Origin of the sequence: Sulfitobacter sp. 1A10359, assembly GCF_043558145.1 — a bacterium.
Classification (GTDB): Bacteria; Pseudomonadota; Alphaproteobacteria; order Rhodobacterales; family Rhodobacteraceae; genus Sulfitobacter; species Sulfitobacter faviae.
Window position 1 is genome coordinate 56098 of sequence record NZ_JBIFGB010000005.1, and the last position, 57186, is coordinate 113283.

Here is a 57186-nt window from a genome sequence, read left to right on the forward strand (position 1 = left end):
GGAGGCCGAAGCGCCCTATCTGCAAGAGGCGATGCGCAACATGCCCCGCCTGCCGCTGGGGCCGCTGGATGCGCCTTCGGCCTCGGGCGATCTGGACGTGCTGGTGGTGGATGAGATCGGCAAAGAGTTCTCTGGCACCGGGATGGACCCCAATATCACCCATCGGTTTTCGAGCGAGAAGATGCAGGTCCATCTGCATATCTCCCGGCTGGTGGCGCTTGGCCTTTCGCCGCGCAGCAACGGCAACGGCAATGGCGCGGCGCGGGCGGATGTGATCACGCAGCGGTTGGAGCAGGATTTTGACCGCGAGGCGGTCTATGCCAATGCCATCACCTCGCAGGTGCTAAAACAGTCGAAAATCCCGATGGTCATGCCCTGCGACCGCACCGCGATCCAGACGGCGGTCAAGACCTGCGGGGCCGAGGATATCACCAAGGTCCGGCTGCTGCGCATCCCCAACACGTTGAAGCTTGAGTATCTCTATGCCTCCGAGGCGATGCTGCCGGAACTGCGCGACCGCCCGGGGCTTGAGGTGGTGGGCGATCTGCAAGAGATGCAGTTTGACGCAGGTCTGCTGCGCAACCCATGGCCGGAGGGGCATTGATGCGGGGCCAAGGGCTGCACCTACACCTCGACCCCGTTGGCGGAGCGGCGGGGGATATGTTCATCGCAGCGATGCTGCATGCCTTCCCCGATCTGGCCGAGCGCGCAATGGCCGATGTCGCCGCCGTGCTCCCCGCTGAGGTGGGATATGCAGAACTGAGCGAACATGTCGCCTCGGGCATCACGTCGCGACGGTTTGAGCTGGTGCTGACAGCGCCCGACGCCGGCAGGCGGCACGGTGCCGAGACGACCTATCGCGCCATGCGCAACTTGCTAGAGAACGCAGCGCTGTCCGAGGGCACGGCGGAGGCCGCCTGCGCGATCCTTCACCGGATTGCCGAGGCCGAAGCGCAGGTGCATGATATCCCCATCGACCGGGTGCATTTTCACGAGATCGCGGATTGGGACGCGCTGATGGATGTCACCGCCGCGGGCAGCATCTGCGCCGCGCTGGCGGGGGCGACCGTCTCGCTCGCGCCGCTGCCTCTTGGCGGGGGGCTGGTCGAGACGGCGCATGGCAAACTGCCGGTGCCCGCGCCCGCCACGGCGCTGATCTTGCAGGGCTATGATTGGCATGACGACGGGGTGCCGGGCGAGCGGGTGACACCCACCGGGGCCGCGATCCTTGCCCATCTCACCGGCGGCAGCCCCATTGCCAGCCGTCCACCCGGGCGGCTGCGCTGTACCGGATCGGGCGCGGGGATGCGGGTGATGAAAGGCCTGCCGAATATCCTGCGGGTCAGCGTTTTTGACACCGCCACGGCGGGCATCGCGCAGGACAGTCTTGTGCAATTCGCCTGCGATATCGACGACATGACGGGCGAAGAACTGGGCGCGGCGGTGGATCGGTTGCGCGAGATGGAGGGCGTGGTCGATCTCATGATGTTCAGCGGGCAGGGCAAGAAATCCCGCCCCGTCACGCGGCTTGAGTTGCTGGTGCAGCCGCAAGAGGCTGAGGCGGTCGCCGCGCGGGTCTTCGATCTGACTTCGACCCTCGGCCTCCGCCGCAGTCTTGTCGACCGGCTGATCCTCCCACGGGAAAGCGATGACAGCGGCCCGCTTCGGCGCAAGCGTGCACGGCGCCCCGGTGGGCATGAGACCATTAAGGTCGAAAGCGACGATCTGGCTGAGGCCGAGACCCTGCACGCCCGCCGCAGCCGCGCCCGCGCGGCGGAGGTGTAGGGGCCAGTGATCTAACTTGCTTATCACCGGCCCGCGTGTGAAAACCCTTTGACGTCAGTTCAGGGGGCCGCATGGAAACGCCACTCACCGCCACGTTGCGCCAGTATGAGGTCTTCGTCGCCATCGCGGAAACGCTGCATTTCGGTCAAGCGGCTGCCGCGCTCGGCGTGGCGCAACCGGCGCTGACGCAGCAGCTGAAACATCTCGAAACCGCCTTTGGCGGTGAGCTTCTCTTTGACCGCAACCGCCGCCGGGTGATGCTGACCGACTTCGGCAAGTCGCTGCTGCCCGAGGCCCGCGCGCTGCTGCAACAGGCCCGGCGGGTCGAGGCATTGGCCGAAGCGGCGCGCAGCGGTCAGCGCGGGCGGATCGAATTGGCCTATGTCGGCTCGGCCTCCTACGCGGGAATCCTCGGACGGCTCCTGCGCGAGTTGCGCGCGGGCGCGGCAGAGGTGGATCTGATCCTGCGCGAGTTGGACATGGACCTGCAAATCGCCGAGATCGTGGCGGGCAGGCTCGACGCGGGTTTCGTGCGCCTGCCGCTTTCCGGCGTGCCAGAGGATTTGGCCACCCGCACGGTTCATACCGAGGATATCTTGCTGGCTGTGCCGCCCGATCACCGCCTTGCCGAGGTGCCTTCCGTTGCCATGGCGGCGCTGCGCGAGGAGAGTTTCATCTTCAGCCACCTTGGCCCCGACATGGGCTTTGCCGCCTGCGCCTATCAACTCTGCGCCGATGCCGGTTTCGCCCCCAGCGTGGCCCATCGCGCGCCGCAGTTCACCGCCATCGTAAACTTCGTCTCGGCGGGTCTCGGGGTGGCTTTCGTCCCCGCCTCTGCCGCGCGGATGAAGGATGCAGGCGTGTCCTTCCTGCCGATCCGCGACGCCAAGGTGCAAAGCCGGATCGGGCTGGCCTATCTGCGCAATGCGCGCAATCCGGTTCTGCGCCGGCTGCTTGAGGCCCTAGAACCCGAAGGCTGATTACCCGACCGCCGTGCCACCACAGACAAAGACCGTCTGCCCAGTGATAAAGCCACTGCGCGGATCGGCAAAGAAGGACACCGCCTGCGCCACGTCTTCAGGTGTTCCCATCCGGCCCATCGGCACCGCATCGACAATGGCGCGGGTTTCCGGCGCGTCTTCCGGGTTGTTCTCCCAAAAGGCGGTGGTGGCGATGGGGCCGGGGGCGACGCAGTTCACGGTGATCCCGTCGCGCGCCAGTTCCAGCGCCCAAGTCCGCGCCATCGACTGGATCGCACCCTTGCTTGCGGAATAGAGCGTGCGGTCGATCTTGCCCTTGGTCACGCGGCTGGTGTTCATCACGATCCGCCCAGCCCCCGCCGCGCGCATTCCCGGCACGACCAGTTTCGCCGCCAGAATGCTGGGGCGCAGGTTCAGATGCATGATGGGGTCGAAATCGTCGAGGTCGACGGTGTCGAAGGATGCGGGCTTCACGATACCGACGTTATTGACCAGACAGGTCACCGGCCCCTGCGCGAGGATGCGTTGGAGGGCAGCCGTGGTCGCCGCGATGTCCGTCAGATCCACCCGCTGCGCATCCGCCCGAAGCGCGGGGTCTTCGGGGGCTTCGATATCCAGCACGAAGACACGCCAGCCGTCCTCACGCAGCCTGCGCGCGATGCCGAGGCCGATGTTGCGCGCCCCGCCGGTGACGAGCGCATGGCGCGGAGAGGGGTCTTGGGTCACGGGGCGGCATCCTTTTTCCTATTTGCTATTTACTTATCACTACGCTCTGGTGATAAGTAAACAACTGATATCCGGGAGGGGGATCACATGGCCAAAGGCATCATCATCGTGGGGGCGGGCACGATGGGCCAATCCATCGGCAGGCTCTTTGCCCAGCACGGCTGGAGGGTTCAAGCGGTCGACCCGACCGAGGCCGCGCGGGAGGCATTTTTGGCCACGGTGCCGGGGGCGACCGCCTACGCTGCCTTGGAGGAGGCAGGGCATGCCGATCTCGCGCTGGAATGCGTGCCGGAAGACCTCGCGCTGAAACGCCGTGTGCTCGCTGCTTTGGAGGGGGCCGTGCCGGAGGGCGCGCCGATCTTGTCCAACACCTCTGGCCTGAGATTGGAAGAGATGACGGCGGATATGGCTCGGCCCGAACGCGCCGTGATCACGCATTTCTTCAACCCCGGCGATGTGATCCCCGCCGTCGAAGTCGTCGCAGCTGAAGACGCGCCCGAAGGGCTTTGTGCCGAGGTCATGACCCTGCTGCGCGGGTTGGAGCGGCGTCCCGTGCGGCTGGATCACGCGCCGCCCGGTTTCGTGGCCAATCGCATTCAGCATGCCATCATGCGCGAATGCCTGCATTTGGTGGACCAAGGGGTCGCCAGCCCGGCGGAGATCGACGAGATCGTGCAATGGTCGGTGGGCGTGCGCATGGCGCTTTCCGGCCCGTTCCGCCAGCGCGATCTGAACGGGCTGGGCACCCATCTGAGCATCGCCGAATACCTCTACCCGGACCTTTGCGACCGGCACGACCCTTCGCCCAGCCTCACCGCATTGGTCGAGCGGGGGCAGCTTGGCAAGCGCAGCGGCAAGGGGTTCTACGACTGGCCCGAGGGGGAGAGCTCAGGCCCGACGGAGGAAGCCCTCCGCCGTGTCATCGCCCTCGCCCGCGACAGCGCCGATTGATTTTCCAGAAAGCCGAGGACACCCATGACCGATACTCCTGCCATCATCTGCGTGGCCATCACCGGATCGCTGCCGACCAAGGCCGACAACCCGGCGGTGCCGATCGACATTAGCGAGCAGATCGAAAGCACCCATGCCGCCTTTGAGGCCGGGGCGACGATCTGCCATGCCCATGTGCGCACCGCCGATGGCACCCCCACGGCGGACCCCGACCGTTTTGCGCGGTTGCAAGAGGGGCTGCGGGAACATTGCCCCGGCATGATCGTGCAATTCTCGACCGGTGGGCGTTCGGGCGCGGGCAAGAACCGGGGCGGGATGCTGCCGCTGCGGCCCGACATGGCCTCGCTTTCGGTGGGGTCGAACAACTTTCCCAACCGCGTCTATGAGAACCCGCCCGAGCTTGTCGACTGGCTGGCGGAAGAGATGATGACCTATAGCGTGCTGCCCGAGATCGAAGTCTTTGACCTCAGCCACATCCTACAGGCCAAGGCGATGGCGAAGGCGGGCAAGATCCCGGCCCGGCCCTATATCCAATTCGTCATGGGCGTGAAAAACGCCATGCCAGCGGATCGGGAGGTTTTTGATTTCTATATCAAAACCGTCAAACGGCTCTTCGGCGATATCCCGTGGTGCGCCGCCGGGATCGGGCGGCATCAGGCCGAGTTGAACGCATGGTGCGCCGCCGCGGGGGGCCATCTGCGCACGGGGCTGGAGGACAACATCCGGCTGGACAAACAGACCCTCGCCCCCTCCAATGCCGCCCTCGTGACCCGCGCGGCCGAGATCTGCGCAGAGGCCGGTCGCCCCGTCGCCACCGCGCAGCAGGCGCGTGAGATTCTGGGGCTGGCCTGAGGCCGCCCGGTCCACCGTGATAGATCAAGGAGATTGAGATGAAGAAACTGACATTCGCCCTCGCCACCTTTGCCGCACCGTTGGCGGCGCATGAGGGCGCGCATGTGCATCCCCATGGCAACGATCCCTTCTGGGCGGTGGCGATGCTGTCGCTGGCGATCGTGATCCTTGCCGCAGCGGTGCTGCGCCGCAAGTAGGGCGTCAGCGCCGATCAGCCACCAAAGCCGCGCGATCCGCCCGCCCGGCCAAAGCCGCCGCGCGATGCGGCGGTGGCGCGGGTCATCGGGGTTTTGCCGATGGTGGTGCTGGGCCGGGTGAATTGCGAGGTGCTGAGCTTGGCCGCGCCGCGATTGGTCGAATAGGTGCTTGAGCGTGCCGCGTTGGTAAAGCGGCCATCCTTCGTCTTGTACAGTGGCTGCGCCGCCGCCATGCCCGCGCGGTTGCTCATCATATTGCCGATCAGATAGCCCGCCAGCAGGGGCATGAATATGCCGCCCGATCCGCCTTGGGTCGCTGCCTCTTCCGAGCCGCAGGCGCCTTCGCCATGCTGCTCTTCGCAGACCTCAAGGCTGTCGTAGCGCGGGGCGGATTCCACATGGAGGGTTTGCGCCGCGTCAAAGGCGGTTTCGCATTCCTGTTCGCTGTACATCCCGCCACGTTCGGCATCGGCAAGACAGCTTTGCAGGTCGGGAAAGGCGGCGGCGTCGACCTTTTCCTCCTCACAGCCAGCAAGGGTGAAGGCGGCGGCGCCGACAATGGCGATGGAAACCCGTTTCGAGCGTTTGGTCATAATGGTCGTCTTTCTGCCAAGGGGCGGCGGAGCGGTGGGCTATGCCACAATGTAGTGCGGTTTGAAGCGTGACAAATCCTGCGTGATGCGCGAGCGATCTTCGCGGATGCCGATGCCGGCGCAACTCTCGCCCACGATCCACGAGCCGATCACCGGGCGGAAACCGTCGAATGTGGGCAGCGGGGCATAGGCCTGCAGGATGCGCGGATGCTCGGCGTAATCAGAGTTTTGCGACTGTTCGATCACCTTACCGGACTGGTGGATCGTGACCGAGGCCCCCTCGCGCGAAAGGATCGGCTTGCGGACATGCGCCTCGGCCAGTTCCGCCGCGGCACGGTCAAAGGCGTCGGCGCAGGCGGGGGCGGCGGGGCCGCGCCCGGCGAGCGCATCGGCCACATCAGCCTCGAAAAACGCGGGCAGCAGATTGGGGTGGCCTTCGAACATCTGCCACAGCACCGGCAGAAGGCCCTTGTTGGACAAAAGCGCTTTCCACGCAGGCTCCAGAAACAGACAGCCCGAGCCTTGGATATGGGCGGCGTAGTCGTCGCGCAGCAGGTCTTCCCATGGGTAGAGTTTGAACAGGACGGCAATGCGGCGGTCTTGATCATCAAGGAAATGGCCATCGTCGCTTAGCCCGATCTTGTCGAGATCGCAGTAATGCGCGCCCAGCCCCGCTTCGCGTGCGGCCCAGCCCATGGCTTCGACGGTGCCGTAGTCTTCGGGGTTGTCGGCCACGGCGGTGAAATGCAGATCGCTGTCCTGCTCGAAGACATCGCCAAAGCGGGCGACCAGCGCCTCATGAATGCCGTTGAACTGATCCGTGCCCTCGGGCAATGCGCCCGCTTTCAAGTGGTCCTCAAGCCACTGCCACTGAAAGGCCGCGCTTTCGTAAAGCGAGGTCGGTGTATCTGCGTTATATTCCAACAGTTTCGCCGGGTTTGTGCCGTCATAGGCCAGATCGAAACGGCCATAGATCTCAGGATCGCCCCGGCGCCAGCTGTCGGCCACAAGGTCGCGGTGGGCATCTGGAATGGCGAGCCGGGTCATCAACTCTTCGCTGGCGATGATCTCGGCCACGGCCTCGCGGCACATGGCGTGAAGCTCGGTCGAAGGGTCTTCGATGTCATTCTCGATCTGGGTGAGGGTGAAGGCATAGGCCGAGGTTTCGTCCCAATAGGGTTCGCCATGCATATCGGCAAAGGTAAAGCCCACCTCTTGCGCATGGGCGCACCAGTCCGGTCTTTCGGGCAGTGTGATCTTTTGCAACGGTTCGCTCCCCCGGTTTCGCCCTCGCTTCTAATCGGCTTTGCGCCAAGCGGCCAGAGGGGGCGGCGGTTGGACGCGGCTGCGCAGTCAAAAGCCTCGTAATCATGGTTATGTTGCTAATGTGCGCTGCCCCAGCTCCACCAGCCACACCCGCTTGCCGCTCATCCACGCCGCCCTACGTCCCGAGGCAGCCGATAGCCGGAGGGGGCCGCTCCTCCGCCCCCATTTAGCCAAAGGAAATTGCCGTGGAAACGAATCTGACCATCAATGGCACGAAGCAGCGGCTGGATCTCGATCCCCGCACGACGCTGCTGGATGCGCTGCGCCACCATCTTGGACTGACCGGCAGCAAGAAGGGCTGCGATCACGGGCAATGCGGCGCCTGCACGGTCATGGTGAATGGCCGCCGGATCAACGCCTGCCTGACATTGGCCTGTATGCATGACGGTGATGAGGTGACCACCATCGAAGGCATCGGAGCGCCCGGCAACCTCAGCCCGCTGCAAGAAGCCTTTGTCAGCGAAGACGGGTTCCAATGCGGCTATTGCACGCCGGGGCAAATCTGCTCGGCCACCGCGATGCTGGAAGAGATCGCAGAGGGCTGGCCCAGCCATGTGACCGATGACCTGAGCGGCAAGCCCGCGCTGACGACGGAAGAAATCGCGGAACGGATGAGTGGCAATCTCTGCCGGTGTTCGGCCTATCCCAACATCGTCGAGGCGATCCGAAAAGCGGCGGGAGAAAGCGCATGAGACCATTCGACTATACCCGCGCCGAAAACACAGAGGCCGCCGCGCGGCAAGCAGCCAGCGGTGGTACCTTCATCGCCGGGGGCACCAACCTTCTCGATCTGATGAAGCTGGAGGTCATGACCCCCGAGGCGCTGATCGACATCAACCGGCTCGACCTTGGCGAGATCGAAGAGACCGAAGACGGCGGGCTGCGCATCGGGGCCTTGGTGACCAACAGCGATCTGGCCAATGACGCCCGCCTGCGCAAGGGCTGGCCGGTGCTGAGCCGTGCGTTGCTGGCCGGGGCCAGCGGGCAGTTGCGCAACAAGGCGACGACTGGCGGCAACCTGCTGCAACGCACGCGCTGCCTGTATTTCTACGACCGCGCCATGCCCTGCAACAAACGCGAGCCGGGCACGGGCTGTTCGGCGAAGGAGGGGTTTAACCGCATCCTCGCCGTCTTGGGCACCTCGGAGCATTGCATCGCCACCCATCCCAGCGACATGGCCGTGGCCATGCGGGCGCTCGGGGCCGAGGTGGAGACGCTGAAAGAAGACGGCAGCACACGTCGGCTGACGCTGGATGAACTTTACCTGCTGCCCGGAGAGCGGCCAGACCAAGAAACCGTTCTTGAGCCGGGCGAATTGATCACCGCCGTGGTGCTGCCTGCGCCGGTAACGGGCAACCAGACCTATCGCAAGGTGCGGGACCGGGCTTCTTATGCCTTTGCCCTCGTCTCGGTCGCCGGGATTGTCGAGATGGAGGGCGGGCGGATCACCCGTGCCGATCTGGCCTTTGGCGGGCTGGCGCCGAAACCTTGGCGCAATGGGGAGGTGGAGGATCTGCTGACCGGCAACGTGCCTTCGGAAGACCTTTTCAACAAAGCCGCCGATCTGCTGCTGGCCGAGGCCAAAGGCTATGGCGCGAATGATTTCAAAATCCCCCTCGCCCGCCGCACGCTGGTGTCGGTGCTGAACGAACTTACCGCGGAGGCCCAGCAATGACCGAGCAATTCAAGATGGACGCGCCTGCGACCGCCCGCAGGCTGGACGATATGGCGCAGGGGCTTGTCGGCGCGCCGCTGGACCGCCCCGAGGGGCCGCTGAAGGTGAGCGGCACGGCGACCTATGCCAATGAATGGCAGGTTGAGGGCATGGTGCATGGCGTCATGGTCCGCGCGCCGGGCAATAGCGGCCGGGTGGTCTTGGCCAACCGCGACGCGGTGGCGCAGATGCCGGGGGTATTGGCCGTGATCCAAGACCCGCGCCTGCTGCGCAACCCCGCGCAAGGCACAGCGAACCAAGCGCCAATTCAAGGGCCGGAACAGGCCGCCTATCTCGGCCAGTTGATCGCAGTGGTCGTCGCCGAGGAATTCGAACAGGCCCGCCATGCGGCGCAATCGCTGAAGGTGGAGCTGGAGAATGGCGAGGTCATGCCGGTCGATCCCGCAACGGCGGCGGTTGAACCGCAAGAGGCGAAAACGCTGGATCAGGGCGATCTGGAGGGCGCTATGGCTCAGGCTGCTTTCTCAGTCGATGTAACCTATACCACCCCGTCGCATTCCAGCACCCCAATGGAGCCGCATGCCTCCATCGCCTCATGGGACGGGGAAGACCTGACCCTGCGCGGCAGCTATCAGATGCTGAAATACAACCGCAATGAGCTGTCCGATGCCTTGGGCATCCACCCTGACCGGCTGCGCATCCTGTCGCCCTATGTCGGCGGCGGCTTCGGGTCAAAACTCGGCATCGCGCCCGAGGCGGTCGCGGCGGCGATTGCCGCGAAAGAGGTGGGCCGCCCGGTCTCTGTCGCGCTGCACCGCCAGCAGGTCTATGAGGCGACGATGCGCCGGTCCGAGACCACGCAGCAGGTGCGCCTTGCCGCCGATGCCGAAGGTCGGCTGACCGGTCTGGGCCATGATGCGCGGGTGTCCAACCTGCCCGGAGAGAGCTTTGCCGAGCCGGTTTTGCAAGCCTCGCATTTCCTCTATGCCGGGGCGAATCGCAAGATGTCGATGGATTTGGCGCGGGTGCACCGGCTTTGCGCAGGCTCCGTCCGCGCACCGGGCGAGGCGGTGGGCGTCACCGTTTTCGAAGGCGCGATGGATGAACTGGCCGATAAGATCGGCATGGACCCTGTCGAACTGCGCCGCCGCAACATCCCCGAGAAAGACCCCGAAAGCGGCAAGGAATTCTCCTCCCGCCGTTTCCGAGAGGCGCTCGACAGCGGGGCCGAGACATTCGGCTGGGCCGACCGCCCCGGCGTCAAGGAGCGGCGCGAGGGGGAATGGCTGATCGGCTATGGCATGGCCTCTGCCGCACGGGTGAACGTGTTGATGGAGAGCCAAGCCCGCGTGACGCTGATGCCCGATGGCCGCCTGCGGGTCGAAACGGATATGACCGATATCGGCACCGGCACCTATGCGATCTTGGGCCAAATTGCAGGCGATATGATGGGTCTGCCGCGCGATGCGGTCGACGTGGTCTTGGGCGATACCACCCTGCCCCCGGCATCTGGTTCCGGCGGGTCGTGGGGCGCGTCGTCGAGCGGCACCTCAGTCTATCTGGCCTGCGAGGCGATCCGCAAACAGCTCGCCGCGCGGCTGGAGGTGGAGGAAGGCGACCTCACGCTAAAAGACGGGATGGCAACCTTTGACAACCAGACCCGCAGCCTGAGCGATATCCTGAACGGGGATGAGATTGCCAAAGTGGGTCACGTCCAGCCCGGCGATACTTCTGAGGCAGTGCGGCAGGCCACCTTCGGGGCCTATTTCGCCGAGGTCGCGGTGCATGCCGCTTCGGGCGAGACGCGGGTGCGGCGGATGCATGGCACCTTTGCTGCCGGGCGGATCCTGAACGCCAAGACGGCGCGGTCGCAATGTCTGGGGGGCATGACCTTTGGCATCGGCATCGCACTGACCGAGGAGCTGGCCTTTGACCCGCGCGACGGCCATGTGGTCAACCACAACCTCGCGGAATACCACATCCCGGTGAACGCGGATGTGCCGCAGCTGACCGTCGATCTGCTGGAAGAGCGGGACGATTGGGCCAACCCGCTACAGGCCAAAGGGATCGGCGAATTGGGCATCTGCGGCGCGGCGGCAGCGATCACCAATGCGATCTACAACGCCACCGGCGTGCGGGTGCGCGACTATCCCGCCACTTTGGACAAGGTGATTGCCGGGATGTGATGAGGGGGGGGCGGCGTGATGGCCGCCCCACTTTTTGCCTGCTTTACGCTTGATACCTACCGCGTCAGCCGCTGCTCCCAAGCCGCCCGGAAGTCGGCATAGCGGTCCGCATAGGCTGACGTGAGCGCGGGGTTGGGCGCGATGCTTTTGCGTATCTTCGGGGGGCGGATCACCTCGGCCTCCGCCGCCCCGCCACAGCCCAGCGTCGCCAGCCGCGCCGCACCGAGCGCCGCGCCCTGCGCACCGCTTTCTGGCACATCGAGGGTCAGCCCGGTGATGTTGGCGATTATTTGCAACCATGTCTCTGACTGGCTGCCGCCGCCCGCCACGCAGACCCGTTCGGGCAAGGAACCACAGTGGTCGAGGGCGCGACAGCAGTCGGTAAAGGCAAAGCCCACCCCCTCCATCACCGCTTGAACCATGTCGGGCAACCCATGCGCGCGGCGTAGCCCGTGGAAGGCTCCGGCGGCATCGGGGGCGTTATGCGGCGTCCGCTCGCCCGAGAGGTAAGGTAGGAAGGTGATCGCAGAGGGCTGGCTAACCGCATTGACCATCCCCGCCAAAGCCGCCGGGCTTTGCCCCGTGATCTGGCCCAGCCATGCCAAAGCGTCGGTTGCCGATAGGATGACCCCCATCTGGTGCCAGGTTTTCGGCACCGCGTGGCAGAAACTATGCACGGCGCTTTCGGTGTTGCTGGCGAAACGGTCGGTCACGGTGAATAGCACGCCAGAGGTGCCGAGCGACAGAAACCCCTGCCCCGGCTGCACCAGCCCCAGCCCCGCGGCGGTGGCGGCATTGTCCCCCGCGCCGCCCGCGACGGTGACGTTGCCGACACCCCACTGAGCGGCAAGCTCGGCCCGAAGCCCGCCCGCCCGTGCGCTGCCTTCGACCAATCGCGGCATGTGATCGCGGCTAAGCTCCGTGGCGGCGAGCAGTTCATCCGACCAATCGCGCTTTTCCACATCAAGCCAGAGCGTCCCCGCCGCGTCGGACATTTCCGAGACATGCTCCCCCGTCAGCCAAAGACCGACATAGTCCTTGGGCAGCAGGACCTTGCAGACCTGCGCGAAAATCTCGGGCTCATGCTTTTGCACCCATCGCAGCTTGGGCGCGGTGAAGCCTGCCATGACGATATTGCCGCCCAGCCCGCGAAAATCGGCGCGCTCTTCCAGTTCCGCGCATTCGGCATGGGCGCGGCCATCGTTCCACAGGATCGCCGGGCGCAGGGGCTGATCGTTGGCATCCAGCAGCGTGGCGCCGTGCATCTGGCCCGAGACGGCAATGCCGCGCAGCGCCGCGAATGCCTCCGGGGCCGCGGCGCGGACCTCGGCGATGGCACTCTCGCAGGCGGTGATCCATGAATGGGGGTCTTGCTCGCTCCACATCGGGTGCGGGCGCTGAACCTCCAATGGGGCATGACCCTCGGCCAAGGGCCGTTGGCCTTCGTCAATCAAAAGCGCTTTGACGCCCGAGGTGCCAAGGTCCAAGCCGAGATAGGTCATGCGGTACTCGTTACTTCAGAAATGAGAGGGAGCCACCGGCAGGCTGCCGGTGGCCTTGGCCATTAGAACGGGCTGTCGGGATAGTAGAAATCCATCGCGTTCTCTTGCGTCACCAACACCGAGCCGATCACGAAAGTGCCCGAGACCGGCGCGTTGGAGGTGAGGCCCACGGCGGTCAGCTCAATCGCGGTGGCGATCATCGACGGCGGGTAGGTCACATTGGCCGGGATCATCTCATCGCCATCGGCGGTGCGCTTGATCATCTCTTTCATACCAGCCCCGCCGAGCACGAATTTCACGTCGTCACGCCCTGCCGCTTCGATCGCGGCCAGCACGCCAATCGCCATATCGTCGTCCGAGGCCCAGACCGCGTCGATATTGGGGTATTTCGACAGGAAATCCTGCATCACGGTGAAGCTGTCGTCGCGGTTCCAGTTGCCATGCTCCATGTCGAGCACATTGATGCCGGAGCCTTCGATCGCCGCGTTGAACCCCTCGACACGCTCGTTGTCGATGGTGGTGGGGATGCCGCGCAGCACGACGATGTCGCCGCCATCTGGCATTTGCTGGGCCATGAATTCACCCGACACTTTGCCAAAGCCGCTGTTGTCGCCCGCAACGTAAAGGTCTTGGATGCCTTCCACGGAGAGGCCACGGTCCACCACGGTAACCCATGCACCGCTGTCGGCCACGGCTTGCACCGGCGGGGTCAGCGGGTCGGATTCAAAGGGCAGCACCACCAGCGCGTCGATGTTGCGCGTGGCGACCATGTCTTCGATGTCGTTCACCTGTTTGCCGGGGTCCGACGCGGTGGCGAGGACGAAGTCGAGATCGGAATAGACCTCTTCCAGACGTTCGACGGTTTCCTTGGCGTGGAAGTTCATGCCCCCCGCCCAGCCGTGGGTCGCCGCCGGGATCGACACGCCGATGACTTTGGTGTCTTGGGCAAAGGCGGCGGTGCCAACAGCCGTGGCCAGCGCGGTGGCAATAAATGTTTTGGTAAATGTCATATTTGCTCCTCCCATGAAGCGTTCAACTACGGCTTAAAGGGCCGTCTTCCTTTCGCGCTGTAGGATCACAGCGAGAATGATGATAATCCCTTGGATCGCGCCGTTGAGATAGGGCGACACGAAATCGGTGAGGTTGAGGATATTGCCGATCAGGCTGAGGATCAGCACGCCGATGACGGTGCCCCAGACCCGACCGAAACCGCCCTTGAGCACGGTGCCGCCAATGATCACGGCGGCAATCGCCTCCAACTCCCACAGCACCCCGGTGGAGGCCGAGGCAGAGCCGAGGCGCGGCACATACATGATCGTCGCGATGCCCACCAAGATGCCCAAGGCGGCATAGGAGATCAGACGGGTGCGATTGACGTTCACATTAGAATAATGCGCCACATGTTCGTTCGAGCCGGTGGCGGCGCAGTGGCGGCCATAGACGCTGCGCGACATGATGATCTCACCAATAATGACCACCAGTGCGAAGACGATGATCGGCCAGCTGATCCCGAGGATGCCGTCGAAATAGACGGGCCGGTAAAAACTGCGCAGGCCGAAATCGAGCGACAGGGTGCCGCCATCCGCCAGCCACGTCACCAGCGAGCGGTAAATGCCCATGGAGCCGAGCGTGACGATGAAGGCCTCAATACCGAGGGCGGTGATCAAAAAGCCGTTCAACAGCCCCGCGAGCAGCCCTGCGACGATGGCCGTGAACATGCCCAATAGGATGATCGGCACGCCGACACCGAGGCTCGGCAAGGCGGCGTTCATCACCAAGATCATCAGCCCCGCGATAAAGGCCGCCATCGACCCCACCGACAGGTCGAGCCCGCCCGCGGTGATGACAAAGGTCATGCCCACCGCAATGATCCCGATAAAGGCCGAGCGGGCGAGGACGTTGGTGATATTCGCCGCACTCAGGAAGTTGGAATTCAGCGCCGTGCCGATCAGCAGCAGAACGATCAGCGCGATGATCGGCCCGAGGACAGACATCGACGGCATCCGGAAGCTTTTGGTTTGAGGTGTGGTTACATCTGTCATCTTCGGTTTCCTTAGGCCGTCATCGGCATTTGTTCGGCGCTCAGCCCCATGGAGAGGCGGACAATCGCGTCTTCCGTGATCTCGCCTGCGTTCAGTGTGCCGCTGACCTCGCCCAAACGCATGACCATCACGCGGTCGGCAAGACCGATGAGTTCGGGCATCTCGGAGGTGATCACGATAATGGCGTGGCCCTGATCGGCCAATTTGCGCAGGAAGGCATAGATTTGCTGCTTGGTGCCGATGTCGATGCCGCGGGTGGGTTCATCGACGATCAGGATGCGCGGCTCGGAGAGCATGATCTTGGCCAGCAACAGCTTTTGCTGGTTGCCGCCTGACATATTGCCGACGCGCACATCACGGCTGCCCGCGCGAATGTCGAACTCGCCAATGGCCTCGGTCAGTGCGGTTTCCTCTGCGTTGCGGTCGATCAGGAAGCCGCCGAACTTATGGAGGTTCTGCAGGGTCAGGTTCTCACGCATGCCGCGTTCCAGCAGCAGACCGCGCAGCTTGCGGTCTTCGGTCAGATAGCACAGCCCGGCCTGTTGCGCGTCGCTTGGCCGCTTGAACTGTACCGGCTCCCCAAAAAGGGTGACACGCTCGGCGCTTGCCGGGCGCAGCGCGGCCAGGCCTTCCATCACCTCGGTCCGGCCAGAGCCGATGAGCCCGCCCAGCCCGAGGATCTCCCCCTGTCGCAGCGAGAAGGACACATTGCTGGCAAAGCCCGGCACGCTGAGGTTTTCGACCGAGAGCACCTCTGGCGCGTCCTCCTCCACGCCGGGTTTGGCGGGGTAGAGGTCGGAGACATCGCGGCCCACCATGGCGGTGGCCATTTCGTCTTCGGTGATCTCAGAGGTCGGGCTGGATTGCACCACCGCGCCATCGCGCATGATCGTGACATGGTCCGAGATCTCGGCCACTTCGTCCAATTTATGGGAGGTGAACAAGACCGCCGTTCCCGCCGCGCGCAGGGCCGCGACCTGTTTGAACAGCACATCGGTCTCGCGTTTGGTCAACACCGCCGTCGGCTCGTCCATGATCAGCACCCGCGCATCGCGCGACAGGGCCTTGGCGATCTCGACCATCTGTTTGTCGGAATTCGACAGGCGCGAGACCAGCGCATCCGGAGAGACGTTGCAGGCCACCCGATCAAGATAGTCCCGCGTGCGCCGCCGCATCTCGGCCTTGTCGAGCAGCGGCCCGCGTTTCAACTCGCGGCCCAGAAAGATGTTCTGCTCAACAGTCAACTGCTCCGCCAAGTTGAACTCTTGGTGGATCATCACGATCCCGGCCATCTCGCCCTCGTGCAGACTGTCGAAACGGACCGCTGCACCATCGAGTTCGACAGCGCCTTTGGAGGGCAGTTGATAGCCCGCCATGATCTTCATCGTCGTCGATTTGCCCGCCCCGTTCTCACCGATCAGCGCATGAACGGTCCCCGGCTCTAGCGCGAGGGTCACGCCGTGCAGCACTTCGATCGAGCCGAAGCTCTTGCTCACGTCGCGCAGGGCAAGAACGGGGGTGGCACTCATAGCTTGGTCCACGCCGCATCATTGGCCGAGGAGGTGACGCAGGCGTTGATGAAACGCATCCCCGCCATGCCCGCCGTGATGTCCGGCAGCACGCCCATGGCGCTTTCGCGGCTCGCCCCGCCCTGCACCGCGCGGATCGCATCGGCGGCCTCGTTATAGATCGTGGCGAACCCTTCGAGGTACCCTTCGGGGTGGCCGCCGGGAATGCGGCTTACCGATTGCGACGCCTCAGACGCCCCTGCCCCGTTGCGGGTGATTAGGCGCTTCGGCTCTCCCAAAGGCGTGAACCACAGGTAGTTAGGATCCTCTTGCGACCATTCCAAACCACCCTTGTCGCCATAGATACGCAGTTTCAGCGCGTTCTCATTGCCCGGGGCCACTTGGCTTGACCACAGCATGCCGCGCGCGCCACCGGCGAAGCGCAGCATCATATGGGCGTTGTCATCCAGCTGGCGCCCCGCGCCCCAGCTTTGCAGATCGGCGGCAAGGCTTTCGACCTCCAGACCGCTGACAAAACAGGCAAGGTTATGGGCATGGGTGCCGATATCCCCCACCGAGCCGCCCGCGCCCGAGCGTGCGGGATCGGTGCGCCATTCGGCCTGTTTGACGCCTTCGTTCTCCATCGGCGCGGTCAGCCAGTCCTGCGGGTATTCCGCCTGAACGATGCGGATCTCGCCCAGATCGCCCGCCGCCACCATGGCCCGCGCTTGGCGGATCATCGGATAGCCGGTGTAATTATGGGTAAGGATGAACAGCGCCTCGGCCTCCGCGACGCTGGCCGCCAACGCCTCCGCATCCTCGAGCGTGGAGGTCAGGGGCTTGTCGCAGATCACATGGATGCCCTTGGCCAGAAAGGCCTTGGCGGCAGCGGCATGGACGTGGTTGGGCGTGACGATCGAAACCGCCTCAATCCCGTCATCGCGGGCGGCTTCGGCCTCGGCCATCTCTTCGAAACTGCCGTAGGAGCGGGGGATCCCCAAAGCCTCTGCACTGGCGGCGGATTTCTCGGGCGTCGAAGACAGCGCGCCTGCCACCAGATCGAACCGGTCGTCGATACGCGAAGCGATGCGGTGCACCCCGCCAATAAAGGCGTCATTGCCGCCGCCCACCATGCCAAGTCGAATACGTGGCATCAGTCGATCCCCAGCATTTTGCGGTTTGCGGCCTCATCGGTGCCGCCATCGGCGAAGTCATCAAAGGCTTTGTCGGTCACGCGAATGATGTGATCTGAGACGAATTGCGCCCCCTCACGCGCCCCGTCTTCGGGATGTTTCAGGCAACATTCCCATTCCACCACGGCCCAGCCATCGAAATCATTCGCCGCCATTTTGGAAAAGACAGCGCCGAAATCAACCTGCCCGTCGCCCAGCGACCGGAACCGCCCGGCGCGGTCCGTCCAGCTTTGATAGCCCGAATAGACCCCCTGACGGCCCGTCGGATTGAACTCGGCATCCTTGACGTGGAACATCTTGATCCGGTCTTTGTAGATGTCGATGTTATCAATGTAATCAAGACATTGCAGGACGTAGTGGCTGGGGTCATAGAGCATGTTGGCGCGCGCGTGATTGCCGGTGCGTTCCAAGAACATTTCATAGGTGATGCCGTCATGCAGGTCTTCGCCGGGGTGGATCTCATAGCAGACATCGACACCGCAATCCTCGGCGTGGTTCAAGATCGGCAGCCAACGCGCGGCGAGTTCGTCAAAGGCCGTCTCAATCAGCCCGGCAGGCCGCTGCGGCCAAGGGTAGACATAGGGCCAAGCCAAAGCGCCCGAGAAGGTCGCATGCGCCCCGATCCCCATGTTCTTGGACGCCGAAAGCGCCAGTTTCACCTGCTCGACCGCCCATTCCTGCCGCGCCTTGGGATTGCCGCGCACTTCTTCGACGGCGAAGCCGTCAAAGGCAGTGTCATAGGCCGGATGCACGGCGACCAACTGGCCCTGAAGGTGGGTCGAAAGCTCGGTCACCGCCACGCCGTTTTCGACCGCCTTGCCCTTGAACTCATCGCAGTAATCCTTGCTCGACGCGGCCTTGGCCAAGTCGATCAGCCGCGCGTCCCAACTGGGCACCTGCACGCCTTTGTAGCCACAATCGGCAGCCCATTTGGTGATGCTGTCCCAAGAGTTGAAGGGCGCGTCATCGCCCGCGAATTGCGCCAGAAACAGCGCCGGTCCCTTGATCGTCTTCATAATGTTCCTCCCTTTCCCCGGCTCAAACGAACCGGTTCACGATGTTCTCCAGAATTTCCTGCCGGCCCGAGCGGGGCTGCGGGTTAATGCCGTCTTGGACGACCTGCGCAGCGATTGAGGCCAGATCCCCCTCCAGCATCGCCTTGGCCTTGGGCGTCTCCCACCCCGCGTAGCGATCGGCGCGCATGGCCTCAATCGTGCCATCCTCCAACATGGCGGCGGCGGCTTTGAAGCCCCGCGCGCAGACATCCATCGCGCCCGCATGGGCCGCAACGAGATCGACCGGATCGAGCGATTGCCGCCGCAGCTTGGCGTCGAAATTGGTGCCGCCGGTGGTGAAACCGCCCGCCTTCAGCACCTCGTAATAGGCCAGCGCCACTTCGGGCACGTTGTTGGGGAATTGATCCGTGTCCCAGCCCGATTGATAGTCGTTGCGGTTCATGTCGATCGAGCCGAAAATCCCCAAGGACGCGGCGAGCGCCAGCTCATGTTCGAACGAATGGCCTGCAAGGATAGCATGGCCCTGTTCGATGTTCATCTGAACTTCGTTCTCCAGCCCAAACTCCTTGAGGAAACCATAGACCGTGGCGACATCGAAATCATACTGGTGTTTGGTCGGTTCCTGCGGCTTGGGCTCAACCAGAATGGCGCCCTTGAAGCCGATCTTGTGTTTGTATTCCACCGCCATCTGCAAGAAGCGCCCGGCCTGCTGGCGTTCGCGTTTCAGGTCGGTGTTGAGCAGCGTCTCATAGCCCTCGCGCCCGCCCCAGAGGACGTAGTTCTGACCGTCCAGCTTATGGGTCGCATCCATGCAGGCTTTGACCGTGGCGGCGGACCAAGCGAAAATCTCAGGGTCGGGGTTGGTGGCCGCGCCCGACATGAAGCGCCGGTGGCCAAAGAGGTTCGCCGTGCCCCAAAGCAGCTTGGTTTTGGAGCCTTCCATCTTGGTGCCGAGATAATCAATGATCTCTTCGAAATTGCGCAGGCTTTCGGCGAATGTGTCCCCCTCGGGGCGGATGTCAGCATCGTGCCAGCAGAAGAAGGGCGCGTTCAGCAGATCGAACATCTCAAAAGCCACATCGGCCTTGAGCTTTGCCAAATCCATCGTGTCACCGAACCACGGGCGATCAAAGGTCTGCCCGCCAAAGGGATCGCCGCCCGGCCATGCGAAGGAATGCCAATAGGCCACGGCGAAACGCAGGTGATCTTCCATCCGTTTGCCCATGACGATCTCGTCAGGGTTGTAGTGGCGAAAGGCCAGATCGGCCCCCTCGGGATCATAGGTGAGGGGCTTTATATCTTTAAAGAAATCAGTCATCTATCTTGGCCTTCATCTTATCGGTCAATGTGTCGGCGGGCAGATTGTCCCGCACATAAATCGTCGGCACGAGGTCCGGCATCGGCGGCAATTCTTTTTGGTCGATCAGCGCGCGCAAGACGGTGAAGGCGCGGTTGATCTCGACATCCGGGCGCTGGTCGATCACCAGATCGATGTGCCGATCAAGCAGCGCCTGACGTGAATGGGCCACCAGTTCATGCACCACGCAGAAGGGCCGCTCTCCCTTCCCCTCTTGCAGGGCGGCGACCAACCCACTGTTGCCCGCGCCCACGTTGTAAAGTGCTGTCAGCTCCGTCTGGTCGAGCGCCTGACGCGTCTGCGCGTTCAGCACCTGCGCGTCGTCCTTCGTCATGATCGGATCCAGCAATTCAACCTGTGGGAAATCGGCCTGCAACACTTCGCGAAAGCCGGTCAGACGCTCCGCGTGGTCGCGCGCGTCCAGCGAGCCTGCAAAGGTCTGCACCCGTCCGCCCTGCCCGCCATGGGCAAGCCCCACCATGCGCCCCGCCGTGCGCCCGGCGGCGATGTTGTCGATCCCGATATAGGCGGCGCGGGCGGCCTGCGGCAGGTCGGAGACGAGGCCCACCACGGCCACCCCCTTGTCCCGCAGGGCGGCCAAAGGTGCCTCAAGCGCCGCGCTTTGCAAACCGACGATGGCGACACCGTCGAAATCCCGCTCCAGCAGGTCCGAAATGCTGTCTTGCAGCCCTTCGACGGCAAAGGCCGCGACCTCGATCACCTCGGCGGAGACGCGTTCGGTGGCCTGATGGGCGGCAGTATGGTCGATGTGTTGACGGATGCGGTTGAAAAAGGCGTTGGAGCCGCGGGGGATCAGGAAAGCGAGCCGGTAGACCCGCCCGCGTGACAGGTTCGCCGCCGCGACGTTGCGCACATAGCCAAGCGCCGCGACCGCTTCGCGCACCTTGGCGATGGACTTTTCTGCCACGTTGCCACGGTTGTTGATCACCCGGTCCGCGGTGGCATAGCTCACCCCGGCAGCGCGTGCGACATCGCTTAACGTCGGACTTGTCATGGCCCCTCCCCCGCGCGCTGGCCCTCCCAGCCTGCGCATCTCGGGGCCTATCTAGGGGGATATTTTGATATACGTCAATCATTTTTGATAGACGTATATCATTTTTCGCGGATAGGGCGGGGCGGCGGCGAACGCACGCCACCCCTAAGAGGCTGATTGTTTTGAAATTTTCACACCAAGGCTGCCCACAGACTTACTGCGCCGCGGTCTCGCTGGCTTGCAGCGGGCCGGGGTGAATGCAGGCGACCTGATGCAGCGACTCGCCCGGTTGCGGCACCACCTGCGCGCAATCGGCCTGCGCCCGCAGGCACCGGCCACGAAAGACACAGCCCGAGGGCGGGTTCATCGGCGAGGGCATGTCGCCGCTCATCGGCACGATCTGCTTGGCGCGTTCGGCAATCGGATCGGGGATCGGCACAGCGGAAAGCAGCGCCTGCGTGTAGGGATGCTGCGGGTCGTCGTAGAGCTGCGCCTTCGGCGCCTTCTCCATCACGCGGCCCAGATAGAGCACCATGACCTCGTCCGAGATGTTCTTCACCACGCTGAGGTCATGGGCGATGAAAATCATCGCCAGCCCCAGATCGCGCTGCAGCTCTTTCAGAAGTTCAATCACCTGCGCCTGAATCGACACGTCGAGCGCCGAGACCGGCTCGTCGCAGATCAGGAGCTTCGGCTCGACGATCAGCGCGCGGGCGATGCCGATGCGCTGGCACTGGCCGCCGGAGAACTCATGCGGGTAGCGGTTGATCATCTGCGGCAGCAGGCCCACGCGCTCCATCATCTGCGCCACCCGGGCGCGACGCTCGCGGGTAGGCACGTCGGGGCGGTGGGTCTTCAGCGGCTCGGCGATGATCTGCCCCAGCGTCATACGCGGATTGAGCGAGGCAAGCGGGTCCTGAAACACCATCTGGATTTCGGACCGGTAGGGCTTCATCCGACGCGGGCTGAGCGACAGAAGATCCGTCTCGCCCTGCCACATCACTTGCCCTTCGGCGGGCACCATCTGGATCAGCCCGCGCGCGAGGGTGGATTTGCCGCAGCCGGATTCACCGACGACGCCAAGGGTCTTGCCCGGCTCCAAATCGAAGCTGACGCCGTTGACCGCATGCAGAATGCGCGGCTTCGTCCAAGGCATGTCGCCCGCGCGGGTGATCGGGAATTTAACGTGCAGGTCGCGGACGGAAAGCAGCGGGCTCATGAGGTGACCTCCGCGATGGGACGGTGGCAGGCACGGGCGCGCGCGCCGTCGAAAGGGGCGAGCGGCGGCATCACGCGGCAATCGTCACCGGCGTAATCACAGCGCGGGCGGAAGGGGCAGCCTTCGGGCGGGGCGGCCATGTTGGGCGGGTTGCCGGGGATTGCCTTCATGGTGGCGTCTTCGTCGTCGACGCGCGGCACGGCGGCGAGAAGGCCGCGGGTGTAGGGATGCGTGGGCTTGGCAAAGAGCGGCTCGGTCGGGCCTTGCTCCATCACCCGGCCGCCGTACATGACCAGCACCCGCTCGCAGAAGCCCGCCACGACGCCGAGGTCATGGGTGATGAGGATCGTGGCCATGCCGAAATCCTTCTGCAGATCGCCCAGAAGATCCATGATCTGCGCCTGCACGGTCACGTCAAGCGCGGTGGTCGGCTCGTCCGCGATCAACAGGTCCGGTTTGCACAGCAGCGACATGGCGATCATCACCCGCTGGCGCATCCCGCCGGAGAATTCATGCGGGAAGAGGCGGATACGCTCCTTGGCGGCGGGGATCTTCACCGCGTCCAGCATCCGCACCGATTCCGCCAGCGCGTCGCGTTTGGACAGTCCATGGTGCAGGGTCAGCACCTCGGCCATCTGCTCCGAAATCCGCATGTAGGGATTAAGCGAGGTCATCGGGTCTTGGAAGATCATCGCGATCCGCTCGGCCCGGATCTTGTTCAGCACCTTGGGCTTGGCGCCGAGGATCTCCTGCCCGTCGAAGCGGATCGACCCGCCGGTGCGCCCGTTCGGCGCCAGAAGGCCCATGATCGAAAAAGCGGTCTGCGACTTGCCCGAGCCGCTCTCGCCAACGATGCCGAGGGTCTCGCCCCGGTTGATGGCGAGCGACAGGTCATTGACCGCGTGAACGGGGCCGTCGTCGCCCTCGAAGGTGACGTTGAGCTTGTCGATTTCCAGCAGAGACATCAGCGATCCTTGGGGTCGAGCGCGTCACGAAGCCCGTCGCCGATGAAGAACAGGCCGAACAGCGTGAGACAGAAGAACAGCAGCGGGAATCCCAACTGCCAGGTGGTGCCATAGGCGATGGTGCCCGCGCCTTCGGAGATCAGCGCCCCGAGGGAGGTCAGCGGCTCCTGCACGCCGAGGCCGAGGAAGGAGATGAAGCTTTCCGTAAGGATCATCAGCGGCACCAGCAGCGTGGCATAGACGGCGATCACGCCCAAGAGGTTGGGCACGATATGGCGCAGGATGATGACCGGGGCCGAGACGCCGGTGGCGCGGGCCGCCTCGACGAACTCACGGCCCTTGATGGTCAGGGTCTGGCCGCGCACGATGCGGGCCATCTCCATCCAAGAGATCAGGCCGACACCGGCGAAGAGGATGGTGATCGAACGGCCATACATGACCAGAAGCAAGATCAGCACGAACATGTAAGGCACGGCCATGAAGATATCGACAAGCCGCATCATGATGCTGTCGGTACGCCCGCCGAAATAGCCCGCCACGGCGCCATAAAGCGTTCCCACGACACAGGCGATCAGGGCGCCGACGAGGCCCACGGCGAGGCTGATCTGCGTGCCCTGCACGGTGCGCGCAAAGAGGTCGCGGCCCAGATCATCGGTGCCGAAGTAATGGCCGCTCTCAATCGACGGGCCGCCCAATTCGACGATCTGGCCCATGACGTTATAGTCGAGTTCCTCGTTCGACCATTGCGCGAGGCTATTGCCGAAAAGCGCGAAGGCCACGACGAAGCCGAGGATCACCAGCCCCATCAGCGCCGCCTTGTTGCGGAAGAAGCGCCGCCGCGCATCGGCCCAGGGCGATCGGCCCTTGGCGGCGATCTCGCTGGTCTCGACCCGTTGTTCGGATGTCATCACCATGTCAGTACCGGATCTTGGGGTCGATCCACCCGTAAAGGATGTCGACCACGAGGTTGAAGAAGATGGTCAGCGCGCCGACGAGAATCGTCACCCCCATCATCACCGCGTAGTCGCGGTTCAGCGCCGAATCGACGAAGGCCTTGCCGATGCCGCCGGTGGAGAAATAGATGTCGACCACCACGGAGCCGGTGATCATCGCGACGAATGCCGGCCCGAGGTAGGAGATCACGGGCAACATCGCGGGTTTCAGCGCGTGACGGAGGATGACACGGCGCTCGGGCAGCCCCTTGGCGCGGGCGGTACGGATGTGGTTGGAGGTCAGCACTTCCAGCATCGAAGAGCGGGTGATCCGCGCAATCGAGGCCATGAAGGACGTGGACAGGGCGATCACCGGCATGATCCAATATTCCGGCCCCTGCCAGCCGCCGCCCGGCAGCCAACCGAGCCATAGCGTGAAGACCAGCACGAGGATCGGCGCCATGACGAAGTTCGGCAGCACCTGCGCGCCGATGGAGACGCCGACGGCGGCATAGTCCAGTACCGTATTGTGCCGCACGGCGGCGGCGACGCCGAGGCCCACGCCGACGATGACCGCCACGGCGAAGGACAAAAGGCCGTAGGTCAGCGTGATCGGGAAACCTTGGGCGATGATCTCGTTCACCGAACGGTCCTTGTAGACGAAGCTCGGCCCGAAATCGAACTCGGTGACGATGCCCCAGACGTAAGTTGTGATCTGCTTCCACAGCGGATCGTCCAGCCCGTATTTCGCATTTAGGTTGGCCAGCACCTGCGGCGGCAACTCGCGCTCGGAGGTGAAGGGGCCGCCGGGCGCGGAATGCATCAGCAGGAAGGAGATGACGATCAAGACCAGAAGCGTCGGAATAGCGATGGCAAGGCGCTTGAGGATGTAACTGAGCAAGAGGCGCGCGCTCCGAATACGGGGTTTGTGGGGGTGTAGAATAGAATCGGGCAGCCCGTGCCATAACCGCCGGGCTGCCCGAATGTCGAGAGGTTACTCTGCGGTACGGTAGAGGTCTTTGCCGTACCAAGTGTTGTTCACGTTGTTCTCGGGCAGACCTTCGATGTCTTCCGCGATCATGTCGACGTTCGCGTAATGGTAGATCGGGATGATCGGCATTTCCTCGGCCAAGATCTTCTCCGCCTCTTGATAAAGCGGCTGCGGATCTTCGGCGGTCTTGCTGTCCTTCATGAGCTTGTCATAGGCGTCGTTATAGAACTCGCCGTTGTTGTGGCCCGAATAGGAAGTCATGAGGTCGAGATAGGTCGACGCCTCGTTGTAGTCACCGCACCAAGCATAACGCGCCATATCGTAGTCTTGGTTCTGCATCCGGTCGGTGTGGACCTTCCACTCATAGTTGTCGAGCGTGAGGTTCACGCCGATCTGCTTGAGCATCTGCGACGCCGCGATGGCGATCTTCTTGTGATCTTCCGAGGTGTTGTACTGCAATGTCAGATCCAGCGGGTTGTCTGGGCCGTAGCCCGCCTCGGCCAGCAGTTCCTTGGCCTTCTCCACGCGCTGCGCCTGATCCATGTTGTCGGCCCAGTCCAGTTCGGGACGCTCGAAATCGGCAATCGCCCAGTGGGTCCAGTTGTACGAGGGCTTCTGGCCGCCTTGCAGGATGCGCTCGACGATGATGTCGCGGTCGATGGCATAGGCCAGCGCCTTGCGCACATTGACGTTTTTCAGCGCCTCCGGCCCCTTCTCGCCCACGTTCAGCATGTAGATGTAGGAGCAGTTATAGGGGGTGGAGACCGCCTGCTCGGGATACTCTTTTTTCAGACGGGGATACTGACCGGCGGGGATGTCCACGCGGTCCAGCTCACCGGCCAGATAGCGGGTCAGGGCTTGGTTCACGTCGTTGATCGTCAGCGCGATGATCTCTTCCATCACCACATTCTCGGCATCCCAATAGGTGTCGTTCTTCTCCATCACGACGCGCTCGCCCAACTGGTGTTCGACCAGCGTATAGGCGCCATTGCCGACAAGCGTGCCTGCATCGGTCCAGTCGTCGCCATGTTCCTCGACCACGCTTTGCAGCACGGGGAAGGTCGAGCCATGCACCAGCATCTGCGGGAAATAGGGCAGCGGCGTGGTGATCTTGACCTCAAGCGTGTGGTCGTCGATGGCGCGGATGCCCAGCTCCTCGGCGGATTTGTCCCCGGCGATGATCTCAGGCGCGTTCTCGACCTGCATCAACTCCATGTACCAGGCGTATTCCGAGGCGGTCGCCGGGTCGGCCAGACGGCGCCATGAATAGACGAAGTCATTCGCGGTGACCGGCTCGCCGTTGGACCACTTGGCGTCGTCGCGCAGGTTGAACGTATAGGTCTTGCCGTCTTCCGAAACTTCGTGATCGAGCGCCACACCGGGGACCAGCTCACCGTTGCCATCTTCGTTGTAGAGTCCTTCGAAGAGGTTGCGCAGCACGTCCGAGCCTTCAACGTCGGTGTTGATCTGCGGGTCCATCGACTTGATCGCGTCGAGCAGCCAGAAGGTATAGGTTTGATCTTCGGCAAGATTCACGCCCTCAGGCACATCGGCGGCATGGGCCTGAAAGGCAAGGCTTAGCGCCAATGCGGAGGATGCGAGTGTGGTGCGTAGCTTCATGGTGACTCTCCGTTGTTTGAAAGTTCGTGTTCTGATTGAAAAGTAATCAATCGAAAACGAAGAGCACATGCAAGACGTTGCCTCGCGTCAGCCAAACACGGCGGCTTCGCGCCGAGGCGGCGCGAGGTTGTAAAGATTGGTGCCCGGTCTGCCCCGGGCGGCGGGTTTCGACCCTGCGTAGAGCGCGCCTAGCCGCGCGCGCCCCATGTGTCGGACAGGCGGTAGCCGCCCGGCCAAGGGTCATCGGGGTCGAGCATATGTTGGTGGATGCCCGTGACCCAGCCCCGGCCCGACAGTTCTGGCTGGATGGCCGTATGTTCGCCCACCCGCGTCTCGCCCAAGATACGCCCCGTGAAGGTCGACCCGATCAGCGACACGGTGGTCAGACTGTCCTCCAGTCCCATTTCCCCCCGCGCGTGCAGCAGGGCCATTCGCGCGCAAAGGGCGGTGCCAGTGGGCGAACGGTCCACCTTTCCCGGCTGGATCGCGACCGCCGCCCCGGCGCGCAGGCCGGTCTCATCGCGGGTCACCGGACCGGCGAACAGGCAGAATGAGAAATGCTGCCAATCGGGGTTCTCAGGGTGGTCGAACCGCATCGCCGCATTCGCCGCGTCGGTGATCCGCACGCCGAGCCGCGCGATGTCATGGGCCTCATGCGCCTCTAGCGAAAACCCCATGGCGGCGGCATCGACGACCACAAAACTGTCGCCGCCATAGGCGGTATCGACAGTGAGCGTGCCCAGCCCTTCGACCTCAAGCGGCACATCCAGAAGCGCCGCGAAACTTGGCAAGTTCTGTACGAAAATACGCTCCGCCTTGCCATTGCGACATTCCGCGCGGACCTTGACCAACCCGCCCGGCGCTTCGAGGGTTAGCTCGGTCACAGGCTCCGTCATCGGCAGGATGCCCCCGTCGAGCAGCACGGTCGAGACGCAGATCGAATTGGAACCGGACATCGGCGGCGTGTCCTCCGGCTCCATGATGATGAAGGCCGCATCGGCGCGGGGGTTTTTCGGCGGGACCAGCAGGTTCACATGGCGAAACACCCCGCCGCGCGGCTCGTTCAACACGAAGTTGCGCAGGGTTTCATCCCGCGCGATCCAGCGGCTCTGCTCCCACAGCGTCTCCCCCGGCGGCGGGGCGACACCGCCCACGATCACATCGCCCACCTCACCCTCGGCATGGGCCGAGATCACATGAACCGTCTTGCTGCTACGCATCCTTTGTCTCCTCCTCGGTCAGCCATCTCGGCAATGCCTCCCCCGCCTGCCCCGTCACGGCGGCCTCCACACAATCGGCGATACTGCCAAAGCGCACGGCCCGGCCCGACAGACCGGGGGCGTAATGGGCGTATTTGCCCGAGTTGGTCATCAGCACCTTGGCCGATGGCGGGAAGACCGGCTCGGAGATCGAACACCAGCAGATATCAGGCACGACTTGCACGCCCGCCGCTTCGAGCCGCGCCACGGTGCCGTCATCGCGCGCCGCTTGTAACGTGTCTTGGCCAAGCGTCACGATGACCGCCGTGTCGGCATGGCGCTTGCGCCCGGCGAGGGCGGTGTCGAGCGCGCGGCATTCGGCGTGCGAGAAATGCGGGCTGCCAAAGGCCACGAGGTCAACCGTCGCGGCCCCGGCGTTGAACTGCCGCCAAACGCGGCGCAGGTCGTCGGCTGTGAGGCGAACCGTATCGGCCTCCGCGACAGGGGGCAGATCGGCCTCGGGTGTGATCCCAGCCACATGCAGCATTGGGGCTGCGGAGGTGGTGCCAAAGGCCGCGCAGAGCGCTTTGAGGTCATCCTCATTCGGGGCAGCCCCCTCCAACCCGCGCAAAAGCGGGATCCGGTCCGGGGCGGCCTGCCCCGCAAGCCAGCCCAGCATCGGCCAGATCGCCTCGTCATACTGCGCGGGCAGCGCCACTTCGATCACCCGGCGCGGGGCGCGGTGTTCTTCCAGATAGACCCCTGAGAGCGGCGCGCGCGCCGTGAGCGCGATGCACAGGTCGAGGAAATCGGGATGTTTCACCGTCCGCGCGCCAAGCACGCTATTGGCATAGATCACCGCGTTGGACTCCGACCACGCGATGAACTCGCCGCGTTCGGGCGGGGCGGGGAGTTGGTAGGGCGCGCAGGTGAAACTGGGCCGGGCACCCATGGTGACATAGGCGTCGGCCAAACGGCTGGCGGGCAGGCCGAAGTCCGGCGGCACGCCTTGATCGCGCCAATTGCCGTGATCGACCGAAATCGCATTCATCGTCGTCGGCACACGCACCTTCGAGCCCATATCGGCCATGGTCTGGGCAAAGAGCAGGTTGGCGGGGCTGGCGTAGATGCAGCCGTCGATATGCACGCGCGTCACATCGACCAGCCGCTCGGCCCCCTGCCCCCGCGCCATGGTGCAGGTGATCTCCATCGCCAGTTGCACGGCCTTGCCCTCGGCCCCGTCGAGCATCGCTTGATCCTCGGCAGTGAGATGCAGGGCGCGGGCGGGCCTGTCCGACAGGGGCAGATCCCAGTCATCGGTGCTGAGCATCTCAGGCGTGATCCGCGCGCTGCGGGATTTGGCGAGCAGGTCGTAATCCTCGGTCCCGAGGCGCAGCACCGCGAGCGGCTTGTCGAACATCTTGCCCGCGATCAGCGCGCCCAAGGTCAGGATGTCTTCGGCCTCGCGAAACACGAGGGCAGCAGGGGCATGACCGTTCAACGCCAGTTCCAGCAGCACGCCGCTGCCGGTGCAGGAGCCGCGGCTGGTGGGCATGAGCAGGATCTTCCCCGCCAGCGACTGACCGCAAAGCGGATGATGCGCGTCGATGACCTTGCCCGTGGCCGGATCGACGCCGCCCCAGAAACTCAGCCCCTCAGAGGAAGCCAGCACCGCGCCTTGGGCTGCGGCGGGAACGATGATATGCGCCATGGGGAGCCTCTTTAAATCAGGTGACGACAAATCCGTGCGCGAAGGGGTCACGCTCGTCGATGAAAATGGTGTTAAAGCCCGTCACCCGCGCCCAACCGGCGATGGAGGGGATGATCGCGGGCCTGCCCGCCACCTCTGCCGCCGCTTCGATACGGCCTTTGAACATGGAGCCGATGATGGATTCATGCACGAAATCATCGCCGACATTCAGCTTCCCCTTGGCCGCCAACTGCGCCATCCGCGCCGAGGTGCCAGTGCCGCAGGGCGAACGATCGATCGCCTTGTCACCGTAGAAAACCGCGTTGCGGGCTTGCGCCTCTCCCGCGCGGGGGGCGCCGGTCCAGAGGATATGGCTCAGCCCGTTGATCGCGGGATGTTCGGGGTGGATGAACTCATATTTCGCATTGAGCGCGGCGCGGAGTTTCGGGCTGAGACCGACCAGTTCGGAGACCGAGAAATCCGCCATATCGCGGAAGTTCTTCTGCGGCTCGACGATAGCGTAGAAATTGCCGCCATAGGCCACATCGACCACCACTTCGCCCAAACCCTCGACCTCCGCCGTCAGCCCTTCGGCGTAGAGGAAGGCGGGCACGTTGGTCAGGCGCACCTCTTCGACGAAACGCCCCTCTTGCCGGTAGGTCACATCGACCCGCCCGGCGGGGGTTTCAAGGCGCAATTGCCCGGGGGTGGCGGGGGTGACCAGCCCGTTCTCAAGCGCGATGGTGACGGTGCCGATGGTGCCGTGGCCGCACATCGGCAGGCAGCCCGAGGTCTCGATGAACAGCACCGCGATGTCGCAGTCATCCCGCGTCGGCGGATAAAGGATCGCGCCCGACATCTGGTCGTGCCCACGCGGCTCGAACATCAGACCGGTGCGGATCCAGTCGTATTCCGCCAGAAAATGGGCGCGCTTTTCCAGCATGTTCGCGCCCTTCAACAGCGGCGCGCCGCCGGTAACGAGCCGTACCGGATTGCCGCAGGTATGGCCGTCGATACAGGGAAATGTGTGTTGCGTCATGTCAGCCTCTAGAAACGGGCGGGAGAGAAGGGGGTCAGGTCGATGCCGGGGTCTTGGCCGGTCATCAGATCCGCGATGATGGCGGCGGTGCCCGCCGATTGGGTGAGGCCCAGATGCCCGTGGCCAAAGGCGCAGAACACATCCGGGCGGTTCGGCAGCGCGCCGATGGCGGGCAGGCTGTCGGGCAGTGAGGGGCGGAAACCCATCCATTGCGTGCCGCCCGAGGTGTCGAGCCCCGGCAAAAAGCGCTTGGCCTTCTTCAGCATCGCATCGGCCCGGGCAAAGTTCGGCGGCAGGTCGAGCCCGCCGAGTTCCACCGCCCCGCCGACGCGCAGCCCGTGGCCCACCTTGCTGATGACAAAGCCATGGCCGCCGAAAGTGATCTGGCGCTTTAGGTCGAAGGCCCCGGCGGGCAGGGTCGTGTTATAGCCGCGCTCGGTCTCAAGCGGGATTTTCACGCCAGCGGTCCGCGCGAGGTGATGCGAATGTGCGCCGGCGGCCAGCACCACGCGGCCCGGTATGAACCCATCAGAGGTCTCGACCCCGCCCGCGACCAGACGTTCGGCGCGGGTGATGGTGATCTCGCCACCCCCCGCCCGGAAGCGTTCGGCCATCGCCACCACATAGTCGCGCGGGTCCGAGATCGATTGCCATTCCGGGGTGAAGGTCGCATGGGTGAAGCCGGGCGCGAGACCGGGCTGATAGGCCGCAATCTCATCGCCCTTGAGATGGGTGAAAGCTATCCCCGCCTCTTCGCGGGCCTGCCATCCGGGGAGCGATGCGCGGAACTCGGCCTCGCTCTCATAGACCTGCAACTGACCGTCATGGCGCAGCATATGGGCCAGACCGCTCAGCGCCAGATGCGGGTCGAGCGCGGCTTGCGAGAGCTTCATCAGCGCGGTCTGTGCCACGGTCGAGGCCCGCACCTGCGCGGGCCAGCTTGCTCTCCAGAAACGCCACATCCACGGGGCGATCCGCCCGGCATAGCGCGGCGGCACCGACAGCGGCCCCAGCGGATCAAGCAGCCATTTCGGCGCCTGCCGGATCATCCGGGGCGAGGCCAGCGGCAGGATCTCGGTAAAAGCAAAGGCGCCCGCATTGCCCGCCGAGGCGCCCGCCGCCGCGCCTTCACGGTCGATCACCCGCACGGGCAGCCCGCGCGCCTGAAGCGCCAGCGCGATGGACAGGCCCACCACGCCCGCGCCGACGACCGTCACCGGGGTTTGGTTCATTACCGCACGCTCGACAGGAATTGACGGGTCTCTTCTTGCTGCGGATCGCCAAAGATCTGATCCGGCGCGCCGATCTCGGCCATGACGCCCTTGTGAAAGAAGGCCACACGGTCCGACACATCGCGTGCGAAACTCATCTCATGGGTGACACAGATCATCGTCATCCCTTCATCTGCCAGCAATTTGAGCGTGTCCAGCACCTCGCCCACCAGTTGCGGGTCGAGGGCCGAGGTCACCTCGTCAAAGAGAATGTAGTCGGGCGACATCGCCAATGCACGCGCAATCGCCATCCGCTGCTGCTGCCCGCCCGACAGGCGGCTAGGGTAGACATCCAGCTTGTCGGCCAGACCCACATGCGAAAGTTGCTGCACCGCGATTTCTTCGGCTTCCTTGCGGCCCATACCTTTCACTTTGCGCGGGGCCAGCGTGACATTCTCCAGCACCGTCAGATGTGGGAAGGCGTTGAATTGCTGGAACACGATGCCGATCTTGCGGCGCAGCTTGTTCAGGTCGGTGTCGCGGGCGTGAACCTCGGTTCCGTCGACGACGATGCGGCCACTGTCGATCGGCTCTAGCCCGTTGATGCAGGTCAAAAGCGTCGATTTGCCCGAACCTGAGCCGCCGATCACCGAGACGACCTCGCCTTTTTGCACGGTCAGGTCGATGCCCTTGAGCACCTGAAGCGCACCAAAGGATTTGTGGACGTTTTCAATCTCAATCATTTTCTTGCCACCTTTTTTCCAAGCGGCTGCCAAGCCGGGCAATGGGGAAACTGAGCGCGAAGTAGATCGCGCCGGTCACGAGCAGGATGAACATCGGCTCTTGCAGGCGTGTCACCAGAATTTGCGAGGCGCGCAGCAATTCGATGATGCCGAGCCACATCACCAGCGCGCTGTCTTTCATCACGCCGAGCGTCAGGCCGATCCAACTGGGCAGGCCAACCCGCAGCGCCATGGGAAAGACGATCTGCGTGAGATCCTGCCCCCATGTCATGCCGAGCGAGCGCGCCGCACGGCGGGTGACCGAAGGCACCGCCTCGATCGCGCCGCGCACGATCTCGGTGCAATAGGCCGAGGTATAAAGCGCCAACACGATACAGGAGGTCACGAAGGGCGAAATCCCCCAGCCCGCGATGGCCTGAAAGGCGTTGGCGAGGATCAATTGGATCAGCAGCGGAACCGAGCGGAAGATATCCAGCACGAAGGTCAGCGGCAGCGCCGCCCATGGGCTGATCTGGCTGCGCAGCACCCCGAAGAACACCCCCAGCAGCGTGCCGCCCACCACCGCGAAGGCGGTGACCGAAAGCGTCACCCCTGCGCCTTTGAGCATGAACAACAGGTCGTTGAAGGTCAGAGCCGTATCAAACATCTATTCTCTTCCTTCAGTAGCGAAACAGGCGGGCCGCAAGCAGCCGTGCGCCAAGCATCACGGTCTTGGCGATCACGTAGTAGATCACCGCCGCCAATGCGAAGAATTCAAAGGTTCGGAAGCTGCGCGCGTTGAGGTCTTGCGTCACCCCGGCGAGATCCGAATTCAGCCCCACCGTGACCCCCAGAGAGGTCATCAAGATCGCCCAGATCATCTGGTTCGTCGTCGGCAGGAACGAGATGCGGAACATCTGCGGCAGGATGATCAGGCGAAACGCCTTGGCCTGCCCCATGCCCAGTGACCGCCCGGCGCGCAGCTGCGTGCCCGGAATGGCGCGCATCGCGCCGCGGAACGTCTCGCAAAGGTAGCCCGCATTGTTAAAGGCGATCCCCGCCAGCAGCGCGGCGTAGGGGCTGAGATAGATCCCGAAAGAGCCAAGCCCGAAATGCGCCATGTAAATCTGAAACAGCGCCGGCGTGTTGCGCGCCACTTCGACCCATGCGGTCGCCGGCGCCCGCAGCCAAGCCGATTTGGCATCCCGGCCCACGGCCAGCAGCACGGCGATGGCAATGCCGATGAGCATCGACAGGATCGATATTTGCAGCGTGACCAGCGCGCCTTCCAGCATCTCTGGTAAGGCGCGAAAAGCCTGTCGCCATTGAAAGGTATAGTTGCCCATCTCTTGCTCCGATCAGCGGTTATCGGGAGGGGGGCCGCAGGTCGCGGCCCCCGCATTCATCAGCGATAGGCTTTGGCGATGGTCAGGTCCGGCGCCTCGCCGCCGACCCATTTGTCGAACAGTTCCTGATAACGGCCCGAGCGCACCTGCTGGTTCACGAAGAGATCGAGGTAGTTCAGCAGACCGTATTCCTGACGCAGGCCGATCAGACCGACATAGTCCACGTCAAAGGGCGCATCGCCCGCGATGGTCAGACCGTCGAACTTGCCGCTCGCCACGATGGAGGAAGCCACGGTGGAGGTCACGACAGTCGCGTCGATCTGGCCTTGGGCCAGCGACAGGAAGACATCCGCTTGGCTTTGGTAGGAACGGAAGCTGCCCTCGTCCCATGCGTCGACCTGCTCTTCCAGCGCGATGGCTTCGAAAGTACCCGCGACGGAGCCCACGGTCTTGCCCTTAAGGCTTTCAAAGCTGTCGACGCCCGCGTCTTCGCGGGTCAGCACGACGTTGGTGAAGGCGAAATAGGGCACCGAGAAACCAACGGTCTTGGCGCGCTCCAGCGTGTCGGAGGTGGAGGCAACACCCACATCCGCGCGGCCCGAGACGAGGGCGGGAATACGGTCGGGGAAGGGCGTCTCCACGATCTCGGCTTCGACGCCAAGGGCGGCGGCCAGGTCGTTGCAATAGTCCACGTCGAAGCCGACGGGCGTGTTGCTGTCATCGCGCGAGCCCATGGGCGGGAAGTCCAGCACCACGGCGCAGCGCAGCGTGCCCGAAGAAATGATGTCGTCCAGTTTGTCGGCCTGAGCGGCTGTGCCGATCACGGTCGCAGCCACGAGGCTCCCGGCGAGTTGCGTGAATTTCATAGGTATCTCCCTCTTGGGTTGGTCGCCCCCGACTCTCTCTGGACGGGGTGCGGGGTGGTATGAAGGAACAATGTCTTCATTAAAAATACAATATGTATTTTTAGCTTTTATCGGCATGTCGACATATTTTTGATACATTTCGGTCTGGCCAGCATGGTCGCGAAAGAGCAGCCGGTTGGGCTGCTCCCCTACGGCGAAACAAATGCGAAAAGCCGGGCGCGCGGCCCGGCTTTTGCGATCTTAGATTATTCCGCCGCGTCTTCCGGCAACAGCGCCTCAGGCAGGTTCTGATAGGACACGGGCCGCAAGAAACGGCGGATCGACAGGGTGCCCACACTGGTCGCGCCGAAGTTGGTGCTGGCCGGATATGGCCCGCCATGCACCATGGAATCCACCACCTCGACCCCCGTCGGAAAACCGTTGGCCAGCAGACGACCCGCCTTGCGCTCCAGCACCGGCATGAGGTCGCGCGCGGCGTCGACATCCGCGTCATCCATATGCAGGGTGATGGTCAATTGCCCGTCCAGTTCCAACGCCAGCGCGCGCATCTCTTCCAGCGAAGAGACCCGCACCACCAATCCGAGAGGGCCAAAGACCTCTTCATGCAGCGCCGGATTGGCCTTGAACTCTTCGCCCGTGGTCTCGAAGAGGGCCGGCGCGGCGGTGCGGCCTTCGCTGTCGGCCAGATGCACTTGGCGCAGGCTTGGCGCGGATTTAAACTTGTCCCGCCCTGCGCAATAGGCCTCCGCGATACCGTCTGTCAGCATGACCTGCGGGGCCACGTCTTGCAGCGCTGTGGCCGCGTTTTGCACGAAGGCGTCGGCGCCCGGCCCGTCAATCACCACGGCGATGCCCGGATTGGTGCAGAACTGGCCCGCGCCCATGGTCAGCGATGCCGCCCAGCCCTTGCCAAGCTCTTCGGCCCGCGCCGCCATCGCGGCAGGCAGCATGAACATCGGGTTGACCGAGCCCAACTCGCCAAAGAAGGGGATCGGCTCTGGCCGCGCGGCGCAGAGATCGAAGAGCGCCCGGCCCCCGGCGAGCGAGCCGGTGAAGCCCACGGCCTTGATCCGCGGATGCTGCACCACGGCCTGCCCCACGGCGCGGTTGCCGCCTTGAATCAGCGAGAAGACCCCGCTCGGCATGCCGCAGCTTTCAACCGCCGCATGGATCGCTTCGGCCACGATCTCTCCGGTGCCGGGATGGGCGGAGTGGCCTTTGACCACGACCGGACAGCCCGCCGCCAGCGCCGCTGCGGTGTCACCGCCCGCCACGGAGAAGGCTAGCGGAAAGTTCGACGCGCCAAAGACGGCCACGGGGCCGATGGGGCGTTGCACCATGGTGATCGCGGGCCGCGGGGCGGGCTGGCGTTCGGGCATGGCGGCATCGAAGCGACGGTCGAGGTAGTCGCCCTTTTCGATATGCGCCGCGAACAGGCGAAGTTGGCCCACGGTCCGGCCCCGCTCCCCTTCGAGCCGCGCTTCGGGCAGGCCGCTTTCTTGGCTGCCGATCTCGGTGATCTCGGCCCCGCGTGCGTCGATCTCATCCGCGATGGCGTTGAGGAATTTGGCGCGGGTCGCGCGGCTGGAATAGCCATAGTCCCAAAACGCCGCTTCGGCGGCTTCGCAGGCTTGGTCGACCAGTTCCACCGTGCCGACCGAGAAGTCATGCGCCGGCCCATGGGCAGGGCTGGAGCTAAAGCAGTCATCCGTGGCGATCCATTCGCCAGCGATCAGGTGTTTGCCATGGGGGGTAAAGGCCATCGTCTATCCTTTCATGCGGGCCGCGGCCCGGTGTCAGCTTGCGTCTCTTCACATCTGCATACATGATGTATGCATGATTGCAACCCAAGCCCTGCGAGGATCCAGATGGCCGACACAACCCTCTCCCACGATGACCTGACCGCGATGGTCATTCGGATTTTCCAAGGCGCGGGCCTGTCGCCCCTGAATGCCGCCGCCCTCGCGCGGGTGATCGTCGCGGGCGAAGGCGATGCCTGCAAATCCCACGGCATCTACCGGATCGAAGGCTGCCTGCGCACGATCAAGGCAGGCAAGGTGATCCCCGACGCGGTGCCGCAGGTGCACCATGACGACAGCGCCGTGGTGCGCGTGAACGCAGGCGGCGGCTTCTCCAACGCCGCTTTCGAAGCAGGCGCGCCGGTGCTGGCAGAGCGTTGCCGCACCACCGGAATCGCCGCCATGGTGATCAACGATTGCACCCATTTCGCCGCGCTCTGGCCCGAGATCGAGGCGCTGACCGAGATGGGCCTCGCGGCCATGGCCATGTGCCCCAGCTATGCCAGCGTCGCCCCTTCTGGCGGCACCGACCCCTTGATGGGGACCAACCCTTTCGCCTTTGGCTGGCCCCGGGAAGGGGGCGACCCTTACGTTTTTGATTTCGCCACCAGCGTCGCCGCGCGGGGGGAGATCGAATTGCACCGCCGCGCGGGCACGCCCCTGCCCGAAGGCTGGGCGATCGCACCCGATGGCAGCCCGACGACCGACCCCGAAGCCGCCCTCGCAGGGGCTATGCTGCCCTTCGGCGGGCACAAGGGGTCGGCCATCTCGACCATGATCGAATTGCTTGCCGGGGTGATGATCGGTGACCTGACCAGCCCTGAAGCGCGCGATGCCTTGGGCTCGCTCACCCTCGCGCCCGCCCATGGCGAATTGATCATCGCCTTCGACCCCGAAAAGTTTGCCGCAGGCCGCCCCGGCGATCCCTTCGCGCGGGCGGAAACCCTCTTTGACGCGATCACCGGCCAAGGCGCGCGGCTGCCCTCGCAGCGCCGGTTCAAGGCGCGTGCCGAGACGCGGGCGAAAGGGATTCCTTTGACGGATGCCGAGATGCGCAGTCTTGAGCGTTTGCTAACAGAAGGGCTCGACGCCGTTTGATGCGTTTCGTGCTCCGACCCGCGGTCGGGGCGCGGCCACCTCAAAGCGATTGTCACAAAAAAGCGGCGATCCTACGGAATTCAAGGCAAAATTTTGTGCAAGCCCAATCCGGCGGCGCAGCAATCGGCGGTTTTCCGCGCTGCTCTGCGGCATTCCGCTGAAAGTTGCAAAATGAAGTTTCCAGCGGTCGCGAAAAGATTAGATAGGGAAAAAATTGCACACTCTTAACGTGTCTTCCGAGGTATTGTTTTGCCGAATTTCCGACCCACACGACCCAATGAACTGCGGACCGAAAACCTAGAGCGACGTCAGTTTCTGACCCTCTCTGCTGCGTCCTTTGCCGCCGCCCTGATGCCGCGGCACAGCCGCGCGCAGGAGGTGCCCGCCGCCTCCTTCAGCTTCGACAAACTGGTCGAGGATATGCGGCAGTTAGCGCAAACGTCCTATGCCGCGCCGGAGCCCGTCGAAGGGTTCCTTGCCGATCTTGATTACGACGCCTACCAGCGCATCCGGTTCCGGCCCGAACAAGCCCGCTGGCAAGAAAAGGGTGTGGCCTTTAGGCTCCACGCCTTCCACCCCGGTTGGCTGTTCAAGGAGGCGGTAAAGATTAACGAAGTGCGCGGCGACGCGGCTGAGCCTATGGGCTTTACCACAGCGGATTTCGAGTATGACGACGAAGAACTCGCCAAGTCGATCCCACCCAATGCCGAGATGCCGGGCGTCGCCGGTTTCCGCCTGCACACCCCGCTCAACCGGGCCGATATTTTCGATGAATTGATTGTCTTCCAAGGGGCGAGCTATTTCCGCGCCTTGGGCAAGGACACGCTCTATGGGCTGAGCGCGCGGGGATTGGCCGTGAACACTGGCCTGCCCGAAGGCGAGGAATTCCCCCGCTTGAGCGAGGTTTGGCTGCGCCGCCCCGAACCGGGTGACGATAGCGCCACGATCTATGCCGCACTCGACAGCCCCTCGGTCACCGGGGCCTATCAATTTGTGATCACCCCGGGCGAAGACACCACCGTCGAGGTCACCATGCGTCTGTTCCTGCGCGAGGACATCAAGCAGCTTGGCATCGCACCGCTGACCTCAATGTTTTTGCACAATGGCGCGGATAAGGGGAATTTCGACGACTTCCGCCCCGCGGTGCATGACAGCGAAGTATTGGTGCTGAACACAGGCAAGGATACCACCCTCTGCCGCCCGCTGAACAATCCGCCGCGTTTGGCGAGTTCCTATTTCGGGGCGCAGAACCCGCGGTCTTTCGGGCTGGCGCAGCGCAACCGGGACTTTGAGCATTACCTCGACGCGCAGGCCCATTACGAGCGCCGCCCCTCGCTGATGATCGAACCCATGGGCGACTGGGGCAAAGGCACGCTGCGGCTGGTCGAGATACCTTCGGATCTGGAAGGCAATGACAATATCGTGGCCTATTGGATCCCCGAAGGGGAGACCCGCGCGGGCGATGAACTGGCCTACGGCTACCGCATGCACTGGGGGATGACCCCGCCGGGCGCGACGCCGCAGACCCTTGGCCGCGTGGTACGGCTGCGCTCGGGCCATGGCGGGGTGGCGGGTGTTGAGGCAGACACCGAGACCCGCAAATTCGTCATCGACTTCGCAGGCGGACAGCTCAGCGATATGCCGAGCGACGCCGAGCTTGAACCCGTCACCAGCGCACAAAACGGCGAGATCGTGGAGGCGATCCTAAGCCGGGTGGATGGCAGGGACGAATGGCGGCTGGTGCTGGAACTGCGCGCCGAGCCTGATGCCATCGTCGAGATCAAGGCAGTTCTATCGGGATATGACCGCAACCTGACAGAGACATGGGTGTACCAATGGATCAACGCATGACCCTTCAAGACGCGACGACCCCCACTTCCGCAATGGCTGGCGAGGCCGAGAACTGGATGCCGCCCGCCGCCCCGCTTGCGATGCCACGGCAGAGCTTGGAACGGCGCGGCCATCTGGCCGGGCTGGCCGACCTTGCGCGGGCATTTCTGCTGCGGCGTAAGGCCTGAGCACCATGGCACCCCAGCACAGGCAGATCGCGGCGGATGGCCCGACCCGTTTTGCACGGGCGGTCGCCCTGCTGTTGTCGCTCGGCTCCGCAGCCCTTGCCGCGACCCTTTTGGCCGAGGCTGCGGCGCGGGATGGGTTCAGCGGCTGGGACGGCCTCCGCGCCCTGCTCGTTTTCGCCACCACCGCTTGGTTGGCTTGGGGCGCGTCACTGGCGCTGATCGGGCTCTTCGGCAGCAGATCAACGCCGCCCCGCGCCGCGCTTGAGGCACCGCAGCCGCGCACGGTGATCGCGGTGCCCATCTGCAACGAAGACCCGCTCACCACCTTTGCCCGCATCGCCGCGATTGACCGCTCCGTCGCCCGAGCCGGGGTTACGGCGGATTTCGTCGTTCTGTCGGACACCCGCGATGACGCGCTGGCCGGGAAAGAGCAATTCGCCTTCGCCCGCCTGCTGCGCGAGACCGAGGGCCAAGGGCGCATCTTCTACCGCAGGCGGCAGGACAATGCGGGCCGCAAGGCGGGCAATATCGAAGAATTCATTCGCAGCTACGGCGGGGCCTATGACTTTGCCGTGATCCTTGACGCAGACAGTCTGATGGAGGGCGAGACGATCCGCGCCATGATCGCGCGGATGCAGGCCGATCCGCAGCTAGGGCTCTTGCAAACCCTGCCCAAGATCATCGGCGCGCGGTCTTTCTTTGGCCGCGCCTTGCAGTTCGCCTCGTGGTTCCACGGGCCGATCTTCACCCGTGGCCTTGCCCGGATGCAGGGGGCGACGGGGCCGTTTTGGGGCCATAACGCAATCATCCGCGTCCGCGCCTTTGCCGAAAGCTGTGGCCTGCCCGAACTCTCAGGCCCGCCACCCTTGGGCGGGCATATCCTGAGCCACGATTATGTCGAGGCGGCCTTGCTCGCCCGCGCGGGTTGGAAGGTCGAGGTGGATGAGACCTTGAGCGGCTCCTTTGAGGAGGGCCCCGAAAACGTCCTTTCCTTCGCGCGGCGCGAGCGGCGCTGGTGCCAAGGCAACCTGCAACATGCGCGGCTGATCTTTGCGCCCGACTTGGCGGGGTGGAGCCGCTTCGTCTTTTTGCAGAATGTGACTGCCTATGTCGTCTCGCTTCTCTGGGCGGCCTTTCTGATCACCTCGGCGATCAGCACGCTCTACGCGCCGCCGCCGGAGTATTTCCCCGGCCCCTATCAGCTTTTCCCCGTCTTCCCCGATACCAGCGCGCGCGAGATCACGCTGCTGGCCTTGGGCGTGCTGGGGCTGTTGGTGGTGCCTAAGCTGCTGATCCTGATCCATGCGCTTCTGACCGACCGCGCGCGCGACTTTGGCCGCGCTTTGCGGATGGCGCTCTCGGTGCTGACCGAGATCGTGCTGACCACGCTTCTGGCCCCTTTGATGCTGCTCTACCACAGTCGCTCGGTGATGCAGGTGCTCTCGGGCCAAGACGGCGGCTGGCCCGCCAACCAACGCAACGAGGGCCAGTTGAGTTTGGCCGATGGCTGGACGGCGGGCCGGTGGATCGTGTTCATTGGCGCGGTGATCCTCGCGGCGGTGCAATGGGTCGCGCCGGATCTGACCGTCTGGCTGCTGCCCGTGGCGGTCCCGATGTTGCTGGCCCCGCTGCTCATCGCCTGGACCTCCCGCCCCCTGCCCCGCGGGCTTTTCGCCGTGCCCGAGGATGCCGCGCCGCGCGATGTCGTCGCGGAATACGACAGTATATGCGATGTCTGGCGGCTGACGTGGAATGACGAGCATCTGAAGCCAGAACCCAAAGCGGCGGATTTGCCCCATGCCACCGCCTAACACCGGGCTATCGCCCGCCGCGCTGGCTGCCGGCGCGGTTCCCAAATCCGCCCGCGATCCGCGCATCGACCTGTTTCGCGGGCTGGCGCTGGTGATGATTTTCATCAACCACGTCCCGGGCAACCCCTATGAGGCCCTGACCATCCGCAACCTCGGTTTCGCCGACGCGGCGGAGGCGTTCTTTCTCATGTCCGGCATCGCCGCAGGCTTGGCCTATACGCCCCGTTTCATCGCGCGGGATCGGGTGCGTCACGGCCTCTGGCGCGCCATCGCCCCACTGTGGAAACGGGCGTGGTCGCTTTATGTGGTGCAGCTCCTGCTCTCAGCAGTGGCCTTGGGCATCTTCGCCGCCGCCTTCCAGATCACGACAGAGGCCGCGTTCCTGACCAAGATCAACATGCGGCAGGTCTTCCAAAACCCGACCCAAAGCGTGATCGGCATCCCGCTTTTGACGCATCAGTTCGGCTATGTGAACATCCTGCCCGCCTATTCCGTTTTGCTGGTCTGCGCCCCGGCGGCGATCATGCTGGGGCTACGCTGGCCGTGCCTGCTTCTCGCGCTGTCCCTGGTGCTTTGGCTGCTGACGGGTGTCTTCCGGCTGAACCTGCCGAACTACCCCAACCCGGGCGGCTGGTTCTTTAACCCTTTGGCATGGCAAGCGATCTTTGTCTGCGGATTGCTGGTGGGCCTAAGCCAGCGGCAGGGCTACCGCTTTTTCCCGAACTCGCAGGCGCTGTTCTGGCTGTCCGCCGCCGTCCTGCTGGGCGTCCTCGCATGGCGCTATGTGCCGGGTTTGGGCCGTTTCCTGAACCTCCAAATGCATCATATGAGAGAGGCCGGGGTGCCCTTCAACATCACTTCGCACGACAAGACCTATCTTTCCGCCCCGCGGTTCGTTCATATCTTGGCCGTGGGGTATTTTCTGTCACAGTTGCAGACCGTCACCCGCCTTTCGGCCCATGCCGTGGCCAGCCCCGTCCGGCTGATCGGTCGGCATGGTCTGCTGGTCTTTGCCAGCGGCACCGTTCTGGCGCTGATCTGTCAGGTTGCGATGATGGCGCGGCCAGACGCGCAGTGGATGCCGTGGGTTCTGCCTGTTGTCGGAACGGCGGCGCTCTATGCCATCGCTTGGATTGCAGAGATCTCGCGGCAGGTGCTTGCCGCATCGGCCGACCCCAAACCCGCACCCGTCTCGCTTAAAGCACCAACCGTCGAAGCCGCCCCGTAACCTTCACGAACGCCGGTCGTCGCTGCGCCCCCATTTGCGCCAGGCAAGCCACGCAAGCCCCAGCCCGCCCGCGATCAGCGCCATGTGCCGCGGGCGAATGCCGCGCCCGGTGGCGGTGTTTTCGCCCGGATGGTAGCGCGGGTCGAGCAAGCGGGTATTGGCGAGAAAACCACCGACGACAGTCTCGCTGCCCCGGAACACCGCCCGCAGGCCACGGCCCTTCTTGCGGTTCAAGGTTTCGATGGTCCCGATCATCGACTTCTTCTCTTCCATCACCTCGGCCACACGTTCGAGCGGCAGGCCGAGGTGTTCGGCAATCAAGCGGGTTCTGAACCCTTCGATCACCTCTGCGGGGTGTTCGATCGCGACATCGCATTCGGTATCAAACCCCATGGAGCGGTTGTTAAGGTTGCTGGAACCGAGGCGCAAAAGATGATCGTCGATGATCATGATCTTCGCATGAACATAGATCGGCTCCCCCTCCTCGGTGACGGGGAAATAGATGCGAAAGCGGTTTTGGTGATCGGCGCGTTTCAGGTCTTCGACGAGCCGCTCCCGCAGGACATGCATGGCGTCATCTTCCAACTGGGATTCCGCATCGCGCGGGTTGATGATGACGACCTCCGGCCCGTCCTCTTCGGCCAATCGCGCCCTGAGCGCATCGCAAACCGAGGCGGCGGCGAGGTATTGCGATTCAATATAAATATAGTCACGCGCTGATTGGATCCCCGCGATATAGAGGCGTTCGATCTCATTGATCATCGGCTCTTCGTCAAAAGGCGGCTCGGTCCGGGCGATGCCCACCTCGACGCCTTCGGCATCGATCGGCAGGTCTTCGGGCCATTCGGACATGGGCGCATCATCAGGGCGGGCGATCTCATCCCCCGTGGCGCGGAACCAACGCCGACGCGAAAGCTCACCCAAGGCGGCGGCGGCGGGGCCGGACATGGCCGAGGTCGCGTCATGCCAAGGGTCGGAAGGCGTGCCATCCTTGCGCAGGCGGCGCGGGTCGTGCGGCAGGTGGTCGGGCGTGTCCCACCGGTCTTCGGTCGCGTCGATCCCGCCGCAAAAGGCCAGAGCATCGTCGGCCACGACGATTTTTTGGTGGTGGCAGGCGCCGAAGGGGTGATGGCCGTCCAAGGCAAAGTGAATCCGGTCGCCACCGAATAGGCTCAGCGCCAGTGAGGGCACCAATCGCCCCGGCGCGGCCAGCACGGCGCCATTCCATTTGAGCAGATAGACATTCAGTTCCGGCCTCCGCTCCACCACCGCCTCGACAAAGGCGCCAAGCTGGTTGGGATAGCCGTCGGGCGCATTGCCGTTTTCGTCACTTTCGCCGGGCAGCATCTCAAGCTCGAAATCGAAATCCCAGCCGATCAGCATCAACTGCTGCCGCGCCCCGAGGAAAATCTCGCGCAGGACCCGGAAGTAATCCGCCGCATCGACGATGAGGCCAAACCGCTCGGCCCGGGCGACACGCCATGTGGTCTTGTCATTGAACAGGCTTTGGCTGTTCGCCCCTTGGGTCGACTCCGCGTGGTTCGCCTTTGCCATATCCAAATCGCCCTGCACGTTTTCGCCCCTTTCCACTCAATCCTACATGACTAAACGCCCATTCCCGCGCGAAGTTGCATCGATGCGTAAATATCGGGCAGGCTCAGACCGGTTGCGCCTCAGACAGCTCGGCCTGAAGCCGGGCTTCTTCGGCGGCTTTGGGCGTGGTGAACCGGGCCAGCAGGAAATAGGCGACCGGGGTGAGATAGAGGGTCGAGAGCGTGGCCATGCCCAGCCCCCCGACGATCACCCAGCCAAGCGCCTCGCGCGCCTCGGCCCCCGCACCCGCCGAGAGGATCAGCGGCACGCCGCCCAAGACGGTCGAGGTCATCGTCATCATCACCGGACGCAGCCGGATGGTAGAGGCGCCAAAGATCGCCGCGTGGATATCCGCCCCCTGATCGCGCAATTGGTTGGCGAACTCGACGATCAAAATCCCGTTCTTGGCCATGATCCCGATCAACATGACCAGCCCGATTTGGCTGTAGACATTGAGGCTCTGCCCCGTCATCAGCAGCGCGAAGATCGCGCAGGCCAGCCCCAAGGGCACCGTGGCCATCACCACGATGGCAGAGATGAAGCTTTCGAACTGCGCGGCGAGGACAAGGAAAACCACGAGGATCGCAAAGCCGAAAGTCACGAAAAGCCCTGAACTGGTTTGATCCAACGCGGCGGCCTCGGCCAGCGGCACGATCAGGTTTTCATCGTCCAACACCTCTTGCCCGACCGCGCGCACCTGTTCCAATGCATCGCCCAGCGACAGGCCCGGCGTCAGCCCGGCGGAAATCTCGACCGAGCGGTTCTGCCCTTCGCGGTCCAACTCGGGCGCGACGGCGCGCTCTTCGAGGGTCACGAAACTGGCCAGCGAAATCATCTGCCCGTTGCCCGATTGGACAAAGACGTTCTCAAGGTCGCGCGGGTCGTTCACCGGGTCCGAGGTCGACAGCATCTGCACGCCATAGCTGGTGTCGTCGATAAAGACCGATGCCACCTCGCGCCCGTCGAGCATGGCCTGCAAAGCCTGCCCGAGCCCGGTGATGTCGACGCCCAAGTCAGCGGCCAGCGTCCGGTCGATCTGCACGAAAAGCTGCGGTTGCGTGCGTTCATATTCCAGCCGCACCTGCCCCATCGCGGGGTTCGTGCTCAGCCGGTCCACCATCGTCTGCGCGACCAGCGACAGTTGTTCGTAATTATTCCCGGTGATCGCGAAAGACAGCCCCCGCCCCGCGCCGCGAATGCCGAGGGAATTGGGTTGGATTGCAAAGGCCCGCACGCCCACGATGCCGCGCAGCTTGCCATTGATCTCGCCCACAATCTCATCTTGGCTGCGCGCGCGGTCTTCCCATCCGGCGAGCGTGAACACCATGAAACCCCGATTGTCCGCGCCAAACCCGGTGATGGAGAAGATATTCGTCACCTCTCCGGCCTCTTGCAGCGGGGTGATCAGGTCTTCGATCTCGCGCATCTTGCTTTGGGTATAATCAAGCGAGACGCCCTGCGGGGCCGAGACGCTGAGCAGCGCCACGGCGCGATCTTCGCGCGGGGTCAGCTCTTGCCGGATCTCGCCAGAGACCAGCACTGCCGTCAGCGCGACGAAGGCCGCGATCAGCACCACGACATAGGGCATCGCCAGCGCCCATCTAAGCGTCGCCGCATAGGCGCGGTACAGCAGGTTGCCAAGCCACACGACAGGGCCGCGCGGGTTCTCTGCCGCGGGTTTGGTCAACAAGCGGCTCGCCAAGACCGGGCAAAGGCTGAGCGCCACGACCGAGGACAGCATCACCGCGATGGCGAGGGTGAAACCAAACTCCCGAAACAGCCCGCCCGCCTGTCCGGGCAGGAACGACAGCGGGATAAAGACCGCCGCCAGCGTGGCCGTGGTGGTGACGACCGCAAAGAAGACCTGCGAGGTGCCCAGCACCGCCGCCGCGCGCGGCCCCATGCCCGCCGCCCGTTGGCGCACGATATTCTCCAGCACCACAATCGCGTCATCCACGACCATCCCGGTGGCCAGAACCAGCGCCAGAAGGGTCAGGATGTTGATCGAAAAGCCCACCAGATAGATCGCCGCCAAAGTGCCGATCAGCGCCACGGGCAGGGTCAGCGCCGGGATCAGCGTGGCGCGGAAATCACGCAGGAAGACAAAGATCACCGCCACCACGATGCCCACGGCAAAGGCCAGCGTTGAGAGCACCTCGCGGATCGAGCCTGAGATAAAGGTCGCATCGTCCGAGGTCACGAAAATCCGCACGTCTTCGGGCAGAGTCTCGTTCAACTCCCCCACCACGGCGCGCACATCGCGCGAGATCTCAAGCGTGTTCGACGTGGCCTGCCGGATGATGCCGATGCCGAGGCCCAATTGCCCATTGGCGCGCAGGATCGTCTCCCCTTCGGCGGGGCCGAGCGTGACGCTGGCGACATCGCCGAGCCGGACGTTCTGCTTGATCTCCATCGCCTCGAACGCCTGTGTGGTGACGACGCTGGCCGTGGTGCGCACGTTGATCGACTGACGGTCGCCCGCCAGATCGCCCGCGGGCGCGTCATAGGCCACATCGGCCAGGGCGCGCTGGACATCGCCTAGGGTCAGGCCCCGGCTGGCCAGTTCCAACTGGTCGATATCGACGCGGAAAAATGGCTCACGGTCGCCGTAGACCTGCAAATCCGCCACCCCGTTGACCGAGATCAGCCGGTCTTCGACCCGGTCTTGCACCAGTTTGGTCAACTCCTCCGGCGAGCGGCCCATGGAGGTCACGGCGATGCGCATCACCGGCTGGGCATTGGCATCGGCCTTGACGATCTGCGGCTGGTCGGCCCCTTCGGGCAATTGGTTCACAATCCGCGCCACCGCATCGCGCACATCGGTCGCGGCCACGTCGATATCGGTGCTGTCGTTGAACTCCAAGGTGACCCGGCTGCGCCCGAAGCGCGAGTTCGATGAAATCGCCCGCACGCCCGAGACCCGGCCCACGGCCCCTTCGATCCGCCCCGTGAGTTCCTGATCGACAGATTCCGGGGAGGCGCCCGAGAAGGTCGTGGTGACCGTGACCACGGGCCGGTCGACATTGGGCAGCTCCCGCACCTCCGCACCGAAAAGCGCGGCGATGCCTGCCAGTACGATCAGCGCGTTCAGCACGAAAGCAAGGATCGGGCGACGCACGAAAAGCGCGGTGCCCGAGGCGGTGCGCGCGGGCGGCGTGGCGTCCTCGGTCGGGGCGGCGCTCATAGGGTTGTCTTCTCAGTCGGGACGGCATCTGACTGCACGCTGCCCGCGCGGTTGACCTCGCGCACCTCGCCGCCTTCGCGCAGGGTTTGCACGCCTTCGGTCACCACCACATCATCGGCGGTCAGATCATCCGACAGGACGAGCACCGAATTGCTGTTGCGCTGTGCGATCTCGACCGCGACTTGATGCGCCTTGCCCTCCCGTACCGTCCAGACAAATGGCCCGTCCGAGGACCACTGCACCGCCAGCGGCGGGATCGCCAGAAACGGATCGCCGACAAAGGTCAGGCTGACCGAAAAGGCCATGCCCGCGCGCAGCTGGTCGCCTTCGTTCGGCACGCGGCCTTGCACCAGAAGCGTGCGGCTTGCACGGTCGATCACGCTGTCGATGGCGCTGACTTCGCCCGTCAGGGTCAAATCGCGCATGCCAAGCGGGGTGACGGTGATTTCCTTGCCTAACGAAAGCTTGCTCACCACCCGTTCAGGCACGCGGAAATCGATCAGGATCTCGCTGCGGTCGGTGATGGTGGCGAGTTGATCCTGCGCATTGACGCGGTCGCCTTCTTCGATATCGGTGATCCCCACCCAGCCTGAGATTGGCGCGAGGATGCGGCGTTGCGACAGATCGAACTGCGCTTGGCTGAGCGCAAGCTCGGCACTTTGCAGGGCCAGTTCCGTCTCGCGCAGGCGCACTTCGCTGACCGCGCCGGTGTTTTGCAGCCGCTCCACGCGGTCTTGCTCGGTCTGGGCGTTTTCAAGCTGCAATTCGGCTTGCTTCAGGGCGATCTGCTCGGCCTCATTCTCCAATAGGGCCACAACGGTGCCCGCCTCGATCAACTGTCCGGCGGGCAGGTTGAGATCGGTGATGACCCCTACGGCGTTAGAGCGCAGCGTGACGGAGCGGCGCGCGCGGCCGTCGCCGATGGCGGTGATCCGGTCGGCCAAAGTCTCTTCGCTGACCCCGGCGGTGACGACCAGCGAGGGCCCGCCGCCGCCCCAACCCCGGCCAGAGCCCTGTGGCGCCTCCGCGACCTCCTCGATCCCCAGAAGATCCAGCAGACCGGTCTCCGCCACATAGGGGCGGGAGGCGGGGACATAGGTTAACATCGCGTAAAGACCCGCAACGAGAACCAGCAGAAATACGAAAAATTGGCGCAGGGCTTTCACGGGGGATGCGCTTTCAAAATATGTTACGAGGCGCATAATTGAGCATCGGCCCCAAAAAGGCACGTCAATTCTGCTTGATCACTGGCTGGGCATTCCCCGAAGGGGCCGCTGGCTGCTAGCACTATGGCGCGGAAGCCTGCCGGGTGGAAGGGCAATGGGGTTGATTACTAGAAATTCCGTTTCCGCCGCACATATTCTGGCCCTAGCCGGATCAAAGACCAAGGGGACATCATGCGCGCGACGGTTCTACCACTGGCGACACTGCTACTGGGCTTTTCGCTTTTGCAGATGAGCAACGGGTTGCAGGGCACGCTTCTGGCCGTGCGCGCGGGGCTCGAAGGGTTTGGCGGGGCGACCACCGGCCTTATCATGTCGGGCTTTTTCGCGGGGCTGAGCGTGGGCTCCTTCGTGGCACCGCGGCTGATCAGCGGGGTGGGCCATATCCGCACCTTTGCAGCACTCGCCTCTGTCGCCTCCGCCGCGGCGCTGATGCATTTGGCTTTCATCGACCCTTGGGTCTGGATCGCCGTGCGCTGCCTCACCGGCTTTGCCTTTGCCGGGTTGATCATCGTGACGGAAAGCTGGCTCAACGCCTCTGTCAGTTCCGCGCAGCGGGGCAAATTGCTCGCGGTCTACGGCATGGTCGGCATGGCCTCAGGCGCGGCGGGGCAGTTCCTGCTGAACCTCGGGGATCCGGCTGAGTTCATCCTCTTCGTGCTTGTCTCCATCGTGATGTCGCTGTCGCTGGTGCCAATTTCGCTTAGCCGTGTAGAGGGGCCGCGCTCAGAAGGCGCGCAGGAGCCGCCATCGCTGCGCCGCCTGTGGGGGCTGTCGCCCTACGGCGCGGTCAGCGCAGGGCTGGTCGGGGCCTCTATCGGGACTTTCTACGGGCTGGCACCGCTCTTCGCGCAAGAGATGGGCTATACCCAATCACGCATCGCCCTGCTGATCGCGGCCTTTACCATCGGCGGCTTGGTGCTTCAGTTCCCGCTGGGCTGGATGTCTGACCGGATGAGCCGCCGCGGTCTTGGCGTGGGGCTGGCCGCCGCTGGCAGCGCCTTGATGATGCTGACCCTGCCGATCCCCGCCCCTTCGGGGTCGATGCTGCTGGTGCTGGGCTTTGCCATTGGCGGGCTAGTCTTGCCTGCGCAATCCATCGTCATCGCCCATGTCAACGACCGCGCCCCCGGCTCGGCGGTGGTGGCCGTCTCGGGTGGGCTGGTGCTGATGCAGGGGATTGGCGCCGCGATCGGGCCTTTGCTGGCGGGCGTGCTGCTGGATACGCTGGGCCCGCGCGGCCTGCCGCTGGCGCTTGGCGGTTTTCAGTTGACCATCGTGGCATGGGGGCTGCTGCGCATGACCCTGCGCAGCGATCCCGAAACCCAAGAGCGTCACGCGGCACCGCCGCTGACCCCCAACTTTGTCGAAGGCGAGTTGAGCCGCGAGGAATAGCGCGGCTTAGCTCTGGGGCCAACTCTCCGGCACGTTGCTGCGCAGCTCTTCCAGCCACGGGGTGGCGACGGAGTCCGACGGGGCGCGCCAGTCCCCGCGCGGCGACAATGCCCCCCCGGCGCTGACCTTTGGCCCATTCGGCAGAGCCGATCGCTTGAACTGGCTGGTGGCAAAGAAGCGATGCAGGAATTTTTCGAGCCAGTGGCGGATGGTCTCCAGATCATAGGCGTTGCGTTTGCCCTGCGGAAAGCCCTCGGGCCAGCGCCCCGCCTCGACATCATGCCAAGCGTGCCAGGCCAGAAAGGCCACTTTTGACGGGGCGAGCCCGTAGCGCATGGTGTGAAAGAGGAAGAAGTCGTTCAGCTCATAGGGGCCGATCATCGACTCGGTGCTTTGGATCTCTTCATCTTCGCCCGCGGGCACCAGTTCGGGCGAAATCTCGGTGTCGAGAATGGCTTGCAGCACCTTGTCCGTCTCCGCGTCGAACTGCCCTGAACGGGTGGCCCAACGGATGAGATATTGGATCAGCGTTTTCGGGACGCCGGTGTTCACCGCATAGTGGCTCATCTGGTCGCCCACGCCATAGGTGCACCAGCCAAGCGCCAATTCGCTCAGATCGCCGGTGCCGATGACAAAGCCCTGCCGCTGGTTGGCGAGCCGGAAGAGATAATCGGTGCGCAGCCCGGCTTGGACGTTTTCAAAGGTGATGTCGTAGACCGGCTCCCCGTCCGAGAAGGGGTGATCCATATCCTCAAGCATCTGGCGCGCGGCAGGACGAATGTCGATCTCATCCGCGGTGATCCCCATGGCCTGCATTAATTTCCACGCGTTGGATTTGGTGCCCTCGGAGGTGGCGAAACCCGGCATGGTAAAGCCGAGGATCCGGTCGCGCGGGATGCCCATACGGTCACAGGCTTTCGCCGCCACGATCAGCGCATGGGTCGAATCCAACCCGCCGGAAATGCCAATGACCATGGTCTTGCCCTTGGTCGCCTCAAAGCGGCGGCGCAGCCCTTCGACCTGAATGTTGAACGCCTCGTAGCAGTCTTGGTCGAGATGGCTTTCGCGGTTCGGCACATAGGGGAAACGACGCACGGGGCGGATCAGACCGGCGTTCTCGTGATGCGGTTGATGGGCAAAGGTCACCCGGCGGAATTCTGGCGCGCGGTGCCGCGCGGCGTCATGGAAACTGCCCGTCCGCATCCGCTCGGACTGGATACGCCCGCAATCCACATCGGCGATGGTCAGCTCCGGCTCCAGCGGGAAACGGGTGGATTCGGCCAGAAGATCGCCCAACTCATGGATCATCCCCTGCCCGTCCCACGCCAGATCGGTTGTGCTCTCCCCCGGCCCCGCGGCGGAGTACACATAGGCCGCGAAGGCGCGCATGGATTGCGACCGGCACAGCAGGTGACGGTCAGAGGATTTGCCGATCACGATGTTGGACGCCGAGAGATTGGCGAGGATGAGCGCCCCACCAAGGGCCGCATCCGCCGAGGGCGGCGCCGGCGTCCAGAGGTCTTCGCAGATCTCGGCATGGAAAATCAAACCGGGCAGATCCGTCGCCTCGAAAATCAGGTCATCGCCAAAGGGCACTCGCCGGCCCGCGACAGTGATCTCTCCGTCGGTGTCACGGCCATGGGCAAACCAGCGTTTCTCATAGAACTCGCGGTAATTGGGCAGGTAGGATTTCGGGACCACGCCCAGCACTTGCCCGCGTGAAATGGCGATGGCGCAATTGTAGAGCCGCCCCTCACGGCGCAGTGGCGCGCCGAGCAGGATCACGGGGGTCATCTGGGCGCTGGCCTCAATGAGGTCGCCAAGCGCCTCTTCCACCGCCGTCAGCAGCGCATCCTGCATGTGCAAATCGTCGATGGCATAGGACGAGAGTGACAGTTCGGGGCAAACCAACAAATCCACCCGCGCCGCATCGGCCCGACGCATTTCGTCCAGCAGGCTGTCGCGGTTGAAGGCCACATCGGCGGGCCGCACATGCGGCGTGCAGGTCGCCACCCGGACAAAGCCATGACGGTGGTAGGCGGTAAAGGCGGCGGCTTGGCTCTTGCTCACGTCAGGCTCTCCTCCAACATATCCAAAATCGTTTCAAGGCATCGCTGCCGGATCGCATCCCGGCCAATGGCACCAAAGGACTCGGCCCGATGAACCGTGTTACACCCCTCGCGTGCAAGCGCAAAATGTACAAGCCCCTCTTCATCCTCGGCGCTGCCCGGCCCGGCGAACCCGGTGGTCGAGACGGCAATCTGCGCACCGGAACGGTCCTGCGCGCCTTCGGCCATGGCAATCGCCACGGGGCGCGAAACCGCGCCGCAGCGGTCCAAAAGCGCCCGGTCGACGCCCAACAGCTCATGCTTGGATTGATCCGTATAGGTGACGAAACCCCGCTCGAACGCGTGGGAGCACCCTTCGATATCCGTGAGCAGCGCGGCGACCAGCCCGCCGGTGCAGCTTTCCGCCGTGGCGATGTGAATGTCGCGGTCGCAAAGCACTCCCAAAACGGATTTCGCGCGGTCTGCGATGTCGGGCTGCGCTAGGGGGTCACTGTTCTGCATCTTCGCTCCGCAAATTGGTGCTTTGTTAAGCAAAACCCCCGCAGGCCGCTGTGGTTCCTTGCGTTGACCCGCCGCAAACCGCCTGCTTAACATTGCAAGAAACCGAAACGCACCTCTGCATATGGGACCGAAGCGATGATTGATTTCTACACATGGACCACCCCCAACGGCCGCAAAGTCTCGATCCTGCTCGAAGAATTGGGGATCGACTACAATGTGCATGCCATCAACATCGGCAAGGATGAGCAGCACGCGCCCGAGTTTCTAAAGATCAGCCCCAACAATAAAATCCCCGCCATCGTGGACCATGACACCGGGGTGAGCCTGATGGAATCCGGTGCGATCTTGGTCTACCTCGCCGAGAAACATGGCCGCTTCCTGCCCGAGGGTCAGGCCGCGCGGGCCGAGGTCATGCAATGGTTGATGTGGCAGATGGGCGGCTTTGGCCCGATGGCTGGGCAGGCGCATCACTTCTTGCATTTCAACCCCGGCAAGGCCGCCTATGCCGAAGAGCGTTTCGGGGCCGAGGTCAAACGGCTTTACGGCGTGCTCGACAAACAGCTTGAGGGGCGGGACCACATTTGCGGCGAATATTCCATCGCGGATATGGCCTGCTGGCCTTGGGTGTCGCGCTATGAATGGCAGCAGATCGACCTCGCCGACTACCCCAACGTGCGTGCGTGGTATCAACGCCTGCGCGCGCGCGACGCGGTGCAAAAGGGCTACCGTGTGCCAAAGGTGATGGGCGAGATTCCCGAGGGCTGACATCCGCCCCCCGCCGCGGTTGCAACGTAGGCGGGAACCAAGAGACAAGTTGAACGGTTGCACTCCCGAAGGCAGCGCTGCCACGCGCGCAGGCTGCCCGTTTCACGAATGGGGGGCAGTATCGTGGCGCTTAATCTCAAAGGTGTATCCTTGCGCGGCTGTCGGGCACTGCCATGAACAGTGCGCCGCGTTTCGACCCTTTCCCGCCCCAGTCGCAAAGGGATATCCTTTCGCAATCTGCCCGAAAGGCCCTGCGCCGCGCGGCACGGGCCGAGGAGGCGGGCGCCGCCCCGATCAGCGGCTCTATCGACATTCTGCGCGACGCGGGGCTGATGCTGGAAGATGGCGCCACGGCGCCTTTGCGCACCGCCCATGCGCTGATGCAGATCGGTGCCGCCAACCTCAGCGTCGGCCGCTTATGGGAGGGCCACGTCAACGCGCTGCGCCTGATCCGCCTATACGGCAGTGTGGCGCAGGCGGAGCGGGCGAAGCAGGTGATCCGGCAGGGCGGGCTTCTGGGCGTTTGGGGGGCCGATGCCGGCAATCCGGCGCGTTTCGAGAAGGGTGTTTTGAAGGGTGAGAAGATCTTTGCCTCCGGCCTCGGCACTGTCACCCATGCGCTCGTTTCGCTCAACTCCGGCCCCGAGGTACAGCTTGCGCTGATCGATGTGACCGACCCCGCGCGCGGCGATGCCTCGCAATGGGACATGCTGGGGATGCGGGCGACGGCCTCGGGATCGTATGATTTTTCTGGTCTGCCACTTGAGGATGACGCGCTTATCGGCGCCCCCGGCGACTATCTGAAAGAGCCGCATTTCGTCGGCGGCGTCTGGCGGATCGCAGCGCTTCAGGCGGGCGCCGCGGCGGGGTTGATCGATGCGGCGGCCAGTACCCTGCGGGACATGGACCGGCTTGAGGCCGAGGCCCAATTAAGCCGCCTGATGCAGGTGCTGATGCGGATCTGGGCCGGAATGGCATTGGTCGAACGCGCCGCTCTCGCCGATGCGGATGACCACGCGGAAGAGACCCTCGTCAGCACCTCCATCGCCGCGCGGATTTATACTGAGGAAGTCGCCCTCGACGCGATCAAAGCGGTGGAGCAGAGCCTTGGGTTGCGCCATTTCACCGGAACTTCCGAGACAGGTCGCATGGCGCGCGATCTCTCGGTCTATCTGCGCCAAGCCGCGCGCGACGCCTTCCTGCAACGCGCCGCCCGCCATGCGCTTTCAAGCGACCAGACGGTTTGGGGTGTCTTTGGATGAGCCATAACGCCCCCCTCGCCGAGGCTCTGTCGGGCCGCGAAAAGATCGTGGTTCTGGCGCCGCACCCGGACGACGAAACACTCGGCTGCGGCGGGCTTTTGGCCCGCGCTTTCGCAGGGCCCGGGGCGCATGTCATCTGCCTGACCGATGGCGGCGCCAGCCACCCCGGTTCCCGCGCATGGTCCCCGGTCCGATTGGCCGAAAGGCGACGCGCGGAATTAGCAGAGGCGCTCGATCTCCTTGGTGGCGGCGCGGCGGATTTGACATGGCTCGGCCATCCCGACAGCCGTTTGCACGAGGTGCCTGCTGACGCCATCCTGACTGAGCTGAGGCAAGTGATCGACGCCCAAGCGGCACGCCACGTCTTCGTCCCGGCCCGCGAGGACAAACATTGCGACCATAAAACCACCGCGTCACTGGCCGACGGCCTGCGCGCGCAGCGCCCCGATCTGCATTCTCATAGCTATCCGGTGTGGAGCCGTTTCGATGATCCGAACTTTGCCGAGAACACGGCTGGCTACGCCCCCCTGACCCTCGACACCGCCGCCTACCGCGCAGCCAAGAGCGCCGCGATCCGCGCGCATCGCAGCCAGCTTGGCCAAGTCGTGCAAGATGATCCCGAGGGGTTCGTTCTGCCCGAGGCGATGATCGACCTCTTCGCGCAGCAAGACGAGATCTTTTGGAGGATGCCGTGATGGGTGTGGGGTTGGATCATCTCCAAGGTCTCTATGCCGAGACGAGCGATCCTTGGGGGTTCGAACATAGCGCCTATGAGCAGGCCAAATTCGCGGCGACGCGGGCGGCGCTTTCACAAGATGGCTACCGCTCGGCCTTTGAGTTGGGCTGTGGCAATGGTCAACTGGCACGCCACCTGATCGACATCTGCGCGCGCTATACCGGGATGGATGCAGTCGCCAGCGCCCTGACCGCCGCGCGCAAAGCGGTGCCGGAGGGGCGCTTCGTCCAAGGGTTCTATCCCGGCCCCCTGCCTGAGGGGGACTTCGATCTGCTGATTCTCTCCGAAGTGCTCTATTTTCTGGATCATGCGGGGCTGGGCCAACTGGCGACCGACATTGCGACCCGCTGGCCGAAGGCCGAGATCATCTGCGTGACTTGGCGCGGTGACACCGGCAATCCGTTGCAAGGGGAGGAGGCGCTGAACGGTTTTGCCAAGGCGCTCGACACCCATGCCTTCACCTGCGTCAGCGAGACCGAGAACTACCGCATCGACCGCGCCTTTCCGGAGGGTGACAGATGAGTTTCGAGCGCTGGAAAGACACCGCGATCATCATCCCCGCCCGGAACGAGGCACAGCGGATCGGCGATTGCCTCACCGCCCTCGCCCCCCAGTGCAACGACCGTGTTCGCGTGATCCTCGTGGTGAACAACACCGATGACGACACCGCCAAGATCGCCAAGGCGGCGGCGGGGCGGCTTGGCCTCGACCTCACCGTGCTCGATCTCACCTTCCCCCCCGGCATGGGGGTCGGCGCGGCAAGGCGGAGGGGCTGCGCTGTGGCACTCGAACAGATGCCTCATCTGCGCCAGATCCTGACCACCGATGCCGATTGCCGTGTCAGCCCCGATTGGGTCGCGCTCAGCATTCAGCACCTTCAGCGTTTTGATGCCCTTTGTGGCAGGGTCACGCTGAACCCCGAAGAAGCCGCCTGTTTGGCGCAGCAAGACCCGATGCTTGAAGCCCATGAAATGGCCTATCGCCGCTTGGTGCTCACGCTCTACGCGCGGCACGCCCCGAACTGCGCCGATTTGCAAGGCAGCCACGGCGAAGCGCCGGGGGCCAGCCTTGGCTTCACCCGCGATGCCTATGAGGCCGTCGGCGGTTTCGCCCCGATCCCCTGCGGCGAGGACCGTGAGATCATCCGCGCCCTGCGGGCCGCGGGCCGCCGGGTGCAGCACGCGGATGACGTTTGGGTCGAAGCCTCTTGCAGGCTGGTCGGACGGGCAGCGGGGGGCATGGCGGATACGCTGCGCAACCGGCTGAGTGGGGCGGGATACTTCGCGGATGACTGTTTGCCGGATGCGGCGCGTCTAATCGACCAATCACGCCGGGGGGCCTTGGGGTGCTGGCCCGCACAGGTGTCGCAGGACCGGCGCATCCCGGTCGAAGATCTACCCACCCATATCGCGATGCTGCGGGCCTTTTTGGACATGCCTGCGCGTGATGAAGCCGCCACCACACTTCCTCAAGCCGCACCCAATCGCGGGGCGCGCAAGAACTTTCCCGCCCGCCGGGCAAAAGCATCGGAACCCCTCGCCGCGGGGGTGGTTGAGCTCTCATAGGGTCGGGCGTTGACCGCCCGCTCTGGAGCGGCCCTCTCGGCCCGCCACATATTAGCAACAAATCCTCCCGATTATATTCCGGGGGCGCTGTGGAGAAAGATCATGACAGACAAAGAACTTGGCAAAGGCGGCGAACCCCGCCAGCAAACCACGGACCGCGAAAAGACGATGACGACCGCGCAGGGCGGCCCGATTGCGGATGATCAGAACTCACTCAAAGCAGGTCCGCGCGGCCCGGTCTTGATGGAAGACCACG

General features: G+C 64.0%; 51 protein-coding genes (2 of these 51 cut by a window edge). 21 read left to right on the forward strand and 30 right to left on the reverse strand.

Annotated elements, in window-relative coordinates; all coding sequences use genetic code 11:
• The 3 genes from ACGYK2_RS12580 to ACGYK2_RS12590 form a co-directional block, all read left to right on the forward strand.
• A protein-coding gene (locus tag ACGYK2_RS12580) for a lactate racemase domain-containing protein (RefSeq protein ID WP_271690340.1) crosses the window boundary here: on the forward strand, positions 1-604 show its 3' portion. It extends 731 nt beyond the left edge of the window; 604 of the gene's 1335 nt are visible here — the last part of the coding sequence; its start codon lies off the left edge, out of view; the stop codon is at positions 602-604.
• Complete coding sequence (locus ACGYK2_RS12585) at positions 604-1785, forward strand: LarC family nickel insertion protein (RefSeq protein ID WP_271690185.1); 1182 nt, start codon at positions 604-606, stop codon at positions 1783-1785. The genes ACGYK2_RS12580 and ACGYK2_RS12585 overlap by 1 nt, the downstream gene beginning before the upstream one ends.
• A 71-nt stretch (positions 1786-1856) precedes the next feature.
• Positions 1857-2765, forward strand: a complete 909-nt coding sequence (locus tag ACGYK2_RS12590; RefSeq protein ID WP_276154487.1) for a LysR family transcriptional regulator — start codon at positions 1857-1859, stop codon at positions 2763-2765.
• Here the strand turns inward: ACGYK2_RS12590 and ACGYK2_RS12595 are convergent, their stop codons facing one another.
• Positions 2766-3491, reverse strand: a complete 726-nt coding sequence (locus tag ACGYK2_RS12595) for an SDR family NAD(P)-dependent oxidoreductase (protein WP_271690187.1) — start codon at positions 3489-3491, stop codon at positions 2766-2768. It lies immediately after the preceding gene.
• A gap of 87 nt (positions 3492-3578) precedes the next feature.
• Here ACGYK2_RS12595 and ACGYK2_RS12600 point away from each other — a divergent pair, with 87 nt between their 5' ends.
• From ACGYK2_RS12600 to ACGYK2_RS12610, 3 genes are read left to right on the forward strand one after another with little or no spacing between them, the layout of a single operon-like run.
• A complete protein-coding gene (locus ACGYK2_RS12600; protein ID WP_271690188.1) occupies positions 3579-4442 on the forward strand; it encodes a 3-hydroxyacyl-CoA dehydrogenase NAD-binding domain-containing protein in 864 nt (287 codons plus the stop codon).
• Positions 4443-4466: 24 nt separating this feature from the next.
• Positions 4467-5294: a 3-keto-5-aminohexanoate cleavage protein gene (locus tag ACGYK2_RS12605; RefSeq protein WP_271690189.1), complete on the forward strand. Its 828-nt coding sequence runs from the start codon at positions 4467-4469 to the stop codon at positions 5292-5294.
• A 38-nt stretch (positions 5295-5332) separates the two neighbouring features.
• Positions 5333-5491, forward strand: coding sequence for a peptidase M23 (locus ACGYK2_RS12610; protein ID WP_073037890.1), 159 nt, complete (start codon positions 5333-5335; stop codon positions 5489-5491).
• A 14-nt stretch (positions 5492-5505) separates the two neighbouring features.
• On the opposite strand, the gene ACGYK2_RS12615 is transcribed toward ACGYK2_RS12610, so the two are convergent.
• On the reverse strand, positions 5506-6084 hold the full coding sequence (locus ACGYK2_RS12615) for a DUF1190 domain-containing protein (protein WP_271690190.1): 579 nt from the start codon (positions 6082-6084) through the stop codon (positions 5506-5508).
• Positions 6085-6123: 39 nt separating this feature from the next.
• On the reverse strand, positions 6124-7350 hold the full coding sequence (locus tag ACGYK2_RS12620; protein ID WP_271690191.1) for a glutathionylspermidine synthase family protein: 1227 nt from the start codon (positions 7348-7350) through the stop codon (positions 6124-6126).
• A gap of 245 nt (positions 7351-7595) precedes the next feature.
• Between ACGYK2_RS12620 and ACGYK2_RS12625 the strand changes: the two genes are divergently transcribed.
• From ACGYK2_RS12625 to ACGYK2_RS12635, 3 genes are read left to right on the forward strand one after another with little or no spacing between them, the layout of a single operon-like run.
• Positions 7596-8102 carry a 2Fe-2S iron-sulfur cluster-binding protein gene (locus tag ACGYK2_RS12625; protein WP_271690192.1) on the forward strand — a complete coding sequence of 169 codons (507 nt, stop codon included), beginning with the start codon at positions 7596-7598 and terminating at the stop codon, positions 8100-8102.
• Complete coding sequence (locus ACGYK2_RS12630; protein ID WP_271690193.1) at positions 8099-9085, forward strand: xanthine dehydrogenase family protein subunit M; 987 nt, start codon at positions 8099-8101, stop codon at positions 9083-9085. Before ACGYK2_RS12625 ends, ACGYK2_RS12630 begins: the two co-directional genes overlap by 4 nt.
• Positions 9082-11271: a xanthine dehydrogenase family protein molybdopterin-binding subunit gene (locus ACGYK2_RS12635; RefSeq protein WP_276154478.1), complete on the forward strand. Its 2190-nt coding sequence runs from the start codon at positions 9082-9084 to the stop codon at positions 11269-11271. Before ACGYK2_RS12630 ends, ACGYK2_RS12635 begins: the two co-directional genes overlap by 4 nt.
• 56 nt (positions 11272-11327) lie before the next feature.
• Here the strand turns inward: ACGYK2_RS12635 and xylB are convergent, their stop codons facing one another.
• The 22 genes from xylB to ACGYK2_RS12745 form a co-directional block, all read right to left on the reverse strand.
• Positions 11328-12773, reverse strand: a complete 1446-nt coding sequence (xylB, locus tag ACGYK2_RS12640; RefSeq protein WP_271690195.1) for a xylulokinase — start codon at positions 12771-12773, stop codon at positions 11328-11330.
• 62 nt (positions 12774-12835) lie between these two features.
• Entirely contained in the window at positions 12836-13783 is a 948-nt protein-coding gene (locus ACGYK2_RS12645) for an ABC transporter substrate-binding protein (RefSeq protein WP_209219132.1), read from the reverse strand.
• A 33-nt stretch (positions 13784-13816) separates the two neighbouring features.
• Positions 13817-14815 (reverse strand): ABC transporter permease, encoded by a 999-nt coding sequence (locus tag ACGYK2_RS12650; RefSeq protein ID WP_067263827.1) that lies wholly within the window; start codon positions 14813-14815, stop codon positions 13817-13819.
• 11 nt (positions 14816-14826) lie between these two features.
• Positions 14827-16344, reverse strand: a complete 1518-nt coding sequence (locus tag ACGYK2_RS12655; protein ID WP_271690196.1) for a sugar ABC transporter ATP-binding protein — start codon at positions 16342-16344, stop codon at positions 14827-14829.
• Positions 16341-17477, reverse strand: coding sequence for a Gfo/Idh/MocA family protein (locus ACGYK2_RS12660; protein ID WP_271690197.1), 1137 nt, complete (start codon positions 17475-17477; stop codon positions 16341-16343). The genes ACGYK2_RS12655 and ACGYK2_RS12660 overlap by 4 nt, the downstream gene beginning before the upstream one ends.
• On the reverse strand, positions 17477-18532 hold the full coding sequence (locus tag ACGYK2_RS12665) for a sugar phosphate isomerase/epimerase (protein WP_271690198.1): 1056 nt from the start codon (positions 18530-18532) through the stop codon (positions 17477-17479). Before ACGYK2_RS12665 ends, ACGYK2_RS12660 begins: the two co-directional genes overlap by 1 nt.
• 22 nt (positions 18533-18554) lie before the next feature.
• Positions 18555-19850 carry a xylose isomerase gene (xylA, locus tag ACGYK2_RS12670; protein WP_271690199.1) on the reverse strand — a complete coding sequence of 432 codons (1296 nt, stop codon included), beginning with the start codon at positions 19848-19850 and terminating at the stop codon, positions 18555-18557.
• Positions 19843-20904 (reverse strand): LacI family DNA-binding transcriptional regulator, encoded by a 1062-nt coding sequence (locus tag ACGYK2_RS12675; protein WP_271690200.1) that lies wholly within the window; start codon positions 20902-20904, stop codon positions 19843-19845. Before ACGYK2_RS12675 ends, xylA begins: the two co-directional genes overlap by 8 nt.
• 193 nt (positions 20905-21097) lie before the next feature.
• Positions 21098-22102, reverse strand: coding sequence for an oligopeptide/dipeptide ABC transporter ATP-binding protein (locus ACGYK2_RS12680; protein WP_271690201.1), 1005 nt, complete (start codon positions 22100-22102; stop codon positions 21098-21100).
• Positions 22099-23067, reverse strand: coding sequence for an oligopeptide/dipeptide ABC transporter ATP-binding protein (locus ACGYK2_RS12685; protein WP_271690202.1), 969 nt, complete (start codon positions 23065-23067; stop codon positions 22099-22101). The genes ACGYK2_RS12680 and ACGYK2_RS12685 overlap by 4 nt, the downstream gene beginning before the upstream one ends.
• Positions 23067-23981, reverse strand: coding sequence for an ABC transporter permease subunit (locus ACGYK2_RS12690; protein WP_271690203.1), 915 nt, complete (start codon positions 23979-23981; stop codon positions 23067-23069). The genes ACGYK2_RS12685 and ACGYK2_RS12690 overlap by 1 nt, the downstream gene beginning before the upstream one ends.
• Position 23982: 1 nt before the next feature.
• The gene (gene oppB, locus ACGYK2_RS12695) at positions 23983-24900 is read right to left on the reverse strand and encodes an oligopeptide ABC transporter permease OppB (protein ID WP_271690204.1); all 918 of its coding nucleotides are present in this window, start codon (positions 24898-24900) and stop codon (positions 23983-23985) included.
• A 93-nt stretch (positions 24901-24993) separates the two neighbouring features.
• Positions 24994-26610 (reverse strand): peptide ABC transporter substrate-binding protein, encoded by a 1617-nt coding sequence (locus ACGYK2_RS12700; protein WP_271690205.1) that lies wholly within the window; start codon positions 26608-26610, stop codon positions 24994-24996.
• Positions 26611-26798: 188 nt separating this feature from the next.
• Positions 26799-27830 (reverse strand): proline racemase family protein, encoded by a 1032-nt coding sequence (locus ACGYK2_RS12705; RefSeq protein WP_394374305.1) that lies wholly within the window; start codon positions 27828-27830, stop codon positions 26799-26801.
• Complete coding sequence (locus ACGYK2_RS12710) at positions 27823-29520, reverse strand: aconitase X (protein ID WP_271690207.1); 1698 nt, start codon at positions 29518-29520, stop codon at positions 27823-27825. Before ACGYK2_RS12710 ends, ACGYK2_RS12705 begins: the two co-directional genes overlap by 8 nt.
• A 16-nt stretch (positions 29521-29536) precedes the next feature.
• Positions 29537-30538, reverse strand: coding sequence for a 4-hydroxyproline epimerase (locus ACGYK2_RS12715; RefSeq protein WP_271690208.1), 1002 nt, complete (start codon positions 30536-30538; stop codon positions 29537-29539).
• Positions 30539-30546: 8 nt separating this feature from the next.
• The gene (locus tag ACGYK2_RS12720; protein ID WP_271690209.1) at positions 30547-31770 is read right to left on the reverse strand and encodes an FAD-binding oxidoreductase; all 1224 of its coding nucleotides are present in this window, start codon (positions 31768-31770) and stop codon (positions 30547-30549) included.
• A complete protein-coding gene (locus tag ACGYK2_RS12725) occupies positions 31770-32492 on the reverse strand; it encodes an amino acid ABC transporter ATP-binding protein (RefSeq protein WP_243268455.1) in 723 nt (240 codons plus the stop codon). The genes ACGYK2_RS12720 and ACGYK2_RS12725 overlap by 1 nt, the downstream gene beginning before the upstream one ends.
• A complete protein-coding gene (locus ACGYK2_RS12730) occupies positions 32485-33138 on the reverse strand; it encodes an amino acid ABC transporter permease (protein WP_067260889.1) in 654 nt (217 codons plus the stop codon). Before ACGYK2_RS12730 ends, ACGYK2_RS12725 begins: the two co-directional genes overlap by 8 nt.
• A gap of 13 nt (positions 33139-33151) precedes the next feature.
• Complete coding sequence (locus ACGYK2_RS12735; RefSeq protein WP_067260891.1) at positions 33152-33817, reverse strand: amino acid ABC transporter permease; 666 nt, start codon at positions 33815-33817, stop codon at positions 33152-33154.
• 59 nt (positions 33818-33876) lie between these two features.
• Positions 33877-34683, reverse strand: coding sequence for a transporter substrate-binding domain-containing protein (locus ACGYK2_RS12740; RefSeq protein ID WP_067260893.1), 807 nt, complete (start codon positions 34681-34683; stop codon positions 33877-33879).
• 245 nt (positions 34684-34928) lie between these two features.
• Positions 34929-36446 (reverse strand): aldehyde dehydrogenase (NADP(+)), encoded by a 1518-nt coding sequence (locus ACGYK2_RS12745; protein WP_271690210.1) that lies wholly within the window; start codon positions 36444-36446, stop codon positions 34929-34931.
• Positions 36447-36551: 105 nt separating this feature from the next.
• On the opposite strand from ACGYK2_RS12745, the gene ACGYK2_RS12750 reads away from it, so the two are divergent.
• From ACGYK2_RS12750 to ACGYK2_RS12770, 5 genes are all read left to right on the forward strand, one after another.
• Positions 36552-37580, forward strand: a complete 1029-nt coding sequence (locus ACGYK2_RS12750) for an Ldh family oxidoreductase (protein ID WP_271690211.1) — start codon at positions 36552-36554, stop codon at positions 37578-37580.
• Between the two features lie 351 nt (positions 37581-37931).
• Positions 37932-39431 (forward strand): glucan biosynthesis protein, encoded by a 1500-nt coding sequence (locus tag ACGYK2_RS12755; protein WP_271690347.1) that lies wholly within the window; start codon positions 37932-37934, stop codon positions 39429-39431.
• Complete coding sequence (locus tag ACGYK2_RS12760; protein ID WP_156505591.1) at positions 39428-39598, forward strand: hypothetical protein; 171 nt, start codon at positions 39428-39430, stop codon at positions 39596-39598. The genes ACGYK2_RS12755 and ACGYK2_RS12760 overlap by 4 nt, the downstream gene beginning before the upstream one ends.
• A gap of 5 nt (positions 39599-39603) precedes the next feature.
• Positions 39604-41409 (forward strand): glucans biosynthesis glucosyltransferase MdoH, encoded by a 1806-nt coding sequence (mdoH, locus tag ACGYK2_RS12765; protein ID WP_394374306.1) that lies wholly within the window; start codon positions 39604-39606, stop codon positions 41407-41409.
• Complete coding sequence (locus ACGYK2_RS12770; protein WP_271690213.1) at positions 41396-42637, forward strand: OpgC family protein; 1242 nt, start codon at positions 41396-41398, stop codon at positions 42635-42637. The genes mdoH and ACGYK2_RS12770 overlap by 14 nt, the downstream gene beginning before the upstream one ends.
• Before the next feature lie 3 nt (positions 42638-42640).
• Here ACGYK2_RS12770 and ACGYK2_RS12775 read toward each other — a convergent pair whose 3' ends face one another.
• The 3 genes from ACGYK2_RS12775 to ACGYK2_RS12785 form a co-directional block, all read right to left on the reverse strand.
• Positions 42641-44209 carry a phospholipase D-like domain-containing protein gene (locus ACGYK2_RS12775; protein WP_271690214.1) on the reverse strand — a complete coding sequence of 523 codons (1569 nt, stop codon included), beginning with the start codon at positions 44207-44209 and terminating at the stop codon, positions 42641-42643.
• Between the two features lie 85 nt (positions 44210-44294).
• Positions 44295-47414: an efflux RND transporter permease subunit gene (locus ACGYK2_RS12780; RefSeq protein WP_271690215.1), complete on the reverse strand. Its 3120-nt coding sequence runs from the start codon at positions 47412-47414 to the stop codon at positions 44295-44297.
• A complete protein-coding gene (locus ACGYK2_RS12785; RefSeq protein WP_271690216.1) occupies positions 47411-48520 on the reverse strand; it encodes an efflux RND transporter periplasmic adaptor subunit in 1110 nt (369 codons plus the stop codon). Before ACGYK2_RS12785 ends, ACGYK2_RS12780 begins: the two co-directional genes overlap by 4 nt.
• A gap of 291 nt (positions 48521-48811) precedes the next feature.
• Between ACGYK2_RS12785 and ACGYK2_RS12790 the strand changes: the two genes are divergently transcribed.
• On the forward strand, positions 48812-50032 hold the full coding sequence (locus ACGYK2_RS12790) for an MFS transporter (protein WP_271690217.1): 1221 nt from the start codon (positions 48812-48814) through the stop codon (positions 50030-50032).
• Positions 50033-50038: 6 nt separating this feature from the next.
• On the opposite strand, the gene ACGYK2_RS12795 is transcribed toward ACGYK2_RS12790, so the two are convergent.
• Complete coding sequence (locus ACGYK2_RS12795; RefSeq protein ID WP_271690218.1) at positions 50039-52102, reverse strand: NAD(+) synthase; 2064 nt, start codon at positions 52100-52102, stop codon at positions 50039-50041.
• On the reverse strand, positions 52099-52602 hold the full coding sequence (locus ACGYK2_RS12800) for a CinA family protein (RefSeq protein WP_271690219.1): 504 nt from the start codon (positions 52600-52602) through the stop codon (positions 52099-52101). The genes ACGYK2_RS12795 and ACGYK2_RS12800 overlap by 4 nt, the downstream gene beginning before the upstream one ends.
• 135 nt (positions 52603-52737) lie before the next feature.
• Here ACGYK2_RS12800 and ACGYK2_RS12805 point away from each other — a divergent pair, with 135 nt between their 5' ends.
• From ACGYK2_RS12805 to ACGYK2_RS12830, 6 genes are all read left to right on the forward strand, one after another.
• The gene (locus ACGYK2_RS12805) at positions 52738-53367 is read left to right on the forward strand and encodes a glutathione S-transferase family protein (protein WP_276154479.1); all 630 of its coding nucleotides are present in this window, start codon (positions 52738-52740) and stop codon (positions 53365-53367) included.
• Positions 53368-53540: 173 nt separating this feature from the next.
• Positions 53541-54629: an acyl-CoA dehydrogenase gene (locus tag ACGYK2_RS12810; RefSeq protein ID WP_271690221.1), complete on the forward strand. Its 1089-nt coding sequence runs from the start codon at positions 53541-53543 to the stop codon at positions 54627-54629.
• A complete protein-coding gene (locus ACGYK2_RS12815; protein ID WP_271690222.1) occupies positions 54626-55324 on the forward strand; it encodes a PIG-L deacetylase family protein in 699 nt (232 codons plus the stop codon). Before ACGYK2_RS12810 ends, ACGYK2_RS12815 begins: the two co-directional genes overlap by 4 nt.
• Positions 55324-55887 (forward strand): trans-aconitate 2-methyltransferase, encoded by a 564-nt coding sequence (locus tag ACGYK2_RS12820; RefSeq protein ID WP_271690223.1) that lies wholly within the window; start codon positions 55324-55326, stop codon positions 55885-55887. The genes ACGYK2_RS12815 and ACGYK2_RS12820 overlap by 1 nt, the downstream gene beginning before the upstream one ends.
• Complete coding sequence (locus ACGYK2_RS12825; RefSeq protein WP_271690224.1) at positions 55884-56930, forward strand: glycosyltransferase family 2 protein; 1047 nt, start codon at positions 55884-55886, stop codon at positions 56928-56930. The genes ACGYK2_RS12820 and ACGYK2_RS12825 overlap by 4 nt, the downstream gene beginning before the upstream one ends.
• Before the next feature lie 102 nt (positions 56931-57032).
• On the forward strand, positions 57033-57186 hold the start of the coding sequence (locus ACGYK2_RS12830) for a catalase (protein WP_271690225.1). The gene runs 1910 nt beyond the window's last position; the window shows 154 of its 2064 coding nt (coding positions 1-154); it begins with the start codon at positions 57033-57035; its stop codon lies off the right edge, out of view.

Excerpts from the sequence above, each read along its gene's own strand:
- ACGYK2_RS12735 (WP_067260891.1), bottom strand. The coding sequence starts at position 33,817 with ATGGGCAACTATACCTTTCAATGGCGACAGGCTTTTCGCGCCTTACCA.
- ACGYK2_RS12820 (WP_271690223.1), top strand. The coding sequence starts at position 55,324 with ATGGGTGTGGGGTTGGATCATCTCCAAGGTCTCTATGCCGAGACGAGC.
- ACGYK2_RS12745 (WP_271690210.1), bottom strand. The coding sequence starts at position 36,446 with ATGGCCTTTACCCCCCATGGCAAACACCTGATCGCTGGCGAATGGATC.
- ACGYK2_RS12720 (WP_271690209.1), bottom strand. The coding sequence starts at position 31,770 with ATGAACCAAACCCCGGTGACGGTCGTCGGCGCGGGCGTGGTGGGCCTG.
- ACGYK2_RS12760 (WP_156505591.1), top strand. The coding sequence starts at position 39,428 with ATGACCCTTCAAGACGCGACGACCCCCACTTCCGCAATGGCTGGCGAG.
- mdoH (WP_394374306.1), top strand. The coding sequence starts at position 39,604 with ATGGCACCCCAGCACAGGCAGATCGCGGCGGATGGCCCGACCCGTTTT.
- ACGYK2_RS12605 (WP_271690189.1), top strand. The coding sequence starts at position 4,467 with ATGACCGATACTCCTGCCATCATCTGCGTGGCCATCACCGGATCGCTG.
- ACGYK2_RS12725 (WP_243268455.1), bottom strand. The coding sequence starts at position 32,492 with ATGATTGAGATTGAAAACGTCCACAAATCCTTTGGTGCGCTTCAGGTG.
- ACGYK2_RS12750 (WP_271690211.1), top strand. The coding sequence starts at position 36,552 with ATGGCCGACACAACCCTCTCCCACGATGACCTGACCGCGATGGTCATT.
- ACGYK2_RS12675 (WP_271690200.1), bottom strand. The coding sequence starts at position 20,904 with ATGACAAGTCCGACGTTAAGCGATGTCGCACGCGCTGCCGGGGTGAGC.
- ACGYK2_RS12780 (WP_271690215.1), bottom strand. The coding sequence starts at position 47,414 with ATGAGCGCCGCCCCGACCGAGGACGCCACGCCGCCCGCGCGCACCGCC.
- ACGYK2_RS12680 (WP_271690201.1), bottom strand. The coding sequence starts at position 22,102 with ATGAGCCCGCTGCTTTCCGTCCGCGACCTGCACGTTAAATTCCCGATC.
- ACGYK2_RS12610 (WP_073037890.1), top strand. The coding sequence starts at position 5,333 with ATGAAGAAACTGACATTCGCCCTCGCCACCTTTGCCGCACCGTTGGCG.
- ACGYK2_RS12665 (WP_271690198.1), bottom strand. The coding sequence starts at position 18,532 with ATGAAGACGATCAAGGGACCGGCGCTGTTTCTGGCGCAATTCGCGGGC.
- ACGYK2_RS12630 (WP_271690193.1), top strand. The coding sequence starts at position 8,099 with ATGAGACCATTCGACTATACCCGCGCCGAAAACACAGAGGCCGCCGCG.
- ACGYK2_RS12825 (WP_271690224.1), top strand. The coding sequence starts at position 55,884 with ATGAGTTTCGAGCGCTGGAAAGACACCGCGATCATCATCCCCGCCCGG.
- ACGYK2_RS12635 (WP_276154478.1), top strand. The coding sequence starts at position 9,082 with ATGACCGAGCAATTCAAGATGGACGCGCCTGCGACCGCCCGCAGGCTG.
- ACGYK2_RS12800 (WP_271690219.1), bottom strand. The coding sequence starts at position 52,602 with ATGCAGAACAGTGACCCCCTAGCGCAGCCCGACATCGCAGACCGCGCG.
- ACGYK2_RS12600 (WP_271690188.1), top strand. The coding sequence starts at position 3,579 with ATGGCCAAAGGCATCATCATCGTGGGGGCGGGCACGATGGGCCAATCC.
- ACGYK2_RS12590 (WP_276154487.1), top strand. The coding sequence starts at position 1,857 with ATGGAAACGCCACTCACCGCCACGTTGCGCCAGTATGAGGTCTTCGTC.
- ACGYK2_RS12770 (WP_271690213.1), top strand. The coding sequence starts at position 41,396 with ATGCCACCGCCTAACACCGGGCTATCGCCCGCCGCGCTGGCTGCCGGC.
- ACGYK2_RS12790 (WP_271690217.1), top strand. The coding sequence starts at position 48,812 with ATGCGCGCGACGGTTCTACCACTGGCGACACTGCTACTGGGCTTTTCG.
- ACGYK2_RS12805 (WP_276154479.1), top strand. The coding sequence starts at position 52,738 with ATGATTGATTTCTACACATGGACCACCCCCAACGGCCGCAAAGTCTCG.
- ACGYK2_RS12810 (WP_271690221.1), top strand. The coding sequence starts at position 53,541 with ATGAACAGTGCGCCGCGTTTCGACCCTTTCCCGCCCCAGTCGCAAAGG.
- xylB (WP_271690195.1), bottom strand. The coding sequence starts at position 12,773 with ATGACCTATCTCGGCTTGGACCTTGGCACCTCGGGCGTCAAAGCGCTT.
- ACGYK2_RS12740 (WP_067260893.1), bottom strand. The coding sequence starts at position 34,683 with ATGAAATTCACGCAACTCGCCGGGAGCCTCGTGGCTGCGACCGTGATC.
- ACGYK2_RS12655 (WP_271690196.1), bottom strand. The coding sequence starts at position 16,344 with ATGAGTGCCACCCCCGTTCTTGCCCTGCGCGACGTGAGCAAGAGCTTC.
- ACGYK2_RS12705 (WP_394374305.1), bottom strand. The coding sequence starts at position 27,830 with ATGCGTAGCAGCAAGACGGTTCATGTGATCTCGGCCCATGCCGAGGGT.
- ACGYK2_RS12815 (WP_271690222.1), top strand. The coding sequence starts at position 54,626 with ATGAGCCATAACGCCCCCCTCGCCGAGGCTCTGTCGGGCCGCGAAAAG.
- ACGYK2_RS12645 (WP_209219132.1), bottom strand. The coding sequence starts at position 13,783 with ATGACATTTACCAAAACATTTATTGCCACCGCGCTGGCCACGGCTGTT.
- ACGYK2_RS12715 (WP_271690208.1), bottom strand. The coding sequence starts at position 30,538 with ATGACGCAACACACATTTCCCTGTATCGACGGCCATACCTGCGGCAAT.
- ACGYK2_RS12730 (WP_067260889.1), bottom strand. The coding sequence starts at position 33,138 with ATGTTTGATACGGCTCTGACCTTCAACGACCTGTTGTTCATGCTCAAA.
- ACGYK2_RS12785 (WP_271690216.1), bottom strand. The coding sequence starts at position 48,520 with ATGTTAACCTATGTCCCCGCCTCCCGCCCCTATGTGGCGGAGACCGGT.
- ACGYK2_RS12650 (WP_067263827.1), bottom strand. The coding sequence starts at position 14,815 with ATGACAGATGTAACCACACCTCAAACCAAAAGCTTCCGGATGCCGTCG.
- ACGYK2_RS12690 (WP_271690203.1), bottom strand. The coding sequence starts at position 23,981 with ATGGTGATGACATCCGAACAACGGGTCGAGACCAGCGAGATCGCCGCC.
- ACGYK2_RS12700 (WP_271690205.1), bottom strand. The coding sequence starts at position 26,610 with ATGAAGCTACGCACCACACTCGCATCCTCCGCATTGGCGCTAAGCCTT.
- ACGYK2_RS12660 (WP_271690197.1), bottom strand. The coding sequence starts at position 17,477 with ATGCCACGTATTCGACTTGGCATGGTGGGCGGCGGCAATGACGCCTTT.
- ACGYK2_RS12585 (WP_271690185.1), top strand. The coding sequence starts at position 604 with ATGCGGGGCCAAGGGCTGCACCTACACCTCGACCCCGTTGGCGGAGCG.
- ACGYK2_RS12755 (WP_271690347.1), top strand. The coding sequence starts at position 37,932 with ATGCCGCGGCACAGCCGCGCGCAGGAGGTGCCCGCCGCCTCCTTCAGC.
- ACGYK2_RS12685 (WP_271690202.1), bottom strand. The coding sequence starts at position 23,067 with ATGTCTCTGCTGGAAATCGACAAGCTCAACGTCACCTTCGAGGGCGAC.
- ACGYK2_RS12710 (WP_271690207.1), bottom strand. The coding sequence starts at position 29,520 with ATGGCGCATATCATCGTTCCCGCCGCAGCCCAAGGCGCGGTGCTGGCT.
- xylA (WP_271690199.1), bottom strand. The coding sequence starts at position 19,850 with ATGACTGATTTCTTTAAAGATATAAAGCCCCTCACCTATGATCCCGAG.
- ACGYK2_RS12615 (WP_271690190.1), bottom strand. The coding sequence starts at position 6,084 with ATGACCAAACGCTCGAAACGGGTTTCCATCGCCATTGTCGGCGCCGCC.